Origin of the sequence: Streptomyces camelliae, assembly GCF_027625935.1 — a bacterium.
Taxonomy (GTDB): Bacteria; Actinomycetota; Actinomycetes; order Streptomycetales; family Streptomycetaceae; genus Streptomyces; species Streptomyces camelliae.
Genome location: NZ_CP115300.1, coordinates 1 through 57,120, shown reverse-complemented (window position 1 = coordinate 57,120; position 57,120 = coordinate 1). Strand labels below are relative to the sequence as shown.

The window sequence follows — 57,120 nt, the reverse complement described above, 5'->3', positions numbered from 1 at the left end:
CGGCGACGACTACTACCTCGCCTGCTCCAGCTTCGAGTACTTCCCGGGCGTGCCGATCTTCCACAGCCGCGACCTGGTGCACTGGACGCAGATCGGCAACGTGCTGGACCGGCCCGAGCAGTTGGTCCTGCCACTGGACTCGCCGTCCTCCGCCGGCGTCTACGCGCCCACCCTGCGCTACCACGACGGCCGCTTCCACTTGATCGTCACCAACGTCAGCGGCCACGGAAACCTGCTGGTCACCGCCACCGACCCGGCCGGCCCGTGGTCCGACCCCATCCTGCTGCCGGACGTGCCCCGCATCGACCCGGACCTCGCCTGGGACGAGGACGGCACCTGCTGGTGCACCTCCGCCGGGGTCCAGCAGGTTCAGCTCGACCCGGCCACCGGGAAGGTGATCGGCGAGCCGCGCCGGATCTGGTCCGGCAGCCCCGGCTCCAGCTACCCCGAGGCCCCGCACCTCTACCACATCGGCGACTACTGGTATCTGCTGATCGCCGAGGGCGGCACCGAACGCGGGCACTCCGCCTCGATCGCCCGCGGGACCTCGCCGAACGGGCCGTTCGAGCCGTGCCCGCACAACCCGATCCTCACCCACCGCGGCATCCAGCACCCGGTGCAGAACACCGGCCACGCCGACCTGGTGCAGGGCCCGGACGGCTCCTGGTGGCTGGTGCTGCTGGGCGTTCGGCCGCAGGGCTCCACCCCCGGCTGGCACGGGCTCGGCCGGGAGACCTTCCTCGCCCCGGTGACCTGGGTGGACGGCTGGCCGGTGGTCGGCTCGCCGGACCTCGCGCTGCCCGCGCCGAACTGGCCGCTGCAGCCCGCGACCGCACCCGCGCGGGACGACTTCGACGCCGAGCCGCTGGCCCCGCAGTGGATCTCGCTGCGCGACCGCCCGGCCGAGCTGATCACCACCCGGGAGCGGCCCGGCTGGCTGACGCTGCGCGCCCGGGGCGCCTCGATGGACGAGAAGGACGTGGTGTTCGTCGGCCGCCGCCAGCAGCACCTGACGTGCCGCAGCCGCGCCCTGCTGGACCCCGCCGAGGGCGCCGGCGGCCTGGCCGTGCGCCTGGACGAGCGGCACCACTACGAGGTGGAGGTCACCGACGGCGAGGTGCGCGCGGTCGCCCGGGTCGGCGGGCTGCGCAGCGTGCTCGGCTCGCGTCCCGCTCCGGACGGCCCGGTGATGCTTCGCGTGGACATCGCCCCGCCGCAGGACCTGGGCCTGGGCACCGGACCGGACCTCGTCACGCTCGGTGTCGAGGAGCCGGACGGCACGTTCACCGCGCTGGGCGCGCTGGACGGCCGGTACGTATCCACCGAGGTGGCCGGCGGCTTCACCGGTCGCGTCATTGGCGTCTACGCGGCCGCCGGAACCGTCCACGTCGACTGGTTCGACTACGAGCAGATCGGCTGAGCAACGACATCCGCTCCGGCCTGACGGGGGGCACCCGGCCCCAGAGCCTGTGCACGGCAACCGCGTGCACGAGGAAATCCCGACGATCGAGAGGCACCGAACATGACCGGAACACCACGCCCGGGGAGAGCCGGCCGGCGGCTGTGGCTGCTGGCGAGCCTGCCCCTGGCCTTGGTCACCACGATTGGTGTGGGCAACACCCCTGCCCTGGCCGGCACCACCGCCAGCACCACCGCGGACGCCACCACCAGCGCGCAATCCGTGGTCGCGGCGATGCAGCCGAGCTGGAACCTGGGCAACACCCTCGACGCCTTCCCGACCGAGACGTCCTGGGGCAACCCGCTGACCACCAAGGCGGTGTTCGACACCGTCCGGGCGGCCGGGTACCGCAGCGTGCGGATCCCGGTCACCTGGAGCAGCGCCCAAGACACCACCGCGCCCTACACGATCGACCCGACGTACATGGCGCGGGTCAAGCAGGTCGTGGACATGGCCCTCTCGGACGGCCTGTACGTGGACCTGAACGTCCACCACGACTCGTGGCAGTGGATCAAGAACATCACCACCGCCGACCACGATGCGGTGCTCGCCCGGTTCGACTCGACCTGGCAGCAGATCGCGGCGGCGTTCAAGGACGAGCCGCGCAAGCTGCTGTTCGAGAGCGTCAACGAGCCGCAGTTCAGCGACAACGCCACCGATGCGCAGAAGACCCAGGCGATGGACGAGCTGAACACCTCGTTCCACACCATCGTGCGGCAGTCCGGCGGCCGTAACGCGACCCGCGTCCTGCTGCTGCCCGACCAGAACACCAGCCCGACCCCGCAGAAGATGGGCGAGCTGTACACGACGATCACCAGGCTGCACGACCCGAACCTCGGGGCGACCGTGCACTACTACAGCTTCTGGCCGTTCTCGGTGAACAACGGCGGCTTCACCACCTACAACCAGCAGACCCAGCAGGACCTGATCGACGACTTCACCGCGGTGCACGACGTCTTCGTGGCCAAGGGCATCCCGGTGTACCTGGGCGAGTACGGCACGCTGTCCTACCCGGACTTCACCAAGCCCGACCAGATCGAGCGGGGCGAGGCGTTCAAGTACTTCGAGCAGCTCGGCTACGAGGCGCGGATCAACGGCATCACCACCTCGCTGTGGGACGCCGGCTCGTTCCTCAACCGCAACACCCTCCAATGGCGCGACCCCGAACTGGTCGCGCTGATCAGGGCGAGCTGGCACACCCGCTCCGGCACCGCGTCCACCGACCAGGTGTTCCTGCCGAAGTCCGCGCCGGTCGCCGCGCACACCGTCACCCTCAACCTGAACGGCCTGTCGTTCCGCGGCCTGTGGCAGGGCGACACCCGGCTGCGTCCCGGGGTTGACTACGCCGTGTCCGGCGACCAGCTCACGCTGACCCCCTCGCTGCTCACCCGGCTGGGCGGCGACCGGGCGTACGGCGAGAACGCCACCTTCGAGGCGCGGTTCTCCCGGGGCGTGCCGTGGACGTTCCACGTGATCACCAACGACCTGCCCGTACAGTCCGACGCGACCGGTACGACCAGCTCGTTGACCATCCCCACCCAGTTCAAGGGCGACGTGCTGGCCACCATGGAGTCCCGGTACGCGGACGGCACCCCCGCCGGCCCCTACTCCTGGACCCAGTACCAGGAGTTCAACACCCACTTCACGCCGGACTACCCGAACGGCGCGATCCGGCTGACCTCCGACTACCTCAAGACCCTCACTGACGGCGCCACCGTGACCCTGAAGTTCGACTTCTGGAGCGGGGCTTCCGTCACGTACCACGTGACCAGGTCCGGCGACACGGTCACCGGCACCGTCTCCTGACCACCGGGTGACCGACCCCGGCCCCGGGTGCTCCCACACGGGGCCGGGCGTCAGAAGAACAAGAGGAATCGCCTTGCCCTACAGCATCAGCGCGGATGGCCTGGAACGTCACACCGCCGAAGAGCTTCTTCGTATCGAGCCCTGGGGACCGCACGCGGTTCGGGTTCGGGCCTCCTCCGGGACGGTCGACCCCGCCGCTCCCGGGGCGCTGGAGAGCCCGCCGCCCTCCCCCCACGTCGACGTGTCCGTTGCGGAAGACGGCTCTGCCCGTCTGGTCAACGGCCGCCTCGCGGTCGAGGCCTTGCCGGACGGCCGGCTGAGGTTCCTGCACGCCGCCTCGGGACGTGAACTCCTCGCAGACAAGACCCCGTACCCCCATCATCCCGGCCCCCGCGTCCATGCGGCCGGCGGCCGGACGGAACAGCACTTCGAGGCCTACGCCGGCGAGCGGCTGCACGGCCTCGGGCAGCATCTGCACGGGCTCCTGGACCAGAAGGGCTGTGTGATCGACCTCGTCCAGGGCAACACGGTGGCCGCCATCCCCTTCCTGCACTCCTCGCGCGGCTACGGACTGCTGTGGAACAACCCCGCCACCGGCCGTGCCGAACTGGGCACCGACACCACCCGGTGGGTCGCCGACGCCGGCGGGCGGGTCGACTACTGGATCACCGCCGGCGACACTCCGGCCCAGATCCTGGACGCCTACACCCTGGCCACCGGACGTCCGCCGCTCCTGCCCGAGTGGGCGTCCGGTTTCTGGCAGTCCAAACTTCGCTACCGTACCCAGGACGAACTCCTCGCTGTGGCACGGCAGTACAAGGAACGCGGACTGCCGCTGTCCGTCATCGTCTGCGACTTCTTCCACTGGCCCGCGATGGGCGACTGGCGTTTCGAAGCGAGCGAATGGCCCGATCCCGCCGCGATGGTGGCAGAGCTCTCCGGCCTCGGGGTGAAGCTCGCGGTCTCGGTATGGCCCACCGTCGAGCCCGGCAGTGACACCTTCGACGAGCTGCGCTCGGCCGGATGCCTCGTACGGGACGGCGACGGCGGCCTGCTCACCTGCCACTGGCCCTCCCGTAGCGCCGAGGAGCCGATGCGCCGGATGGCGTACTACGACGCGACCGACTCCCACGCCCGCGCCGCACTGTGGCGACGACTGAGCGACAACTACCTTTCAGCGGGCGTGGCCTGCTTCTGGCTGGACGCCTGCGAACCCGACCTGCCCCGGGATGTCGCCGACCGTGCCGTCTACGCCGCCGGTCCGGCCGCCGAGGCCGCGAACCTCTACCCGCTCCTGCACACCCGAACCGTCGCCGACGGCCTGCGCGCGGCCGGCGAGGACCGGCCGTTGTCCCTGGTCCGCTCCGCGTGGGCGGGCAGCCAGAAGTACGGCGCCGCACTGTGGTCCGGCGACATCCCCACCACCTTCGACTCCCTCGCGCGGCAGATCAGAGCCGGACTGAACGTCGCGATGAGCGGCGTCCCCTGGTGGAACACCGACATCGGCGGCTTCTTCGGCGGCGACCCCGACGACCCCGCCTACCGCGAGCTGCTGATCCGCTGGTTCCAGTACGGCACCTTCAGCCCCGTCATGCGGCTGCACGGGGACCGCGTGCCCCACCACCCGACCTTCTCCACGGACATGACCGGCGGGCCGAACGAGGTCTGGTCCTACGGGGAGCAGGCGTACGGCATCCTCCGGGACCACCTGCTGCTGCGCGAACGCCTGCGCCCCTATGTGACCGTGCTGTCCGAGGACGCCCACCGCACCGGCGCACCGCCCATGCGCCCGCTGTTCTTCGACTTCCCCGAGGACGAACGCGCCTGGGACGTGGACGACCAGTTCCTGCTCGGCCCCGACGTGCTGGTGGCACCGGTGTACGAGCCGGGCGCGCGCACCCGCCGGGTCTACCTGCCCTCCGGCGCCCGCTGGTACGACCCGGCCACCGGACACGTGCTGGAGGGTGGAACGGCACCCGACGCCGACGCCCCACTGGAGCGCATACCCGTCTTCGTACGCGAAGGAGCCGCCGTCGCACACGCGTTGCGCTGACGTGTGCAGGTGCCGGGGCGCGCCTCCGTGCGGTCCGCACCTCCTTCAGGACCGCGGCGGTCCGACGGAAGAAACCCCGAAGAAAATCCCTTCTCACAGATGGAGCAACAGATGGCAGACTTGCGGGTCACGAACAGTGGCGCGGCAGCGCTGACGTTCTACCCACTGATGGCGGAGGCGCCGCGCCCGGCTGCGGGCGCGCCCGCGGTGATCGTCATGCCGGGCGGCGGCTACACCTTCCTTGCCCCGCACGAGGGGAAGCCCGTCGCACAGTGGCTGAACCAGCTCGGATTCGCCGCCTGGGTGCTGGAGTACCCGGTCGGGCCACAGGACTTTCACCCCGCGCCGCTGGACTCGGCACGGGCGGCGATGCGTGAGGCGCGCTCGCAGGCGCCGGGGCTGGGGGTCGACCCGTCGCGCATCGGGGTCCTCGGCTTCTCCGCGGGCGGCCACCTCGCCGCCCACCTCGCCGCCGGCCCGGACACGGCCGACGACGAGCGGCCCGCGTTCGCGGTGCTCTGCTACCCGGCGACGTCATGGCACAGCTTCGGCCCCGCCGCAGTCGGCGAACCGGACAGCGACCCGCTCCTCGGCCCCGGCTCGACCCCGGAACAGCGCCGCGCGGTCTCCATCGAGCTGATCGCCGTCCCGCAGACCCCCCCGACCTTCATCTGGCACTGCGCGGACGACGACACCGTCGGGGTCGACCACGCCCTGTCCCTGACCCGGCGCCTGGCCTCCCTGCGGGTCCCGGTCGAACTGCACGTATTCCCCACCGGCGGACACGGCGTGGGACTGGCCCAGGACATGACGCCCGCCGGCACGTGGACGTCCCTGTGCGCGCAGTGGCTCCGCAGGACGACCAGCCACGAGTAGTTCGCCGGACGCCGCAGCACCGACCAAGGCCGAACTCGGCGGTGACCGCGGGATCACCTCTGAGCCAATGGATCCGAACAAAAGGCAATGCTCGGATTGATGACTATTTGTCGGGCCCTATCAAGTTGTTGCGGGCGGCGTAAAATGATCTTGCTGTAGGTCATCGCGCGAGGGGGCGGCTGCGGAGTCCGAGGGATCGCCGTCGTACAGGGGCCGCGAGAGCCAGACCCTGGCCACCGTCGCTGCGGCGCTCATTGCTCAGTGGGAACACAACCACGCGATAGAGGTCAGCGCCACCATCGACCAGACCCAGATCGAGCGAGCGCAACGGATCTTTGGCCTACGACTCGTCTGGGACGACCATGAAGAATCCGCCACCGGCCCCAAGGTAACGATCCGCTTCCTGCATCTGGAGGACGTGCGAGCACTACTGCCGTTCGGGAGCGCCATCACTGTGCACGGCCCCACCGAAGCCAGGGCTCACCTTCGCGACCTCGCCACCAATCTTGCCCACCACTATGCGCCGTCACCGACGTCCTGACCCGCAACAGCGATCACGGCGAGAAATGGGCCAACGCGATCTGGAGGATGTCGCGTTGCCGTGGCCAGTCGTTCTCGGGGCCCGCCACCAGCACCGCGTATTGCTTGCCGGTGTCGGTTCCGAAGGCGTGGTCGATGACCTGGCGGCGGGTGCCGTCCGGGCGGTCGTAGGCGTACACCAGCTCGGCTGCGGGCTCGCCCGAATCCTGGGAGACGTCCTGGAGGCTGATCTCCTTGTAGTTCTTGTTGTTCTTGGCGAGGGTGTGGGAGGTTTCGGTCAGGGCCGCGCGAGGGGTCATGTCCGGCTCCGTGATGGCGAAGACCTGCAACAGGCTGCGGCCGTCGGGGGAGTTGTAGAAGATGCCGTTCGACTTCTCCTCCCGCTGCCAGCCGTCCGGTACGGCGATGGTGAAGCCGGAGGCGTCCTCCTGGAGGACGTACGCGGGCGGGACGTCGGTCGGTGACGATGACGGCGAGTCGGTGGACCAGGCGCCGACGGTGCCCGTGTCCGTGGGCAGGCCGCTGCCCGTCGGCCCACTGCCCGAGGTCGCCGTCTCGGACGCGCTGACCATGGACGCCGGGCCGGACCCGGTCCCGCCGTGCCCTCCGTCGCCCCGCACTGCCAGCACCCCGCCGGCGATCCCGCCCGACACCGCGGCGACCGTCGCGGCGGCGACGAGGGCCGTCGTACGCCGCGATCGACGCGTGGGCGCGGGCGGAGGCGTCACCGTGTACGCGAGGTCGTACGGGTCCTCCACGGGTTGCGAGGGGCCGTACGCCGGTACCGGCGGTGGCGGTGGCGAGGGCGGGACCGGTGTCCCGGCCTCGCCCGCCGACTCCCAGCGCTGTGTCTCGTCGTTCCAGCGGATGCCGCTGTCCCCCGAAGCCCCGCTCATCCCACCGTCACCGTCCCAGCAGCGCGGAGACCGCCTGTGCGACCGCCGCGCCCGAGGCCGCCATGCCGACCGCCGTCGCCGCGTCCTGCAACGCGGTGCGCAGCCTGGTCAGCCGTCCCGGACTCGCCTGACCGGTGTTCTGGATCTCGTCCCGCGTGTCGGTGAGCTGTCTGGTCAGCTCGTCCGTCTCCGGGGTGCTGCGGAACGCCCGCAGTTCCTCGCGCAACTTCCCTACCACTTCCAGCAGTTCGCGCTGCTCGGTGCTCAACTGCTGCTGCGGTCCCTCATAGTTGTTCGCCACGCTGCCTGCGCCGAAGGCGAAGGCCCCCTTCGCCGTACCGATGTTGACGTTCTGCGTGCCGCCGCTCGTCGGCTGCTGCTCATCCATTGCCACTGTCCATCCCTCCCGAGGGCCCCGCTTCCTGGTTGTTGGCCACTGCGCCGGACCCCATGGCGAAGGCGCCGCTCGCCTGCTCGATGAGCACTCCGCCGTTGCTGATGTTGACGATCTTCTGCTCGAACTCCTCGGTCTGCCAGCCCGCTTCGCGCAGCGCCTGGCGTACCCCGTTGGCCACCCGGTCCTGAATGGTCTTCAGATAACGCTGGTGGTCCATGTCCTGGAAGAGCGACGCCTCGTCGTCCGAGCCCAGTTCGCGCACCGAGAGCGCCGGGCCGTCCGGCATCGATCTGCCGATGCCGCGGGACGCCAGCCGGGCCAGCAGGGTGAGCGTCTGCCAGACGGTGACCACGGACTGGCCGGCCGAGTGCGGCATCCGGGTCAGCGCCCAGACGGCCTTGCCGAGCGGGTTGGCGTGCAGGTAGTCGTGGGCCACCCGGTCGGCGTTCCGGAACAGCGGCCGTACCGGGCGCAGCACGTGCGGCGCGACCTCCAGCATCAGCATGCCGCCCTGGGTGTGCACCCGGACGAAGACGGTGGTGACCAGCTCCTCCTCCCAGCCGCCGACCTGCACCCGCAGGAAGTGGCGCCGGGTCTCGCCGCCCTCCTCGACCGCGCGGGCGCGGTGCTGCTCGAACTGCCCGTAGGGCGCCTGCTGTCGGCTGGGCAGCCCGTCCACCGGCAGGAAGACGCATTCGTCGATCTGCAACTGCCGCAGCCGGTCCCGTACGGCGGCCGCGCCCTCCGGGGTGCGGGCGGTGGCGGGCACCCGCAGCGCCTGCAGCAGAGGCTTGATCCGGTTGAGGATCGTCTGGTTGTCCAACGGGTCGGGCTTCTTCGCGCGATCCGCGCGCGGCTGCAGCTCCACGGAGAGGGACCAGGTGTCGTACGGTCTGCCCGCCCCGCAGAACGGCTGGTCCGCCCGGTACATCGCCAGCGGCTCGTGCTGCTCCACCCGGATGCGGTCCCGCAGCCGGTGGAAGCGGCTGCCCTCGGTGGTCCGCTCGGCCGGGTCGGCGCGGGCGTCGGGGAACCTGGTCCGGGACAGCTCACCGGTCAGCGCACGGGAGACCATGTGCCGCTCGAAGCCGACGGCCAGCGCCATCACCAGGGGGAACGCCAGCGCGATCCAGCCCTGGAGGCGGCCGGTCTGGTAGACGCCGTAGATGCCGTCGGTGAAGACCAGCCGGGGGATCACCAGAACGTCCCAGAAATCGCGGGCCTGCTGCAGCAGGTCGGTGTTCTTCATGGCGATGGCGTACGGCGTCAGCAGCGCGAAGACGAAGGACAGCCACGCGTACCAGCGCATGTACCAGGCCAGATAGCGCCGGTACCAGACGGGCCGTGGGGCGGGCCCGCGCACCCGGCCGGCCAGGTACATCAGCACCACCGGCATCAGGAACATCAGGCTCAGCCGGTTGGTGAGCGGCCAGCTGACGCCCCACAGCAGCAGAATCCCCAACGCCCAGCCCAGATACAGGCGTTGGGCGCGCAGCGCGTGAGCCAGCACACGGGCGGCGTCGAAACCGAACGAGGGGGCGACGACGCGTTCCTCGTGGACGTACAACTCCTCGATGACCGCGTGCCGGTAGGCCTCGTCGAGGTAGGTGCCGGCGCACAACAGCCGGGTCGCCTCGCTGGCGTGCGGTGGGGTGCGTCCGACTGCGGGCGGCGTGGACCGTCCGTCTGACGGCTCCGGTTGCGGCGGCACCAAGGTCTGCTGCGTCACTGTCTCGTCCCCCGGGGCGTTCTGCCGTATGCACTCAGTGAGTTGACGGGCCAACATCCAAGCATAAGGAGTGACGGCGCGATTACCGAGTGGATAAATGGTGCGGATAGTGCGGCCGTGGCGAGGGGGTGTCACTGTGCGGCCCATTGACCTCGATTCTTCAGTGGCGTGACGGCGTCGCCGTGTGCGGATGGCTGCACTTTATATCCCTTGCCATGCGGGGACGGGTCGTCGCGTGACGCTGCGGGGCGTCGGGTTCCACGGGCCCGAGGGGTGTTGCGGTCCTCTCCTCTCCGGTGCCGTCGGGGTGGTGGGCGGCCGTCAGGCGCAGGCCGGCAGCTCGGTGGCGCGTCTCCAGGCGATGGTGAACGCGCCGGCCCAGGGCCAGGTGCGGTCGATGTGCAGAGTGCGGCGCCGGGCGTGGGCGGTGAGGCGGGCAGGTGGTGGCGACCGCCGCCCGCCGCACCGGACCCGGACCGGCAGCCCCCGGCCGACCCGGGCACACCGGCTACGCCCCGGCCGCCGGCCCTGGAGCCGGGGGAGTGGGAGATACCCCGCGTCCCGTTGCAGTACGAGCGGGCCGCCGTCCTCGTCGGCGCGGTGGTCCGCGAGAAGCTGCGCACCACCGTCACCGTCGCGCGAGGCCGGGCGTACGACGTCGTCGCGCACCAGCAGGCGGCGATGCCCGAGCAGCTGCTCGCGTCCCCGGCCGCCGACCCAGAGCACGGCGACCAGGAGTCGGAAGCCGGGCGCCGGGAGGCAATCGACCTGACGGCGCTGCGGGCCCTGCGGGCGTCCCGCACGGACGGCCGAGCGACTGCGCCACCTCCAGGACGCGTTCACCAAGGCCGCCGACGACTCCCGCGCCCGCGCGGACCGCTGCGCCGAACAGGACGATGCCGACGGAGCGCACCCGGTGCGCCAGGACGACCAGCAGGCGCACCGCCCACAGGAGTCCGGACCGCACCGCGGCGTGGATGGCTTTGTGCCATTCGTGGGCAACGCGCGTTCAACATCACTGAAGCGCGGTTACTGAGGTTGAACTCGTGATGTCGCCGGGTTGCTCAGGTGAGTCTGATTGTCGGGCCGGTCTCGGCGAGGCAGCAATCTATGACCAGACCGCCGGCCGCCGCCGATTACCGGGTGCGCTCAGTGCGGTCGTCGTACTCTTCGCGGGCGGCGATGACCTCTTCGATGTGCAGCACGGACCACTCCGTGAGCGCCTTCAGCGGTTCCCGCAGCGTCTGGCCGAGCGCGGTCAGCTCATACTCCACGTGCGGCGGCACCTCTGGGTAAACGGTCCGGCTGACCAGCCCGTCGCGTTCGAGAGTGCGCAGCGTCTGGGTGAGCATCTTCTCGCTCACGCCCGCCAGCGCCTGCCGGAGCTGGCCGAACCGGGAGGTCCCGTTCCGGCCGAGTTCGCCCAGCACGAGGACCGCCCACTTGCTGCCGATCTGGTCGAGCAGGTCCCGCGACGGGCAGCCGCGCCCGTACGGATCGAATGACGGTATGGGCCCGGTCACTTTCTCGACAGCAGCCATACGGTTCACCTCAATGCTATCGATCGGGTAAGTACCCTACCAAGAAGTGGCTACTCCCCAATAGAGAGTGTGCAGGTCATTCTGTGTTCCATCCCGCCGCGGACGGACCGCGGCAGGCGTGTGAGGCACGCGCGGAAGGAAGGAATGACCATCATGCCGATCGTCGTCACTGGAGCCACCGGCCAGCTGGGCAGGCTCACCGTCGAGGCACTGCTGCGGCGCGGGATCCCGGCCGCGGACATCATCGCGACCGGCCGGGACATAGCCAGGATCAAGGACCTGGCCGACCGAGGCATCACGGTACGCCGCGCCGACTTCGCGGACACCGACGGCCTGGCCGAGGCATTCGCGGGGGCGGACAGGCTGCTGCTGATCTCGGCCTCGGTCCCTGTGGGCGAGCGGGTCGCCAACCACCGCCGCGTGATCGACGCCGCGGCGTCCGCAGGCGTGTCGCTAGTGGCGTACACAAGCACGACGCACGCGGACACGGCCACCACCGTCATCGGTGCCACGCACAGCGAGACCGAGGAGTATCTGCTGGACCGCGGAATCCCCAGCGTGCTGCTGCGCAACGGCTGGTACCTGGAGAACTACACCAGCCAACTGCCGCAGATCCTGCAGAACGGCGCCGTCGTCGGCGCCGCAGGCGAGGGGCGGATCAGCGCCGCGTCCCGCGCCGACTACGCCGAGGCCGCAGCGGTCGTCCTCACCGCTGAAGGCCACACCGGCGCCGTGTACGAGCTCGGCGGCGACGAATCCTTCACCCTGACTGAGCTCGCCGCCGCGATCTCCGCTGCGGCCCGAAAGCAGGTTACCTACGCTGACCTCCCGGTGCCCGACTTCGCCCAGGTACTGGCCGCCGCGGGCCTACCCGCCGAGCTGGCGGAGGTCCTCGCTGACGCTGACCGTGGCATGAACCGCGGCGAGATGTACACCGACTCCGGCGACTTGCGCCGCCTGATCGGCCGCCCGCCCGTGACCCTGGCCGAGGCACTCGCGGGCGCGGCCCTGCATTACTGAGGTTGAACTCGTGACGTGTCCGGATTGCTCAGGTGGGGCTGATTGTCAGGCCGGTCTCGGCGAGGCAGCCGTCTATAAGTTCGCTGCGGTACTGGATGTGCCGTAGGCCGCGCCGGATGCGCTGGACGAGGTGTTCGGGGGTGCTGAAGGCGACGTTGGAGAGAAAGCCGCGTCGCAGGAGGGACCAGATCCCCTCGACGGGGTTGAGGTCGGGTGCGTAGGGCGGCAGATAGTAGATGGTCAGCCAGTCCCGGGCCTCGGCGAACTTTTGCAGGTCGGCGGCCTTGTGGACGTTGAGGTTGTCCCAGACGAGCACCATCGGGCCGCCGAGCTGCTGGTGCGCTGCGATCAACAGGTCCGGTAGTCGCGCCAGGAGAAGCTCTTGCGCCCATCGCGACGGCCGTCGTCATGGCGGGGCCGGTAGATGAGCCTGGAGCGGTGACCGGGTTTGTAGCAGGTCAGCGCGGCGATGGAGAACCGTCTGCGGGAGCGGCCGCGGACCCGCACCACCGAGGTCCGGCCGCGCTGTGACTACGGCGCCGTCGTCGGTCTGACGCACGATCACGGACCGCCTGCGGTGCAGGTCGACGCCGACGTACTGGTGTCCGTCGTACTCGCTCACCTGGGCTCCTTCGCCGTCACGTAGTGGGTGACTGGCGTCTACCCAGGCCACCCGCGGAGGGCGGGACTTCGTCGCCCCTTCATCGCATCAAGAGTTGTGGGCGGGGTGGCCATGGGGTGTGTCCGTCGCTGAGGTGGACAGCCTGCCTTCATGGTTACGGGCGAGGGGGCCGAGCACATCGGTGCCGATCTTGAGGGTCAGGGCTGGGGTGCGACGCGTGCCTGGGTGGAGAAGGGGCTGTCCGAGACAGAGCGCATCGAAGAAGTCGTGCGGTTGCGTGGCGGCTGGACGTCGGAGATGCGCCGTCTGGGCATCTGCGGGCCGGGCGGTCGACGCTCACTGGTCCTGCGGTCCTTTGTCAAGCCCTTCTTCGTTCGGCACGCGGAGGGCCTGCTGACCCGCGAGGCAGCCGTTCTGCGCCTGCTCGGCGACACGGACGTGCCCGCAGCCACGCCTGTGGCGGTGGACGCAACGGCGCAGTACTGCGACCATCCCTCCTTGCTGATGTCCCTGCTGCCCGGGACCGTGCGCCTGGGCGATGAAGGGGCCGATCGGCGTGCCGAACTGTTGGCCCGTCAATTGCTGCGTATCCACCGGCTGCCGGTGACCGCAGAGGCACGGCCTCGCACCTATCAGGCGTGGACCTCCCCCGAGCGGGTGAGCCCACCCGAGGACACCGAGCGGCCTGAGCTGTGGCAACGGGCTGTGGACGTGATCTGCTACGAGCCCCCGGACTACCGGGCCTGCTTCCTGCACCGGGACTTCCATCCCGGCAATGTCCTCTTCACGGGCGACGGCGACGGTCTGCGGATCAGCGGCGTCGTCGACTGGGTGGAGACCTCCTGGGGGCCGGCCGACCTGGACGTGGCCCACTGCTCGACGGCTCTGGCCCTGCTGCACGGGGTTCCCGCGGGCATGCGCTTCGCCGACCGCTACCTTGCGGCGGGAGGGACGCTGGCCGAAGACCGCGCCGCTCATCTCTACTGGCGGCTGCTGGACGCGTTGGCCTTCGCTCCGGACGCCGAGAAGGTCGCTGTCCCCTGGCGCGAGGTGGGCCGTGCCGATCTGACCCCCACCGTGCTGATCAGGCGGCTGGAGGGATACCTCCAGGCCCTTTTCGACCGATACGCCTGAATCCGGATCGGCGGCCTGCGGGCAGGAGACCGGGGTCGGCGGGCCTGTCATGCTGCGAGTTCTTCAGGGCGTTCGACGAGGCGGCTGTGTTCGAAGCGGGCTCCGGCGCGAACAAGCGCGACGAGGCGGGGTGCGTTCACGGCCGGCATCGTGAACGCCGCCTTCGTCGGCATATTCAACGCCGGGCAACACCCGGTATGCCTGGTGGATGGTGCCCTTCTTGCCGTGGCAGATATCGCGGGCGAGCTTGTGGCGGGACTCCTGGACGGTGAGCTGCTTGTGCAGAGTTGCTCTTCGTCGCAACTTTGTGTCGGCGGCCACCGACACCAGAGCAGGGTGATCGATTCGCCGAGCCGCTGGGGGCTCGTCCGGCGAGGCTGGGTGTGGGAGGAGCTTCCGCCGACAGCCACAGGGGCCGCCCCATTTCCCTTCCCGCTCTTTCCTCGATTTCCGGAAGCAGTCGCTTCCGGACTTGGCTGGGCGGCGTGGTACCAGGGGCCTTCGCCGGCCCCTGGACCCCGCTGCCCCTCCGTTCCCCGGCGCGCACCCGTTTCGTCGTGGCCCGGACCATGCGCGCCGGGAAACGGAGGGTACGTACGGGGCGGGGTCCAGTCGTCGACGAACTGCCTGTGCGCAACGCCTCACCTCGACCTCGGCGGCAAGTTCGTCCTCGACGACGGCGGCAGCCTGTGGGCCGTAGGTCCCGGCAGTGGTCGCGAGGAACTGCGCGATGCGAGCCCAGCCGACAAGTTCGGCCGCATGGCCGCGGTCGTCGTCGGCCAGGTCTTCGTAGCGGAGTTCAGGTGTGCCGCGAGTTCGGCTTCTTGGTCAACTGCTGGGCGCCTGCTGTCGTTGGTGACGCGATCACGGTGACGTCGGTGGCGCGCGGTGTGGTCATCGGGGTGGGCGACCCGCCACGGTCAGCGCCCGGCGCGTCCCCGTGCGCGCCTCCCACGGAAGACCACCCGGTCCGGAGTTCTTCCCCCGTCCCGTCGGACCGGATAATCGCTCCTCGCGAGCCCACACGATCGACCTTGAAGGGAGGCCCCGGATATGGGCATCGTCGCCGACGGCCTGGACCGTGTCCTGGCAGGGGCGTTCACCCGCCCGACCCCCAAGTCCGCGGGCGCCCCAGATGCGCTATCTCGTGCGCCAGCTCAAGGGCACCCGGCCGGCAGCCGAATTGCTCGGCATCTCCCAGCGCACGGTCGAGCGCTACGTGAAGGACCAGATCCGTCGGCCCCGCGCCGACCTTGCCCAGCGCCTGGCCTACGCCGTACGCGCCCGCTGGCAGCCCCGTGTGCGTGAGCAGGCCCGCCGCCAGGCCGCCACCAGCACGGGCCTCGTCATCGACACCCGAGCCCGCTTCTTCGGTTTCACCGCCGCGCCCGGCACCACCGACGACGCCCGTCTGCGCCACCTCACCATCGCCTGCCACCCGCCTACGCCGCCCGCCTGTTCGACGCCCAGCAGGCCGGCGCCACCGAACAGCGACTCCGCGACATCGCCGCCGAAGGTCTCGGCGAAATGTACTTCCGCGACGCTGGCCGCCGTGCCCACGGGCTGATGGTGGAGTTCACTGATATTGAGGCGCTGGACTTCGACCTGTAGGCCTCCCACGAGGCCAGCCTGTGTGCTTTGGTGTCGCTGAGCGCTCAGATGGCGGTCGATCGCCTCAGGTGACGGGTGGTTCGCCGGTGGCCAGCCACCGCCAGCGTCGACGCTCCGTGACGAGGGTGATGACGGCCATCAGGGTCACGGAGCCGGCCGCCCACGCAGGCCAGGCCACCCACGAGGAAGCCACGGCCGCGGCGAGCTGGAGCAGCACCAGAAGGATCGTGACCCAGCCCGGTACTGCGATGATCACGTTCGCCTTGTCACCCGGGGTGGAGAAGCACGTGGGAAGGCCGATCAGGAGCACCACGGACAGGGCGGCAAGCAGCCACGAGTAGTCGGCCAGCGCCCACGGAGTCGCCACCCAGGCGACGAGTTCCACCGCAAAGCGCAAAACGGACGCGGTGCGGTCGTCGGTTCGTGCCGAAATCGTTTCCCCAGCAGCGTCGGTCACCTGCGGACGATCTCACGATCCGCGCCCAACGGCCAAGAGCCGTGGCGCCGTTGTCTGCCCCGCAGGCTTCCTCCCGGCCCCGTACAGCCGGGGAACCGACAGGCCACCGCGCGTTCCGGTCGGCGCTACCCGCAAACTGAAGCGCGCAGTCACATTTGGCCGTGCCCGCCAGCAGCGAGCGCGGCACAGTCCTGCGTTCAGGCGCGGTTGACGGCTCCGCACCGGCGGCTGACTCCCGAAATCACCTCGGAACGACATCCGCGACGAGTGACATAGCCAGTAGATGTACGCGACCGGTCGCTGCCCCACGGCGGGCTTGTGCCGCACCTTGGCCAGCTGGGTCTTCGTCCGCAGGAACGCCGGTGCCCGGCCGCTGTCGTACACCGAAACCAGCGGGTTCGAGGGATCTGGACGGTGCTCTGGCGAGAACCCGCTGGGGGTGTGGTGGTCCTGGGAGGGAGTACCGCGCGTGTTCGCCCATCTGGGACAAGATGGGGCCTCCGATCTGGGTCACGTCCGCGGGAGTGGTGTATCGACGGCCACTCGGTGATCTCTTCTTTGAGGCTATGCGGTGAGTTCCGTCGGGATGACTGTGTCGTCGGTTTCTGACTCGATCGGGTGGAGGCGGGCCTTGGCCAGCAGGTCGAGTCCCATGTAGCGGCGGGCTTCGGTCCACTCGTCGTTCTGCTCGGCCAGCACCGCGCCGACCAGGCGGATCAGGGCGGTGCGGTCGGGGAAGATGCCGACCACGTCGGTGCGGCGGCGGATCTCCTTGTTGAGCCGTTCCTGCGGATTGTTCGACCAGATCTGCCGCCAGATCTCGCGCGGGAACGCGGTGAACGCCAGCACATCGCCCTGAGCGGCGTCCAAGTGGGCTGCCGCCTTGGGGAACTTGGCCTCCAATGCGTCCAGGACGTGCCGCATCTGGGACTGGACTGCATCGATGTCGGGTTGTTCGAAGACGGTCCGCAGCAGCGTGGCCACCCACGGCTGGGCCGACTTGGGCACCTGGCTCAGCAACGCGCGGGCGTAGTGAGTACGACATCGCTGCCAGCTCGCGCCGGGCAGGGTGGCCCCGATCGCGTTGACCAGGCCCATGTGCGCGTCTGAGATGACCAGTTGGACGCCCGATAGGCCGCGGGCGATCAGGGAGCGCAGGAAGGCCAGCCAGCCGGCGCCGTCCTCGGCAGTGGCCACGTCCAGGCCGAGAATCTCACGGTGCCCATCGGCGTTGACGCCGACCGCGATCAGCGCGTGGACGTTGATGATGCGGCCGCCCTCGCGAACCTTCTGCGTGAGCGCGTCCACCCAGACGAACGCGTAGGGGCCGGCGTCCAGGGGCCGGTTGCGGAACGCGGCGACCTGTTCGTCGAGATGCTTGGCCATGGCGCTGACCTGGGACTTCGACAGCTGGGTGACGCCCAGGCTCTCGGCGAGCTTCTCCACTCGGCGGGTGGAGACGCCGAGCAGATAGGCGGTGGCGACCACGCTGATGAGGGCCTGCTCAGCCCGGCGGCGACGCTCCAGCAGCCAGTGCGGGAAGTAACTGCCCTGACGCAGCTTGGGAACGGCGAGTTCGACGGTGCCCGCGCGGGTGTCCCACTCGCGAAGGCGATACCCGTTGCGATGGTTGACTCGCTCGTCGCTGACCTGCCCGTATTCAGCATTGCAGAGGGCATCGGCCTCGGCGGACATGAGCGCGTCCGCGAACGTCTTGACCATCGCGCGCAGCAGATCGGGACTCGCCGCTGCGAGGTTGTCCTCCGCGAGGGCGTGCAGGGGCAGACTGTCGGGTGCGGTCATCGTGCTGATCTCCTTCGTGACTCGACATCTCGAAGATCAGCCGGTGGCCGTTCATCTATGCGGGCGTCACCCCGACGCGGGAGCAAACCCCCGGATCAGGTCGAACCCGTACACCACTTCCCAGGACGCAACCCCGATCTGGAGGGGGCGTTGGGATGGGTTACGACCTGCAAGCAGTGATCGCTGGAGGGGAGGCGCTGCGGGGTGTGGCACGGGGCCTGCCTGCCGCTCGGCTGGCGTCGGTCGGACAGGGCCTGTCGCTGATGCCGATGACGGACGCTCTGTTCGATTCCGTCGCAGACGGCAGCGGCGTAGGCGCGTTGGGGTTCTGGCGGTTGCCAGGAGGGTTCGAGAAGACGCTTGCTGCCTGGTCAGCCGGTGGGCCGGTGGCCTACGTGGAAGCTGAGTTCTTCGGCGGCGTGGGCGAGCAGCGGGCTGCCGTGTGGGATGACGGCACCGTCGTGTTGGGCCCGCTCCACGTGGAGGAGGGCCAGCCCTTCCAGCCAGCCGGAAGTCCGATCTCTCAAGCGCTGCGGCGGTTGGGCGTAGTGGCAAGCGCCGGCGAGGACGAGTTCTCGGCTGTGGGCTTGGACCGGTATCGACACGGCGAGGCATGGATTGACTGACGCGCGACTTCCGGATTCCCGCACTCACGGGTACTACGGCCGGAGATCTTGAGGATCGGTGATGGGTGGGATCGGCCGGTGGTGAGCCCAAAGTTGTAGGCGGTCTGGGAGCGGGTCTCCGCGGCGTCGGTAGTGGCTGACCATGGCGCGGGTCTGGTGGAGGCGGCGCCATGACTCGCAGGTCAGGAAGTTCTCCACGGGGTGGCGGGGTTGAGGTGGGTGGCGGCCAGGCAGTGCCGGATGGTGTGGACCGAAGGCGGCAGGAGCGGGCCGGGGATCAGCCAGCGGCCTCGCTTTCGTCCTCCTCGGCCCCCGCACGGCGCACAGCCGCTTCGCGCGCCGCAGGAAGCCGGCCCAGTCCTCCAGATACAGGCCGTGCGGCACAACTGCGCCCGGCGCGTACCCAGGCGTCGAGCGCGGCCCGCTCGGCGACTTCCGTCAGCCGTTGCAGCAGCATCGGCGCCTCACCCCGCCTGAGCGCCGTCGGCGCGCCAGCCGGAGCCGGCGGGCATGGCCACCTCGCCCGCGCCCAGGGCTCGCAGCGGTACCGTCAGCACGCCCTGGCGCAGCTGGCGTGGAACCAGCGGTACTGCTCGCCCCCTGAGGCCGGATAGATGATGGAGTGCAGCATCACGCCCAGGTCCTCGTCCCGTGCGATGGGCACGGTGTCGGTTTGCGGGCCGAAGGAGGCGCTGAACTCACGGCAGCCGAGGAACGGTTGGGCGAAGCAGGCGCCCTTGTCCACGCGGCGGCGCATCTGCTCCCGGTATTTCTCCTCGCGCCCGCCCTGGCCTCGCTCGGTCAGGACGACCTGGGCGCGGATGCGGTACTGGACGTCGCGCAGCAGCATGCTCGGGTGTGAGTAGTTTGCGGTACAGGAAATCCCGGTGAGAATGATCATGGTCCGGTCGATGCGAGCGCGCTGACCCGGTTCTCGTACTCGCGGCGGGCCTTGCGCTGGGCCGGGATCGCCAAGGGAACGTGGTGCCCTCTCGCGCAGGTGGAAGGGCTCGCAGCGCGGAGGGGCAGTCAGATCGTTGGACGCCTGGCACACACCACCCCTGGCTGGCCGCGGAACCGGCCTCGGGCTGGCGGCACTGAATGATCGTCATTAGCCTCCCGCGTTGGAGCGCCCCTCGCCCACGATCCTGGAGCCTCGATGACGCCACCAGCCCACCCTGTGGGTTTCAGCATCCCGGTTCTGCGGCGCATCCATCCCGAGGCCAACCGCGTGGGCGTGAGCCTGGGCGCGTGGGCGGCCGGTATCGGGCTGACCGAGGGTCCGGGCGAGGAGAGCCGCCTGGGCTCGGCCGGGTTCCACCTGATCGCCTCCCGGATCCTGCCGAATCACCGGTGGAGGCAGTGGAGTTGTTCGCCCAGTGGGTGGCGCTGCTGTTCCACCTCGACGACCAGCAGGACGAGGGCCCCATGGGCCGGTCTTCCGATCAGGTGCGCGCCGTCTATCAGGCGCTGACGTGCGTGATCGACGACGATCCCACCACCGGGTCTGCTGCGGCCGTGGCGGCCATGAGTGATCTGTGGCCCCGTACCGTCGCCGGACTGTCTCCCGCCTGGCGCCTGCGGTTCCGCGTCCACCTGCTGCGCCACCGTGACGCGTTCCTGGCCCAGATCGCCCACCGGGAAGGTTCACCGGGTTGTGGCGGGCGGTACAGCGTTCGCGGAAATCCGTTTCGAGCGTTGCTGCGGTGCCTCTACTGTGGCGCGGTGATGACTGAGGTGATCGTTCTCAACGGTGGTTCCAGCTCGGGGAAGTCCGGGATCGTTCGGTGTCTGCAGGCAGTCCTGCCGGATCCGTGGCTGGCCCTGGGGACGGACACGCTGGTTGAGGCCATGCCCGCGTCCATGCAGGCGTCGGATGCCGGGATCGAGTTCGCTCCGGACGGACAGGTGATCGTCGGGCCGGAGTTCCGGACGCTGGAAGCGGCATGGATCGAGGGGGTCGCCGCGATGGCCCGTGCGGGTGCCCGGGTCATCGTTGATGAGGTCTTCCTCGGCGGAGCGGACTCGCAGAAGCGATGGCAGAAGGCTTTGGGTGAACTGCGGGTGCTGTGGGTCGGTGTCCGATGCGACAGTGCGGTAGCCGCAGGCCGTGAAGTCGCACGAGGTGATCGGGTCATCGGCATGGCGGCGTCCCAGGCGGACGTGGTCCACCGGGGCATGGTCTATGACCTGGAGGTGGACACCACGCATGCCGAGTCGATGGAGTGTGCACGGATCATCGCCGCACATGTCAGCTGATCGGCGGCCCGACTGTCTGCCGCTGTGACCGCAGTGCCGGGACGGTCAGGCCGCTGTGGCCAGAGGCCGTCCTCCCCAGCGGATGCCCTTCTCCGCGCGGATCCGGGCGCGTTCGCGTCGTTGGGCTGCCAGCACGTCGGGGTGGCGGGCGTTGGCGTTGCGCCAGCGTAGGTACCGGTGCAGCTCGTGGGTCTGGACGGTGTGGTTGGAGTGGTGGGAATTGGCGAGGGTGAACTGCCGCAGCGGCCCGAAGTGCGCCTCGATGGGGTTGGCCCAGGAGGCGTTGGTCGGGGTGAAGCATAGCTCGACCTTGTTTTTCTTCGCCCAGCGGCGGATCTTGGCACCTTTGTGGGCGGAGAGGTTGTCCAAGACGATGTAGATCGGGGCGCCGTCGGGGCGGGCGGCCCGAATCGACTTCAGGGCTGCGAGGGTGTTGGCCGCGCCTTTGCGGCGGCGGTTGATGCCCCACAGGGTGTCGTCGCCGACGGAGTAGCAGCCATGGAAGTAGGTGACGCCGTGGGTGCGTTGGTAGGTCGCCGGCAGCCGGTCGGGCCGGCCTTGTTCGGCCCAGCAGGTGCCGCCGGTGGGGCGTATGCCCAGCGGGCCGAACTCGTCGAAGGCGAACATGCGGTCCGGGAAGTGCTCCAGGACGTGCTCGATCCGGTCGAGCTTGGCGTCGCGGTCAGGGTCGGTGGACTCCTTCCACGTCTTGGTGCGCTGGAAGGTGACCCCGCGTCGGGCGAGTAGCGTCCGCAGGGCCTCACGGCTGATGCGGATCATCCTGCCGTGGATTTTGCGCAGGTGGGCGGCGAGATTGCGGATGGACCAGCGGGTGAAGGGCTGGCCGGGTTTACGGGGGCGGGTGGTGGCCGTCTCGATGACGAAGTCCTCGTCGTCAGGGCTGAGCAGGCGGGGACGGCCTCCCGCCCACTGAGGGTCCAGGCAGGCCAGGCCGATCTCGTTGAACCGGTGGATCACGTCGCGGACGGTGTCCTCGTCGGCCTGGACCAGTTGGGCGATCACCGGGACCCGGTTACCTCCGGCCGAGGCCAGGATCATCATCGCCCGCCGGTAACGCACCGTGCTGGTGCTGCCCCGGCGCACGATCTGTTGAAGCTTCTGCCCTTCTTGATCGGTCAGCCTGCGGACCTTGACCGGCTCCGCCACCGCACCTCCACGCATCAGATTGGATGTCGTCACATCCAATCGCCCGCGAGGCCCGCACCGCGAACGGCAACCCGGTGAACCTTCCCGGTCAGAGCACTAGCGGTGTTACCGTCGCACCATGTCCAAGATCGAGATTGACGCGATAGCCGCCGAGTTCTTCGGAGCCTTCGACAACCGCGGCGGCAAGGCCGCAGACGTGGCCCGGATCCGCCGGCTGGTCATTCCGGGTGGTGTGATCGTGCTGACCGGGCCGAAGTACACGGTCTACACCGTGGACGAGTTCATCGAGCCGCGCGAACGCCTGCTCGCCGACGGCCGGTTGGTCGAGTTCTCGGAGTGGGAGACCTCCGAGCGAACCGAGATCGCGGGCGACATCGCGTCGCGCTTCGGCGAGTACCGGAAGGCCGGCATCCTGGACGGCGAGCCGTTCGAGGGCGGCGGGACCAAGACCATCCAGTTCGTCCGCACCCCGGAGGGCTGGCGGATCGCGGCGTTCTCCTGGTACGACCAGCCCTGAGGGTCCGCAGGTCGCGGCAGTCCAAGGAGCGCGGGCTGGGCCGTCACGCACGCAGCGTAGCTCCGGTTGAACGGGGTGACCTTCCCAAGTCGCCTCGCACCACCGGAGCTTCGATGTGTCGTCAGTCTGCCACCGTCTGCCTGATCAAGTCGCCCGCTCTGGAGGACACTGCGGGGTTGTCGCTGGTGGAGCGGTTGCGGCTGTTGCCGGATCCGCGTCGACGTCGAGGGGTGCGTCACCCGTTCGTGGCGGTGCTGCTGGTTGCCGCCTCCGCGGTTGTCGCCGGCGCACGCTCGTATACGGCTATCGGCCAGTGGTCCGCCAACGCGCCGCGGCACGCCCTGGCTCACTGGGTGCCCGGGTCGTAGGGTCGTTGAGCGTGCGCGTCGCGCCGAGTGCCGCCACGATTCGGCGGATTGTCGGCCTGGTCTGCCCCGGCGGACTGGCCGATCTGACCGGCGCTGATCCTGCCGGCTCGGACTCGGTGGCGCTCGACGGCAAGGCTGCCCGCGGCTCCCGACACGGCCAGACGCCCGCAGCCCACCTGCTGGCCGCGATGACCGGCGACGGCCGAACCGTCACCCAGCTGCGGATCCCCGACAAGACCAACGAAATCACCTGCTTCGCCGCGCTACTGGCGCCCTTCGACCTGACCGGGGCCACCGTCACGGCCGACGCCCTGCACACCCAGCGCGCGCATGCGCGCTTCCTGGTGGACGAGAAGAAGGCGCACTACCTCTTGGTGGTCAAGGCCGACCAGCCCGAACTGCACCGCAGGCTGCGATCACTGCCGTGGAAGGACGTCACCGCCTGCCGCTACGACCGGGAGATCGGCCACGGCCGCCGGGAGACCCGAGTGACCAGGGCCCTCACCGTGACCGACCTCGGCTCGACTTCCCCCACGCCGCCCAGGCTGTACGCATCCTGCGCCCCCGCACCGACCACAGGACCGGAACCATCAGCCGCCAGACCGTCTACGCGATCACAGACCTGAGCTCGCATCAGGCATCGCCCCAGCGGCTGGGCCAACTCGCCAGGTCGCAGTGGACCATCGAGAATCGGCTCCACTTCGTCCGCGACACCACCTTCGCCGAGGACGCCTCGAAGATCCGCACCGGCCATGGCCCCGAAAACATGTCGACCCTACGCAACCTGGCGATCAACGCGCTCCGCGCCGCCGGACACCGCAACATCGCGGCCGGCATCCGGCACGTCTCCTATGAGCCCTTCACCCGCCCGCTCGACCTACTGGGCATCGTCTGACCAGCGCGACTACAAGATCACCGCACTTTGCAACGGCATTGGCCCTGGGCGCCGTCGAGGGGCTGGCAGCGATCGAGGAGCTGGCGGTGGATTGTGAGGGTGGCGCTGACGCGCAGGGTGTAGCCCTGACCGCACCGTACGACCACGCCCTGGTCGAGCGGCGCGCTCAGCGGGCTCCAGCTCGGTGGTGCGGAGGAAGTCGGCGACCTTGCCCGGCATGTCGAGGGTGACCGGCAGCTCCGGGGCTGGGCTGTCCGCGTCGGCGGCGGTGTGGTCGGGCAGGAGGTCGGCGACGGCCGCGCGGATGGCGCCGCGGCTGACGCCGTGGTCGCGGGCGAGGGCGGCGATGGAGCGGCCCTCCAGGTACGCGGTGCGGACGTCGGCGATCTTGTCGGCCTCGATGGCGGGGCGGCGTCCGCCCTTGCTGCCCTTGGCCTCGGCGGCCCGCAGCCCGTCATACGTCAGCTCGCGCTGGAGGTCGCGCTGGAGTTCGCCGGCGGCGGCGAGGGTCTGCACCATGAACTTCACGGTGGACAGCAGCTCGCCGGTGCGCGGGTGGCGGGCGGTGAGGTCCATCGCGGAGAACGCGCCGTCGTGGATGCGCAGGGCGAGGCGGTCGCGGTGGAGGACGTCGAGCACGTCGAGGATGTGCCCGGTGCCGCGTACGAGGCGGAACATCTCGGAGATGTGGACGGTGTCGCCCGGCCGGGCGTAGTCGAGGAGCGCGCGGAACTTCGGGCGCTGGAGGGGGTGGAGGCGGCTGGAGGTGCCCGGGTCCTCCTCGAAGAAGACCGGGTCCTCGATCACGGCTTCGTCGAGGACGAGGTTCTGCCGGGCGGTCGACTGCTGGTCGGTCGAGACCCGCTTGTAGACCAGGTTCGCCATCGAAGGGCCCCTTCCGTGCGGAGGATCGGACCCTATCTGTCATCAAACCCTGTCAGCAATCACCATCGGATCTGATTGGATTCGCGCCGCCGCGGGCCCCCGGATTGCACGGGTTCATTGGACGCGTCGGCCGCCTGTCGTCAAACGATCGTTTGGCGACAGGTAGCGCGTGGGTGCTCGGAGCCCGTGCTCCGGCCGTCCCCGCCTTGCACCTCTGCACATCCTCAGATCAGGTATGACGCGAACGAAGGCGGGAAGTACCCCGTCCTCTGATCAGATGGACGGGGGCGAGGAGTATGGTCGAACCGGACAATCACGCCTTATCGCCGCTGGCAGTGCGCTCGGCACAGCCTGCAATATGGCGGTCTCATATGCGAACTACAAAGGGAAACGCCCGCGACTTTCGTTCAGCGTTGGTCACGGGCAGCAGGTCGCTACTTGGGATGACTGGAAGGTCAGCCCCATGTGGTTTCTCACTCTCGTCAACCACGGTGAGACGCCGATCAGGGTTCACATGGTCTGGCTTCACTGGGAGCCCATCCCCGAAGGCTGGAAGGGGCGAATCCTGCATCGTCTCTGGCCTCGGAGGAACTGGCGTATCCGCAACGGAAGTGGGCTGACGCTGGCAAGTGTGCAAGGACTACGGGAACCTCCGGAAGAGCTGCCTCCACTGGCAGGCTTTGACCGGATCTACGCGGGCTACATGCTCGAACACGACCCCGACTGGCTCCGCAACATCGCTGGCACTCACCTTCTGCGCATCAGCGTGGAACTCCCGGGCAATCGGTGGGTGCACGGCCCGAAATGAGGGCATCTCCGGAGTGCACCACGTGCAAGTGCGCCGAGTGTAGGTCCCCGGACGGTAGCGGCCCGGGCGGGCCAATGACGTTCGATGACCTTGAAGTGGAAAGCTGAGCCATTCACTCCAAGACGGCTGGGCGCATCTACTTTGCACCGTGGGTCAGGGATAGGAGGCCGGGGCCGCACAGACGTCCAGCTCCTCGCTCACGTCGACGTGGTCGACCCGGTCCGGCCGGCCCTCCACCGAGAGCCGGCCGGTCTGGTCGAGCAGCAGCCCGCGGCCGCCGCTCGCGCTGTTGGAGAAGTACGCCGACGTCGACGGCAAGACCCGCTTCTACGACGCCGGCGACACGGTGCCGATGGACGGCGTCGTGCGAAAGCACATCGGCCGCCTCGAACTGCCGGGTCCGGGAGGGCCGCCACGAGATGGGCGGCCCTCACGCTGCGTGCCGCTACGCCGTCGGTGCGCAATACGCGGTGGCAAAACCCGTTGTGACGGTGGCACTCGGATTGTCGAAGGAGACAGTCCAGGCGTTGGTGCCGGGGAACTGCTCGGAGGCGCCCGGGACAGGGCCGGCGTTGGCGGTGAACCATCCGCCGGAGATCGCCGTCTGACCGGCTGGGCAGGTGGCGGTGGCGCGTTGGTCGGTGCTGTTCGCAGGAATGTTGATGGGGGGTCCGTCCACTCGGGTGACTCTCACGGCGCCTCGACACTCCCCCTCCTCGCCGCCGCCGCGGCGAGGGATGGCCTCCGCCTTCCGACTATTCTTCTGCGGCTTCTCGTCCTTGCAGCCATGGTCGCCACCGGAGCGGGCGCCCGACATGGGGGCGCGCCCATCTGCGACGCTCTGCCCTGCCGCTAGAGCCGGGCTCGTCACTCCGACGGCCAGGGCAAGCGCAAGCGAGGCGAGCAAGCCGCCCTTCCTGACTCTCTCGCGGGCCGGCGGTCCCAGCCGGGACCCCGTCCTGTACTCAGGACTCATCTACACACTCCTTGTTCCACTGGTTCTGGGTGCCCCAGAAATCCGGAGTGAGTTTGACAATGTGACGGAACGTCAGCCAGCACGCGGGGCCGGAAACATCTTTACCCGTCCATGAGTCGGACCAACGCCACCACCCAAAAGGGCCAATCCCCAGCCAGGCGACCGATGAGCAGTCTCTGATCGATCTGGGGCCGACCGTGAATAACCGCCTCATGGGACTTGCCGGCGACGAGCAAACAGCCACGGCCCTTGTGGAGGCCACGGCCTGACCTGCGACTCAGTCCTTAGCGTTGTTTTTTCGGCGAGAACTACTGGGACCCCCTGTTGACGAGAACAGACGTGACCACGCGCGCGTGGCCGAATCGCGCACACAGATGGCGGCTGCCTGCTCTCGTCGCCCCGTCACGGGACATGTGCGGGCTGCCTCAGAACAGCAGGTCATTTGGATCACTCAAGTTCGGCGGATCCATCACCAACCCCTTCAACGCTCAAGCTCCGCAAGCCATTCCCGGCGGGTCGAGAAACAACGGATTTAGGCGGGTCCGGTCGCCGACGCTTCGTCAGCCGCCCACCAGGGAACCGGCGTCGGACTAGCGCACGATCTGACACGGATGTTCCTCAACCCCCGTGTCGGCCCCGCGTAGCCCTTTGCTGCGGGGCGGATAGGGGCACCACCCGGGCGCGCGGCACACGCAACACGCCCCCGGCCCCGAGTTCGGTCACTGATTCGATCGTCACGCCCGCCCCGCCCCCTACGTGCTGCCGCAGTAAATGCGTACACCTCGCCCGGCGGCCGGAATCGTCCGCCGCAGGTCGCGATGATCAGGGTAGGGGCTCTGCCGCAGTAAATCCGGCATTTACTGCGGCACCATCCTGCGGGCCGCCAGGTAACAGAAGTCCGACAACCGATCTCGAAGCGGAATCCCTGCGCACATCCACTGCCCCGCTGGCCCTACCGACGCCGGATTGGCGATGACGGCTGGGAGCATCAGCGGCACGAGTTCTACTGCTGACTACGCATGGTTCCGCGACCACTGGCTGTACGAGATTTGCTGTCTGACTCTGGCTCCGGGCACCGGTGTCCTGCCAGCGGTCACCTCAGTCTCCTCCTCTGTCGGGGCGGCCTTCACCGGCCGGGTCCGGTTGCGTGCTTTGCTGTGCGGCTCCGTCCCGCCGCGTGGTGAGCGTGCCGGAGATCCAGTCCGTGATGTACGCGCTCATGCCGTCGCTGTGCAGGACCCACCGGAAGTGGTCCAACCGGTGGCTGCCGGCAAGGGCCTCGGAGTAGTGCCACCGGCTCACTGGGGCAGCCGGGATCTTCTGCAGCAGATGGTCCGTCGCGCCGGGCGGCGCCAGGCTGTCGTTCTCCACGCCGACCGCGAGGACGGGAAGCTTCAGCCGCGCGAGCGCCGCCTCGTAGTCGGTGTCGCTCCCTCGCAGCGTGTAGCGGCCGGTGCGGCCCTGCCGCGCCCAGTCCCGCATCACTGCCGTGGGCTGGGTGCCACCGAAGCCGAGCCGTTCCCCGGGCCAGTAGCCGAGCGCCGTGGCCAGCGCCGCGAACAGCTGGCTGCCGACCAGGTTGCGGAGCCCACGCACCGAGCCGAACCCCCGCCACCAGACCGACCCGGCCGCCGTCAGCACGACGGCGTGCACCCCGGTGAGCTCGGTCGCGCTGCTGAGCAGCGCGAGCTGGCCGCCGAGGCTGTGCCCGATGAGTACCACCGGCGAACGCGGGAACGCGGCGGAGACCGCACGGGCGACCGCGGGAAGGTCGTCATCGACCATCTCCCGGTACCCGTACGCCACTCCGCGGCGCGCCACCGGGGTGCTCTCGCCCTGGCCACGGAGGTCCGTGACCGCCACGTGCAGGCCGCCCTGGTGCAGCCCGCGGGCGAAGGGAGCGTAGAACCGCGCCCGCGCCCCCATCGCCGGTACCACGAGCGCCACCGGGGCGTCCGGCCGCTCCGCACGCAGTAGCCGGACCACGAACTCCGCGCCTCCCGACGACCGCACCCGTACGGACTCCTCGGCAGAACCGTCCTGTTCCCGCCCCGCCGACGGTCCCGCATCGTCCGTCTGCGCCTTCGCCGAGATCACCCTGTCCGGCGCAGTGTGTCGATCCTGATACGTCATCTTGGCGTTCGTCCTCTCATCGATGCCGACTTCAGGTCCAGCTGAATCCAGGGCCCAGGGCGGCCCGGGGGGGGGGGGGGGGGGGGCCCGCAAGGGCCCCCCCCCCCCCCCCCCCCCCCCCCCCCCCCCCCCCCCGGCGCGGCCCGCAAGGGCAAGCACGGTGGCCGGCCGCCGGTCGTCACCGACGACATGCTCCACACCGTGCTCCGGCGCCGAGCGGGCGGCGAGTCCGTCGAGCAGATCCAGCCCGACCCGATCATCCCCACCGGCAGGCGCAAGGGACGGAACCCCTCCGTCGCCAGCATCTACCGGGCGCTCGCCGAGCGCGCCAAGCGCGAGGTGTACCCGAAGCCGTCGAACAGGCCCACGCCGACTTCGCTGCCCTCTAGGTCGGCGAGGCCCCGGACCCGCCCCGCTCTCCCTGACCGCGCGTCACGCTGATCACAGAGAGCTACTTGTCATTTCGCCGTAGCTTCGGGGAGAACAGGGCCGGGTCAGCCTTGCTCCTTCGCCCTCGCCGCGTAGACGGGCACGTACTCCTGGCCGGAGACCTCTGCTATGGCCTGCACGATCAGGTCAGAGACAGCCCGTCGGGCACCAGCGTCAGCGGCGGAGCCCTCGTACAGGGAGAGGTCGACGGGTTTGCCGAAGGTGACCTTGACCTTGGCCGGACGCGGAAGCACGCGCCCGGGCGGCAGGACGCGGTCGGTGCCGCTCATGGCCACCGGCACCACGGGCGCGCCGGACTTGAGAGCCAGCCATGCCACGCCCGTCTTGGCCCGGTAGAGCCGGCCGTCCGGGGAGCGTGTGCCCTCGGGGTAGATGCAGAAGACGCCGCCGTCCTTCACCACCCGAAGACACGCGTCAAGCGAGGCCACCGCCGCCCGTTGGTTCTCGCGGTCGACTGGAACCTGCCCACTGCCCCGCATGAAGGACGAGACGATCCGCGTCGGCCAGGAACCTCCCTCAAAGTACTCCGCCTTCGCCATGAAGGTCACCTGTCGGTCCAGCACCAGCGGCAGGAAGGTGGAGTCCACGATGGACAGGTGGTTGGACGCGAGAATGACGCCGTTCGACTGCGGCACATTCTCCAGGCCCACGGCTTCGAGCCGCGCCGCGGTACGCAGCACCGGTCCGGTCAGCCGCTTCAAGTGCTCATACATCAATTCGTTCCTCTATTGGATCTGTGCCGGGCTCGCGGCGAGCGAACGCTGCAGGCTGGGCTGCGCCACCAGCAGAACGGTGCCGTCCAGTGCGACGATCACGGCCCCGGCCACGCTGACGAGAAGCGGGACCGAGCGTCGCAGCCGTCCGGTCATGAGGCCATCGGCCCGAGATGGGCGTCCAGCGCAGCTTCGATCAACCGGTCGTGACTGTCGGAAGCCTCGCCGCCGAGGGCGCGTTGCAGGCTGCCCCAGGACCGCAGTTGGGCGATGCCGTGCAGGTTCGCCCACAGGGCAGCCGCGGTGACTGCCGCCGAAGGCTCCAGCGCCTGTGCCCGGCACCGAGCGACGAGCTCGGTGACGCGCTGGAACATCGGGAGCGTCGCCTCTCTCAGCCGAGGCCCGTCCGGAGTTCCACTCTGCTCGCCGCTGTCGAGGAGGTCGTGACGGAACATCAACTCGAACATGCCGCGCCGTTCCAGTGCGTAGGTGACGTACACCCGCGCCAGCGCCGCCAACTCATCACGCGGCACGGCAGTGCCTGCCGTGGCTGCGGCGGACCGCGCGCCCAGCTCCTTGAAGCCTCTGCGCGCGATGGCCGACAACAGCGCCCGGTGTGTCGGAAAGTAGCGCCGCGGCGCACCGTGCGACACACCTGCCCGGCGGGCGATCTCCCGAAGACCAACCGAAGCGGTGCCCTCAGACAGCACCAGCTCTACGCCGGCATCGACCAGTCGTTCCCGCAGGGGCCCTTCAACATCCATAGACAGTGTCTACCAAACATCCATAGACAGCGTCTACCGGCAACTCATCTGCGCGGACTGAGGGCTGGAGGTCCGCGTGGTGCCGTGCGCCGTTTGCTCGGCCTGCGATGCGGGCCGAGTTCCTCGACCCCCAGGTTGCCGCCGACCGGCGCATCCTCCTGAGCTGCGACACTCCCACGCCTGCGACAACTTGACTGAAGACATAATGGTCTGGTCACGGTGCCTGTCAGCCTGGTCAGCGCCGTCAAGCGTGACGGAACGCCGCTGCACCTGGTCCACATTGCCGGCGGGTGCTACGGCCGGATCCGCTACCGCAAGACACCTCACGTTGCTATGCCGTCAAGCCGGTCGGCCGTGAGGGCCGGGGTCTTCGAACCGCCCCGACCGTGCTTGGAGAGAATCCCGGCATGGTGATGGCACGGCACTGGTACTCCTCGTCGCCCGTCGTCGACGGGCACCCGCTCCTGGATGAGCCGGGCTTCTGGCCTGCGTACTTGGCGGACCTGGTTGAGGGGTTCACGCCGGAGGCCTTCGGATCGGACGCGGGCGACGCGGACGCCATGCTGGACACGCTCCACGACCCGTCGGCGTGGCCCATGTTCACGGTGCCGCTGGCCGGCGGCTTCGCGATCGTCGTGCACTTCAACAGCGGCGAGGAGTTCACGACCACGGACTACTTCCTCACCCATCCCGACTGGAGCCAGGATCTCGTCCTGGCCAGCGACGATCAGGACCGCATCGGCCCCGGGCTGTGCTGGCCCGAGCTCGCCGCCCTGCTGGAGGCACCACCGGGTGCGGCAGGCGTTACCGACGCTCACGCCCGTCTCCTCCTTCTTCTGCCTGTTCTCGGCGACGCGGCGGTTCCGGAGGGGGCCGTGACGGCGGTGGTCGAGGCTCTGGTCGCTCAGGGGGCTCCTGAGGCAAGCGAGGTGTTGGCCAGACGCCTGCTTCAGGGGCACCCCATGTGGGGAGCCGAGGACTGGTGGTTCGACGATGACGAGCAGAGCTGGCTCTGCGAGGGCGATCACAGCCCCCGAAAGGTCCCCCTCGGCGACCACCTGCCCTCACAACAGCGAACCGCCCTCGAAGCCTGCCTCGCACCCCGCTGAACACCTCAAGCCGCGCTGACAACAGCCTCGGCAGGAGGGGCCCCGAAGGCGAACGCCTCGTCGTAGGTTCTGCCCTGCTTCAGGCAGTGGTAGAGCTGGCCGATCAGGCGGTTGAAGAGGTTGCGCTGGGCGGCCGCGTGCCAGTCGCCTTGTTCGCGTCGGCGCCGGTAGTGGGCGTTCGCTCCGGTGGATGCCCGGAGTGAGGCGAAGGCCCAGAGGTAGCCGGCGTGATTGAGCCGGTCGTTCTTCACCCAGCGTCTGGTGATGGCGGACTTCTTGCCCGAGGCACGGGTGATGGGTGAGGAGCCGGCGTAGGCTTTCAGGCCGCGGGCGTCGGCGAAGCGGGCGCGGTCGTCGCCGATCTCGGCCAGGACGCGGGCGGCGAGCTGGATGCCGAGGCCGGGGAAGCTGAGCAGGATCTCGGCGTCCGGGTGTTTCGGGAAGGCCTCTTCGACCGCTTCGGCGAGGTTGTCGGCGGCGGTGCAGGCGGCATCCAGTTGGATGAGGACGGCGAGCATCTGCTTGCCGAGCGCGTCCTCGACCAGCGGCGGCTGGTGAGCCCACTCGGCCCGGAAGACCTCGCGGAGTGAAGCAGTCCGTTCGGTCGTTCTATCTGGACCTCTCCCAGTGGGCTCTCGACCCTGCCCGCTGGGGGGAGTGGGCCGCGCCCTGTCCCATCAGCGAAGCCGAATGCGTCACCAAGAAGCGCGATCAGCAACAAAAGTCCCGGTCGGACCAGCGGACCCGGGAGTGGATGCCCGTCCTGCCCGTCCTCGTCCGCACCGCCGAACGCCGCCTCGCTGAAGCCAGAGAACGTCTCGACGCCATTGACACCGCCCCTCTGGGGTCCACCATCGCTGTCCACGGCGTGACCTTGACTCTCTCCAGCACCACCCGGCGCATCGATGGCAGACCGGAAACCGTCTACGACGCGAGCGGAGCCCTCTGGTACCCCCGCAGAGAGGAAAAGCGTGCGTTCTTCGCATGGGCGACCATCGAGATCCTGCGCCATACGGGCATCAGGATCGAAGAGCTCCTGGAGCTCAGTCACTACAGCATTGTCCGCTACAAACTGCCCACGACCGGTGAGACCGTCCCCCTCCTGCAGATCGCCCCGTCGAAAACCGACAAGGAGCGGCTGCTCCTCATCAGCCCCGAACTCGCCGTGTCCTCAGCGCAGTCGTAAGTCGTGTCCGTCGGCCGGACGGAGTAATCCCCTCGATCCGCACCTATGACAACCACGAAAGGACCTGGAACGATCCCATGCCGGTCCTCTTCCAATGGGCCGTCAGCGGCGAGGCCCGCCGTATCTCGATCAACACCATCCGCAGGGCTCTGAAGGAGACCCTCGATGAATCCGGGCTGGTCGACAGGACCGGGGCGCCCCTGGACTTCGCGCCGCGCGACTTCAGAAGGATCTTCATCACCGATGCCATCCTCAACGGCCTGCCCCCGCACATCGCCCAGGTCATTGCTGGCCACGACAGCCTCAACACCACCATGGGGTATGCGGCGATCTACCCCGCCGATGCGATCGAAGCGCATCGCGCGTTCATTGCCCGTCGCCGCGCGAGCAGGCCGGCCGAGGAGTATCGCGCGGTCACCTCGGAAGAATGGGACGAGTTCCTCAGCCACTTTGAGCGCAGGAAGCTGGCACTGGGAGAGTGCGGACGGGCCTACGGAACGGATTGCAGTCACGAAACACGCCCCGTTGACTGGGCAGTTCAGGGCACAGGTGAGGTTGTCGCCCAGTACGGTCTGCGGTCGTGATGAGCGATCGTGTGCCCGAACGGGATCTGTCGAGATTGGCCGTTCCTCGGTCGGGTCGGCTGGTGGAGACCGGTGACCGGTACGAGCCGTACCGGCTCGTCGACGCCGACGGCGCGGCCGTGGCTCCGGTCGCGGTGTTCTTCCAGGAGTTACTCGCAGCCGGGAAGGCGGCGGCGACCGTCCGCTCCTATGGCATGGACCTGCTGCGGTGGTGGCGGTTCCTGCAGGCGGTTGAGGTGCCGTGGGATCGAGCGACACGCGTGGACGCTCGGGATTTCAGCTGTTGGATCCAGCTGACGGTCAAGCCGCGAGCGACCATGGCCAAGCGGCGGCCGGCCCGCGCCGTCGGCGCCCCGAATCCGGAGACCGGGAAAACGAGCCCTGGGCCCGGCTATGCCCCGTCGACCGTCGCGCACAGCGAGACAGTGATGCGCAGGTTCTACGACCTGCACCGTGACGCCGGATCCGGGCCGCTGCTCAACCCATTCCCACTGGACCTGGCGCGCCGCTCCGGCGCTGCGCACGCACACCACAACCCGTCGGAAGCCTGGGCACCGGAGCGGACAGGCCGCTACCGGCCCACCCTTCCGCGCCGGATCCCGCGCTCGATCCCGGACGAGTGGTTCAACACGCTGTTCGCGGCCCTGCCGTCGAACCGGGACCGGGCAACGATCGCTTTTTGGATCTCCAGCGGAGTCCGGGCCTCGGAGCTGATCGGCATCCGGCAGTGCGACGTCGACCCGGGACAGCAGCTGATCAGCGTTGTGCGGAAAGGCTCCCGAGCACGGCAGCAGGTGCCTGCCTCGGCAGATGCGTTCGTATGGCTGCGGCTCTACCAGCAGGAGCTGCACGGGCTGGTGCCGCGAGGCCGGACACCGCCAGTGTGGTGCACGCTGCGGCGCCCGTTTCAGCCACTGACCTACCACGGCGCCCATCGCATGTTCGAGCGGGTAAACGCCACCATCGGCGCGGACTGGACCCTTCACGACCTTCGGCACAGTGCCGCCGCCCGCATGGTCCGCGACCCGGCACTGACCCTGACCGACGTTGCAGTGGGTCCTCGGACACGCGCATCTGACCACGACCGAGATCTACCTCGCGCCGCGCCAGGACGAGGTCGTGGCCGAGGCGCTGGCCCACCACGCTCGGCAGGCAGACCGACATGCCGAGCCGGTGCCGCCGCCTCCGGCAACCGGCTACGACCCGGAAGACTTGGACGTACTCTTCGGGCGGTCTTCATGACCATCACCACGAAACACTCGACGCGCTGACAGCTGCAGACCGCGAATGCAACAGCCGAACAGGCCCGGGCACGGAACAACGTACTGCGGGAACGGTTCCCGCCCCGCTCCGCGGAGGCATGGTGGCCGGCGACAACGCAGTCGGCGGATGAGGTGCTGCGGCGGCTCACGTCGCCACCGTTCTTGCCAGCGGCCAACGCCACCCGGGCCGGGCGACGGCGCGGAGTCGCCAAACTTCTGCGCTGGCTGTCCAGCCTCCCAGGGGAGACCTGGCAGCAGCGTTGGAAGACCAGCCGCGCCGAGGAGATCCCCGGCGCGGACTGGACAGATCTCCCGCTGCGCTTCTTGCGTCAGAGTGGGCTGGTGCCGTCGTATGAGCGTGTTGACCTGACCTCCGGGCTGCTGATGCTGGTCTGCGGCGATGTCATCCGTCCCGACCTGGCCTGGATGCTCACCCGCACCCACAAGCACCTGGCCCCGGTCATGGCCGCGGTCCGCGACCCCGAGGGGTTCACCAGGCTGGCCCAGCTGGCGGAGGCCGGGTCGGCCAGTGCCCGAGGCGAGGCCACCATCGCGGCGACCCGGAAGGCGCTGCTTCTGGCCTGTAAGGGCGGGGCGATCGCGGACATCACCGTCGGCGACTGCGTGGAGTTGGTTGACACCTTGCGTCGGGTCCATGTCCGTGGGGGTCAGCGCAAAGTCGACTTCTACCTTCGGCTGCGGGCCTTGGACGTCTTTCCCGAGGACGCCCCGGCTACGATCCGGGCGTTCGGGCTTGCCGCCGGCCGGCTGAGCATCGAAGAACTCGTGGATCGCTATCCGATCCGGTGCCGCCCGGTCCGCGACCTGATCGTGGACTATCTGCGCGAACGGCAGCCGTCGCTGGATTACACCAGCCTGGACGCGGTGTCCCGGACGCTGGCCGGGCTGTTCTGGACCAGGGTCGAAGCGCTCTCACCAGGCATCGACTCCCTGCGGCTGCCACCGGCACTGGCCCGGGCCTGGAAGACAGACATCGCTACCAAGAAACGCACCACGATCGGTCCAGACGGCACCGCCGTCGAGGTCGCCAGCCCCAGGCTGAACGCCAAGGACGAGCTCATCCGCGTCCGCGCCTTCTATCTGGACATCGCCCAGTGGGCTGCGGAAGAGCCGGCCCGCTGGGCGCGGTGGGTAGTGCCCTGCCCGATTGTCGGCGTACGAGCTGAAGTGGCCCTGGCAAGATTTCCGTGAAGCCGGGGTGTGCGACCGTGCGCCGGTGACGCTCCGTCATGGGTGGCGGCATTGTCAGTGAGTGTGATGACCTCGTAGGGATTGTGTCTCCGCACCTCGATGCGGTGCGGGTGGAGCGGGTGTGGGTGGAGGGCGACGCGGTCCGTATCTCGGCCCGCACCCGCGAGTTGATGGTGGCCTGTACGGATTGCGGCCGAGATTCGACGCGGGTGCACAGCCGCTATACCCGTACGCTGGCTGATCGCGCCGTCGGTGGCCGCCCGCTACTGATCAACCTGTCGGTGCGGCGGCTGTTCTGTGACGGGCCGCGCTGCGGTCGCCGGACGTTTGCCGAGCAGGTCGACGAGCTGACGGTGCGCTACCAGCGCCGCACTCCGTTGCTGCAGCACCTGGTGGAGATGGCCGGGGTGCTGCTTGCCGGCCGGGGCGGCGCCCGGCTGCTGCAGATCGTGAACGTGACGCTGTCGCCTACGAGTGTGCTGTTCCACCTGATGCGCATGCCGCTGCCGTCAGCAGCGACTCCACGGGTGCTGGGCGTGGACGACTTCGCACTGTATGCGGACGTCTACGGCACGCTGCTGGTGTGGATGCTGATACCCGGTTGCCGATCGCGCTGTGGGCGGGACGGGACGCCGAGCAACTGACTGCCTGGCTGCGCGCGCATCCCGGGGTTGAAGTTGTTTGCCGGGACGGATCGCTGGTCTACCGGCAGGGCATCACCGACGGTGCCCCGGACGCCCTGCAGGTCAGCGACCGGTTTCACCTCTGGCAGGGGCTGTCGAAACGGGTGGCGGAAGTCGCCGCTGCCCACCGCGGCTGCCTGCCGAACGCACTGCCCGATCCCGAACCGGCACCGCAGCGTCCGTCCGCGGGGGCACCGTCCGACCGAGCGGATACACCCACCCGTCGCCACGCCAAGCGGTTGTTTGAGGCGGTCCACGCGGTGACCGATACCGGCCGCTCGATCAACGCGGCAGCTCGCGAGCTGGGCCTGGACTGGCGCACGGTGCGCAAGTACGCCCAGGCCGCCACCTGGGACGAGTGCGTACGGCGGACCCGCCCACGCCGGCCGACGAGCCTCGATCCCTACCTGGAGTACCTGCGTCTGCGCTGGGAGGAGGGCGAGCACAGCGCGAAGGTGCTGCACCAGGAGCTTGTCGCCAAGGGCTACTGCGGCCACTACCAGCGGGTCAAGATGGCCGTCGCGCCTCTGCGTCGCGGCCTGCCGATCGACACGCCGCGCGAGCGTCCGCCCTCACCCCGGGAGGTCGCCCGCTGGATCACCACCGCGCCGTCCCGGCGCGGCCTGCACGCCACCGAGCGGCTGAACCGGCTGCTCGCACACTGCCAGGAGCTGGACCACACCAACGACTTGGTGCGTCAGTTCGCCGCCATGCTCGATGCCCGCGACGCCGACGTCCTGCCGGGCTGGCTCGAGAAGCTCACGACCTCCCGCCTCCCGCCGCTGGCCAGCCTGGCCAAAGCTATCCGCGAGGACCAGGCGGCGGTCGTGCAGGGCATCACCACCCCGTTCAACTCCGGCGTCAACGAGGGCCGCATCACCGACGTCAAACTCCAGAAGCGACTCATGGCCGGCCGCGCCGGCGTCCCGCTGCTCCGCCACCGCGTGATCCTCATAGCCCACCTACGACGCCGCCACCCATGACGGAGCGTCACCGGCGCACGGTCGCACACCCCGGCTTCACGGAAATCTTGCCAGGGCCACGTGACCTTGTACCTCGACACGCCCTCACGAAGGCCGTCGGACGCGGCGCTGCCGGACAGGTCCGGCGTCCAGCAGCGAGAGGGCGTTGTGGACACCCTGGTCGAGGACGTCGTCGGCGAGCTTGGGATCGGCCAGGGCGCGGGCGAGTTGGAGCGTCCCAACCATCATGGCGAAGACGCCGAGCGCCTGCGCGCGTGCCGAGGGCGGACTCTCAGGTGCCAGGCGGGCGGCGATGTCGTCGATGACGGTCAGCAGCCCGTTGGTGAACGCCTGCTTGGTTGCGTCCGTGCATCGCCCGATCTCGTCGAGGAGAGCGGCCGTGGGGCAGCCGTTCTCGGGGTCGTCACGGTGCTCGGCGGACAGGTAGGCGCGGACGAACTGTTCGAGCCCGGCGCGGCCGGGCGCGAGTGCTTCGAGGCTCGCGTTCTGCGCGCCCAGCTGGTCGGCGACGGCGTTCGCGACGAGGTCCTCCTTGGAGGCGAAGTGGGCGTAGAAGGCGCCGTTGGTCAGCCCCGCGTCCGACATCAGCGTGGAGACTCCGGAGCCGTCGATGCCGTCCTTCTTGAACCGGCGGCCGGCGGCCTCGATGATCCGCTGCCGCGTCGCCTGCTTGTGGTCTTTCGCGTAGCGCGCCACGCGCTCCTCCTCGCGCTTCGGCGGAGAGGCCGCTTGCCGCTCTCCGTCTCCCGTCCTAGAGTAATTGCATTACGGTCATAATCCAATCAATGGGGAGGCCCATCATGACCACCAACCGGCCGGTAGCACTCGTGACCGGAGCATCGTCAGGCATCGGCAAGGCAGCCGCCTTCGCGCTCGTCGATGCGGGATTCGAGGTCGTCGGCACGAGCCGCCGAGCCTCAGGGGATCGCCGCGAGGGCGTGACGTTCCTCGACCTCGACGTGGCCAGCGACACCTCGGTCACCAGCCTGGTCGACCGCGTGATCGAGAAGTTCGGACGGATCGACGTCCTGGTCAACAACGCCGGCATCGGCTCTGCAGGCGCCGGGGAGGAACGCTCCCTCAGCCAGGACCAACAGCTGTTCGACGTCAATGTCTTCGGACTGATCCGCATGACCAGGGCCGTCCTGCCGCACATGCGCGCCCAGGGCAGCGGCCGGATCATCAACATCTCGTCCGTCCTCGGGTTCGTCCCCGCGCCCTACATGGCCGCCTATGCCGCGTCCAAGCACGCCGTCGAGGGCTACTCCGAGTCCATGGACCACGAGGTCCGCCAGCACGGCGTCCGCGTACTGCTCGTCGAGCCCGCCGTGACCAGGACCGCGTTCGAGGCCAACTCCCCGAAACCCGCCACGCCCCTGCCGGTCTACGAGCAGCAGCGGCAGGTCTTCGAGCGCGTGATGGCCGCGGCGATGAAGGACGGCGACGATCCTGCCACCGTCGCCAAGGCGATCGTCGCCGCGGCGACTGACCCGAAGCCGAAGCTGCGCTACCCCGCCGGACCCACCGCCGGGCGCGTCAGCACCCTGCGCCGCCTCGTCCCCGCTCGTGCCTTCGACCGCCAGATCCGCAAGCTGAACCAGCTACCCGCCTGACCGCAACCCCCATCCCCCGACACCACAACCCGCACCATGCAGAGGGTGTTATGTACGGGGGGGAAGGTGATGAGGACGTAGCCGTCGCCGCCCTTGCCTCCGTCACGGGCGAGCCCTCCCCGGCTGCCGTTGCACGGGTAGTTGTCGTGGCCCCTCTGGTTGGTGTCGCCGTCTGCCCCGCAGCCGCCCCAGCCGCCGCCTCCGCCGGCACCTCCGTAGCCCACGCTGTCCGGAGGCGTGAGGTCGGTTGCCGATGACTCGGTGAAGTCCGCTGCCCGGCCGCCGCAGCCGCCCTTGCCACGGGTATCGCCTGCCGCCTTGGGGACGTCGGCGACCGTGCCGCCGGACTGACCGCCTGTGCCCGGTTCGCCGTCGCATCCCGGCTCGCCGGTCTGCCCGGTCTTCGACGCCTCCGACGCCCTCGAAAGTCATTCTGAAACGATCAGTTAATCCTCCGTGTCCGTATCTCGTCGGTAACAGCCCGAAGAGGCGGAGGAGGCGAACTGAGGCAGGTCATTACGGAAGAAGCGAATCGTCAGATTCGACGGCTGCGGATTCTTCAGTTCGTTGACAGCCGACTCGGAAATGATTAGGCAGAACCTCTTGATCAAGGAAGGGTGATCCCCTGAACGGCGCAACTCAAGGGATCCATCGTACTGACCTGCCTGATACATCCAGCTTTGGGCCCGAAACTCGAATGCTGGCTGCTGAGGTTTGTCCTGGCTGACAATGAACGGTGCCGGATCGCTGCTCCAGTGATTATTTACTGTGTCCGTAGAAGGGTCGTACTTCCACTCGACACTCTGCCTCCAATAGAAGAAGGGTCTCTTCAAAGAGGAGATAGAGCCAGTAGGGATGAGCCTTAGACGCGCGTCATGGATCACTTCCACTTTCTCACTCTTGAATCTGGTGGCCACTGTCGGCTGCACATACAACCGCACGCCATGGCCCACTTTTCAAGACGAATGAGATGAGGAAGCGTCACATCAACGTTGGGTGACCGTTGCAGCTCGAAGAAGTTATACAGCGAAATGGCGAGCGCAACGACAGCGGCAGCCGTAGCAGACCATTTGTGTACAGCCTCGAATCTTCGCCTCCGGCGAGACTTCACCGGCCTCTTCGCAGCATCTTCCATTCCTCCACCCTGCCCGGAGGACGCAACGCTCCGTCCGCTGTACTGCTCCGTATGGCCAGCGAATACGCTCTGTCGGGGCCCGCAGGGCACGGTACTCGATAGGCTCGCACAGTCATCCGTTTGCGCCGGGAGAAAGCAGCGCGTGGATACGGTCCATGAGGTGGGGCGACGGCTCGGGCGCAGTTTCCGCGATCCGCGTGATGAAGTCCTCGACGGATTCGCCCGGCTGGATCTGCAGGACCGTTCCACGAGGGCGGGGCGCGTGTTCGTTGGTCATGGCCAGCCAACCAAGCCGCCACCATGGAGGACACCACGTGGGAGCCGAAAGTCGCCCAAGTGGCAGATACACAGCGTGACGTCCTGACCGGATAGGGCATGACCTGCGCCAACGGGGCGGGTGGGGGCGTTTATGTCTCAAGAACCGCCAGAGTCGTGGCACAGGTCACACGATGCCCGCCACAGCATGCCGTGGTCATAGGAGCTCTCAACACGTTCGGAGCTGTTCTCGCCCTGTTCTGGAACCAGATCATCCTTGGATGCACCTTCGGCGCCATAACCGTCACGAGCGTCTTCACCACCTCCAGTCACATGCCTGCCCGACCTAACGGAAGCGAGTACACGCACCACTAACAAGACGAGACCGGCGAACAACGCCCGCCCCCGGACCCCCGGAGGCGGGCGTCGCCACGCTGAAGGAGAACGCACCCATGAGCGGCGCCCTCACCCGTGCGATGCACACTCTGGACCAGTACGCCCTCGCGTCGGACAAGGTGGCGAAGACCAGCACGACCATGGCGACCGGGGCCAGTTCCACCACGACCGTCGTGCTGACCGTGGCCGGGCTGCTGGTGACCGTCGTGCTGGCCGTCATCGGCTGGATCATCCTCGACACGCACCGCACCCGAGACCGCACGGCCGACGTCGGCAACCACGACCTCAATGCGCTCATCGCCCAGCTGCGTGCCGCCGACGTTGAGGCCCGCCGCATCCACGCACTGGCCTGCCCGGCGAACGGCGACCACTTCCGGGAGATCACGCGGCTCGCCTCCCACCTGGAGAGCCACGGCGCGCAGTTCCCCGCGCCCCTGTCGGTCCTCGTCGCCGACGCCGTCCAGGACATCTCGAACCTCATCGCCTTGCCCGTCGACAACAGTACGGCGATCGGCGAGTACGGCGTCCGCGTCCAGCAGTAGACCCGAGCGGTCGACAAGCTCTTGGCCTCCATCGACAAGGCGCTTACCAGCGCGCAGCAGATGCGAAGCTGACCGGCCGGCCCCACGAGGCCCTGGAACCGGCCGGGAGATGAGCGAGCGGGCCCTGATCCTTCCAGCGGATGGATCAGGGCTGTGACTGAGCACTCCACATGGCGGATGAAGCGCTTGGGTCAGCAGGGTTCTTGGGGCTTGCCCGCACCGCACGTAGCCTCTGAGGGAGCGTGCGCAGGCGCGGCGGAGTATTCCGGGAGCGTTCAGATGGTGATCACGTGGCGTCGGATCGACGAGCAGGACTTCCCGCTGCTGCGGACGTGGCTGCAGCAGCCCCACGTGAAGCGTTGGTGGAATCACGAGACCACGGCGGAGGCGGTGGCGCGCGACTTCGACCCCGCTGCCCGGGGTGTGGAGCCCTCGGAGGACCTCCTTGCCTTCCTCGGAGGCCTTCCGGTCGGTCTGGTACAACGTTCACGCCTGCGGGACTACCCCGAGTACCTGGCCGAGCTGGCGGCCATCGTGCCTGTACCTGACGGCGCGATGACTATCGACTATCTGATCGGCGATCCCTGTCAGACCGGTCAGGGCATCGGGACGGCGATGATCCGCTCCGTCATCGTGCGAACCTGGGCCGAACACCCGGCCGCCTCGTGCGTTCTGGTCCCGGTGGTGGCAGCCAATCGCGCTTCATGGCGGGCGCTTGAGCGGGCTGGGCTGCGCCGGGTCGGGGTCGGAAACCTGGAGCCGGACAACCCGGTCGATGACCGGACCCACTACCTCTACCGCGTCGACCGGCCGCGGCCCGGTGACTGACGGTCTCACCTGCCCGTCAACCAGAACGCTCAGTGAGGTGCCCTCCCAAAAGCGGACCACGTGCCCGGCAGGTGTGTGGGCTCCTGTGCCGGCGGGTTGAGGCTTCGCCCCCTTTACCCCCGGCACAGGAGCATTGCAGCCAGCGGCTCGTTCACCGATCAGTGGCCGTGCTCAAAAAGCTCAGTCCCCCCTGTATTGCTGGGAGACTGCTTCCCATTCCTTGGCCCACCAGCCAGAGAGGCGGTAGATCTCGGCGGCCTTGGCATCCCGATCCTTGACGGATCGCCAGATAGTCGAGGAACCCGACCTTGCGCCGCCGAGCCTCGATCACGTATTCGAGTACGTCATCGCCACTGATCCGATCGTGGTCCGTTGCCCACAGCGCGTACTCGGGCCACAGCAGTCCCACATAGTCGTGGAACTCTCCGAGATCCTCCTCTGCGTTGTGCCATGCCTCGCCGTAGGAGTCGAAATCGTCAATGGTGGCCCGCCCCTGCAGGACATCGTCGATGAACGTCATACCTTGATCTTTCGTCCCTTTAGGGTCTGTACGGTCTTCGGTGTAATTCCCGATCATGGAAGTAGCACCTGATGAGCGACGTGACTGCCTCTGCTGAGGCGGTTGAAGAGGTCCGGCCGGCCGAGTTGCTGGCGGATGTGCTGGACGAGCAGTTGATCGGGCAGTTGGTCGACCGGGCCCGCGCGAGCGGCCTGCAGCTGACTGGTGAGGGCGGGCTGCTGCAGCAGCTGACCAAGCGTGTGCTGGAGTCCGCCCTCGAAGCGAGATCACGGACCATCTCGGCTACGAGAAGCACGATCCGGCCGGTGCCGGCAGCGGCAATAGCCGCAACGGGACCCGGCCCAAGACCGTGCTGACCGACGTAGGTCCGGTTCAGATCACGGTGCCGCGTGACCGCGACGGCAGCTTCGAACCGCAGATCGTCAAGAAGCGCCAGCGGCGCCTGACCGGCGTCGACGAGATGGTCCTGTCGCTTCCGCGCGCGGTCTGACGCACGGTGACATCTCCGCCCACCTGGCCGAGGTCTACGGCGCGAGCGTCTCCAAGCAGACCATCTCGACCATCACCGACAAGGTCATGGACGGGATGGCCGAGTGGCAGAACCGGCCGCTGGACCCGGTCTACCCGGTGATCTTCATCGACTGCGTGCACGTGAAGGTTCGAGACGGGCAGGTGGCGAACCGGCCCATCTACGTCGCCTGGCGGTCACGGTGGACGGCACCCGCGACATTCTCGGCCTGTGGGCCGGCGACGGCGGCGAGGGCGCCAAGTACTGGCTCCAGGTCCTGACCGAGATCAAGAACCGCGGTGTCGAGGACGTGTGCATGGTCGTCTGTGACGGGCTCAAGGGCCTGCCCGATTCCATCTCGGCTGTCTGGCCCCAGGCGGTGACCCAGACTTGTGTCGTCCACCTGATCCGGGCCTCGTTCCGCTATGCGGGCCGCCAGGACTGGGACAAGATCTCCCGCGCACTCAAGCCCGTCTACACGGCTCCGACCGCGAGCGCGGCGGAAGACCGGTTCCTGGAGTTCCAGGAGGAGTGGGGCGCCAAGTATCCGGCGATCGTGCGGCTTTGGGAGAATGCCTGGGCCGAGTTCGTACCGTTCCTCCAGTTCGACACCGAGATCCGCCGTGTCGTCTGCACCACCAAGGCCATCGAGTCGACGTTCTTAACGGTCAAGCTGCGGACCAAGGTCACCCGCGGTGCGGGCAGCCCAGCCGCCGCCCTGGCGATGGTGTTCAAGCTGGTCGAGTCCGCCCAGGACCGCTGGCGGGCGATCACCGGAGCCCACCTGATTCCTCTCGTCCGTGCTGGAGCCCGGTTCGAAAACGGCCACCTCGTCGAACGACCAGAGACCGTGGCTGCGTGAACTCTGGGCTGAGCCGATGAGCTCAGGTCACGGACGGCCATCTCTTCCTAGACCGGCGAACCGGTCCGTGGCCGCGACGATGGCGTCGATCGTGGCGTCCCCCGACAGCCCGTGCCCCTCGTCGCCGATCAGCACAAGCTCCGCGTCCGGCCACACCTGGGCCAGGTGCCATGCGATGTCCGGGGGGCCGCTGATATCCATCCGCCCGTGAACCATCACGCCGGGGATGCCGGTGAGCTTGCCGGCATCGCGCAGCAACGCCCCGTCCTCCAGAAAACCGGCGTGCCGCCAGTAGTGCGTGACGAGGCGGGCGAAGCGCATCCGGAAGTGCGGGTCCTCGTAACGGGGATCGGGCCGGTGTCCCCGGTGGGTGGACACGTGCACGTCCTCCCACCGGCACCATTCCCGAGCCGCGCGCTCCCGTACGGCGGGATCGGGATCGGCGAGCATCCGGGCGTATGCCTCCACCAGGTTGCCGTCTCGCTCCGGTTCCGGTACGGCATCGCGGAACCTCTCCCATTCCTCGGGGAAGATCCGCCCCATGTCCCGGGTAACCCACTCCACCTCACGGCGGGTGGTGTTGGTGATGCTGAACAGCACCAGCTCCGATACGCGTCCGGGGTGTTGCTCGGCGTAGGCCAGCGCCAGGGTCACGCCCCAGGAGCCGCCAATGACCAGCCAGGCGTCGATGCCGAGGCGCCGGCGCAGAAGTTCGATGTCGGCTATCAGGTGCGGGGTGGTATTGGCGGCGAGCGAGGTCTGCGGATCGGCCGCGTCTGGGGTGCTGCGACCGCACCCGCGCTGGTCGAACAGCACGATGCGGTACGCCGACGCGTCGAACAACTGGCGCCAGAACGGCCCCGCGCCGGACCCCGGCCCGCCGTGCAGGACGAGGGCGGGCTTGCCCCCCGGATTTCCGCAGGTCTCCCAGTACACGCGGTTGCCGTCGCCGACGTCCAGCATGCCGTGCTCGTATGGCTCGACGGAAGGATAGAGCCCGGTCATGTGAGACGCTCTCCCTGAGATGTGACAGTGCTGTTAGATTAGCAGGGGTGAGAAATCATCCGGATCCGGCCGCTGTCGGCACGCTGCTCCGCCACGTGCTGGAATTGCTCGACGCGGACGTGGCCAAGGTCTACCAGGAGCAGGGCCTGTTCGAGTACCGACCCCGCTTCTCCCCGGTCGTACGCGCGCTGCTGGCCGAAGGCCCGCTGTCGGTCCGCGACCTAGCAGCGGCAGTCGGCGTCACGCACTCGGCCGCAAGTCAGACGGCGGCCCAGATGGCCCGCGCGGACCTGGTCACCCATGCCTCCGACCCGCAAGACGCCCGCCGCCGTCTGATCGAGCTCACCCCCAAGGCCCACGCCCTGCTGCCGCAGATCCAGGCGGAGTGGGACGCGACGGTGGCTGCGATGGCGGAACTGGACGCGGAACTTTCCATGCCGCTGGCGGACCTGCTGACCGAAGTGGCGCAGGCGGTACGCCGCCGCCCGTTCCGGGAACGGATCGCGGCGGCCTATCAGCGCTAGGCGTCCGCCAGAGCCCTCCCACCTGCGAGCCATACGCGCGGCAACAGCCGTGCCGATGGCTCGGACGCAACTGGCTCCCTCGTGGTCCCCCGCCGAACAGCAGCACGCCAAAACATCCGAGTCAACCCATCCACAAGTCTTGATGCGATGAAGGGGCGAAGTCCCGCCCTCCGCGGGTGGTCCGGGTAGACGCCAGTCACCCACTTCGTGACGGCGAAGGAGCCCCAGGTGAGCGAGTACGACGGACACCAGTACATCGGTGTCGACCTGCACCGCAGGCGGTCCGTGATCGTGCGTCAGACCGACGACGGTGTCCAACTGAGCGCAGTACGCATCCTCAACGACCCGGTGGCACTCGGTCTGCAGATCGAGAAGGCCGGGCCCGATCCCGACGTGGTCCTGGAAGCCACCTACGGCTGGTACTGGGCAGCCGATGTTCTGCAGGCCGCCGGGGCACGCGTCCATCTGGCCCACCCACTGGGCGTGAAAGGCTTCGCCTACCGGCGCGTGAAGAACGACATCCGCGACGCTGCGGACTTGGCGGACCTGCTGCGGATGAGGCGGCTGCCGGAAGCCTGGATCGCGCCACCGCAGGTCCGTGAGCTGCGCGAACTGGTTCGCTACCGGGCCAAGCTCGTCGCACTGCGGTCCGGGCTGAAGTCCCAGGTGCACGCCGTGCTGGCCAAGGCCGGCGTACTGATCCCGGCATCCGACCTGTTCGGCATCGACGGCCGAGCCCGACTGGAGCAGACCGCGCTGACCGGTCCGTATGCCCAACGCGTCGCGTCGTTACTCAAGCTGATCGGCGAACTCGATGCTGAGGAAGCCGTGTTCAACGGTCGCATCACGGAACGGCTTCGCGACCACACCGGCTACCGGGCCATCCAGCAGCTGCCCGGCATCGGCACGACCCTGGCGGCCGTACTTGTGGCTGAGATCGGCGACGTGCACCGCTTCGCCTCCGCCGACCGGCTGTGCTCGTGGGCGGGGCTGACCCCGCGGCACTACGAGTCCGACACCGTCGTCCGTCGCGGGCACGTCACCAAACAGGGCAGCAAGCTGGTGCGCTGGGCCGTGGTGGAGGCGATCCAGCGCAAGACCACCCCCAAGATCACCGAGGACCGGGCCCGCATCGAAGCCCGCCGCGGCAGGAACATCGCCAAGATCGGCCGTCGCCGGACAGTCCGCAGCCCCCACCAGCGGTACCGTCACCTACACCGAGTCCTCCTTCTACACCCCGAACGTCGGCCTGCTGTCCACACTGCGCTACCAGGCCGACGGGAACCTGCCGGCCGAGGACGTCGACTACGGCTACACCCAGCAGGGCAACCTGGACGGCATCGGCGGCTTCATCACCACGGCCAACACACCCGACTACCTCGACACCGCCGTCCACGACCCCTTCGGCCGCGTCCTGCAGGCCAACTACGGCCCGACCGGCAAGGAACTGGCGACCTTCGCCCAGTACGACGCCACCACGGGCCGCATCACTCAGACGTCGAGCATGGTGCAGACGTCTGCAACCGCCCTGGACGTGGCCAACTACCGTTACAACCAGGCCGGCGAGATCACCGCGATCGACGACCTGCAGGACAACACCACCCACGACACCCAGTGCTTCGCCTACGACTCCCTCCAGCGACTGACCGCCGCCTGGACGGACACCGCGGGCATCACCAGCTCCTCCAGCGCACCCGTCGGAGCCGTCGGCGGCTGCAACACCACCTCCGTACAGACCACGACCACCGCACCGATCACCACCACGACGGTCGGCGGCCCTGCCCCGTACTGGCAGACCTACAGCTACGACCTGCTCGGCAACCGCACAAGCATGGTCGACCACGACACCACCGGCAACGCGCTCAACGACACCACCCAGACCACCGCCTACACCGGCACCGACGGCACCGCCACGGCCACCCTGCCCAATCAGGCCGGCACCACCACCAGCAGCAACCCGACCACGGGCACGGCGACCGGGACGCCGAGCTACACGGACACCGGCTACACGCCTAACAAGAACGCCGGCAACACCATGAGCCGGAAGGTCTCCACCACCAGCCCGCTCATCTCGGCGCTGACCACCAGCACAGGCAAGAAACTGTGCGTCGACGACGCGACGTCGTCCACCACCGACGGCAACAAGATCCAGATCTACACCTGCAACGGCACCAGCGCCCAGAACTGGACGATAGGCACGGACGGCACCATCCGCGGCATCGGCGGCAAGTGCCTGGACGTCGCCAGCAGCGGCACCGCCAACGGCACCAAGATCGACCTGTACACCTGCAACGGCACCGGTGCCCAGCAGTGGAAGGCCGCGGCCAACGGCTCGCTGGTCAACCCCCAGTCCGGCAAGTGCCTGGACGACCCGTCCAGCTCCACCACGACCGGCACCCAGTTGCAGATCTGGACGTGTAACGGAACCCAGGCCCAGACCTGGAACCCGGTCGCCTCCGGCAGCAAGATCCCGGCCGGCCAGACCCAGACCCTCACCTACGACCCCGAAGGCCGCACCGCAACTGTCACCACTTCCTCGGGCACCAGCAACACCACCAGCAGCTACCTCTACGACGCCGATGGCAACCTGCTGGAGCAGACCAGCAGCACCGGCGGCACCGACAAGACCCGCATCCTGTATCTGTTCGGCGGCACCGAACAGATCACCCTGAACGTCTCCGCCAAGACCTGGACCGGCCTGCGCTACTACTCAGGCCCCGACGGCACAACGGTCACACGCTCCAGCACCGGCACGGTCAGCTACCAGATCGCCAACCTCCAGGGCACAGCGACGACGGCCGTCGACGCCGGCACCCTGGCAGCCACCCGCCGCTCCTACGACCCCTACGGCAACCCTCGCGGCACCAAGCCCGCCACGTGGGTCTCCGCCGACGAGAACCACGGCTACCTCGGCCAACCCACGGACACCACCACCGGCCTCGACCTCCTGGGCGCTCGCAACAACAACTACCACCCCAACCTCGGCCGCTTCCTCGCCCCCGACCCGGTCTTCGAAGCCGGCGACCCCAACCAGATGGGCGGCTACACCTACGCCGGTGACAACCCCTCCACCAGATCCGACCCGAGCGGCCTCTTCCTGCCGATTCTCGACGGGGGCGGCGGCACCACCACACCCAGCGACAACGGCACCACCGACAACTCCACTGGCAACACAGGGAGCGGGAGCGACAATAGCGGCACCAACGCCCCTCCCGGCAATCCCTACGCCTGCGGTCGATTCGGACAATGCGGACCGACGGTCAACTACAAGCACGACCCCGCGAAGATCTTCGTCAAGGTCGTCATCGAGCCTTTCTGGGATTTCGCCCTCTGCGTAGCCGGAACTTTCGAGGCTTTTGGGAGGGGTTTGGAGGGAGGAAATCCACACCAGGACGCATGCGAGGTAGCCGGCGGCGTTTACTCGGGCGGCCTCGACAGCGGGGCCAGTGCCGTCAGTGGCGATGCGTATTCCGACACCGAAGGGGCGGTCCAGGGAGCAACCGATTCAGCCGGTGGCGACGCGGCCGTTGCGGCCACCAGGGCCGGCGCGCATGCCAAGGCAGTGGACAATTCGGCCTCCGATGAGGCTGACATCGTCGCGGCGAAGAGAGCCAACGCGCAGGCACAAGCCGAGGAAGCGGACGCCTCAGCGACCAAGCCCAGTGATCCAGAATCGGGCAATGCGGGCAGTAAGCCCGCACCCGCAGCAAGACCAAGCCGCTGCAGCTTCTCCCCGGACACCCCCGTCCTGATGGCGGACGGCAAGGCCAAGCCGATCGGCAAGATCAAGACCGGCGACAAGGTCGACGCCGCCAACCCCAAGACGGGCAAGCGCCAAGGCGCCCGCAGCGTCGAGCACGTGTGGATCAATCACGACCGCGACCTGCTCGACCTCACCATCCGCACCAGGGACGGGCACACCGCGACCCTTCACACCACTGCCAATCACCCGTTCTGGGACGACACCGCACACGCCTGGGTCCCTGCAGGCAAACTCCACCGCGGCGACGCTCTCAACACCGCCACCAACGGCCACGTGTACGTCGTCACCACCCACGTCACACCCGGTGCCGCCAACCGCTGGAACCTCACCGTCCAGCAACTGCACACGTACTATGTTGTGGCAGGCGGCGTGCCCGTCCTGGTGCACAACGTCTGTGACGTAAACGGTCATGAAACCGACCCGGCGCTTCAGGCGACGAGCAATTGGACGCCAAATGTAGAATATTCGCCCGAGGCAGTTGCTTCCCGAAGTCAGGCGAACGGCGATTTCTATGCCGTTCCGTGGGAAACTCATGACCTTGTCGATGCGTACCGTGCCAACCCGGGCATGCCTCCGCGTCCCGGGAACGGCCCTGGCGGCATTGATATTTTCCGAGGCGACAATCTCAGTGGCAAGGCTGCCAGATTCTGGGGTCCTTGGCGTAACTCGCCGATCTACTGGAACTGGCAGCCGAACAGTCAGATCAGAATCATGGTAAACCAGACGACGAATCAGATTGCGTACTTCCCTCTGACTAGCAAGGGAGTGCATAACTACGGATCGCCGACGCTCTATGGTTGGTAGCCAGCCTGTGGTGCATTGCCCGCTTACTCATCTCGTTCACAGGTAGGGTCCAATGGTTGACTTGACCGAACTTGCCGGTCGGCTCCGTGTTGCAGGATTGATCTTCCATGGGATGGCAGATCTAGACTGCCCGTTCATTCCGCCGACGCTGGCTACGGCGGCTGCCGGGTATCCGCCGCCGTCGGGCCAGTGGCCTACTTCCTCCGTTGAAGTTGACGTGCAGGATTGGGTAGCCAAGGCCAATAAGGGCTGGTTTGAATTGTCTCGCGATGGTGGTCTATTTTCCGCCGACCGTGAGTTTCTCGTGGCGGTGGAGCGTCATGAGAAGGAGTGGTGGTGGGCGCGCGTCGGGTTGGCTGATACATGGGACGTAATGGGCGCCGGTGCAGCTGGTGCGCTTGGCAGTGGCTTCGGGCTTCCGGGATTTGTCATGCTGTCGTTGGCGGGGGATGTGATCGTTTGCGGCCTGGAGTGGCAGTCGTCGATTGGTGCCGTTTTGGTCAGCCATTTCAGTGAGCTTCGAAGCCTTCGGGAATTTGCCGAATGGAGGGCGGGCTGGCAGGGAACGACTGAATGGGATCAGGTTACGATCCGAAGTTGGCTGAGGGCGCTCAACGAATGAGAAGCTCTCTTGACGATGGACGGCATGTCGGTTCGCTTGCGTTCGGGGCGTCTTACGGGGCAGCCGCTTGGGTCTACAACTGAAGAATAGGGCTGCCCAGAATCGTGATTTGCGGAATGCCCTCTGGTGGTCATGATGTCGTCATGCTTGACTAGGAAACTGGCAGTCATTCTGCATCAGAGGCCCTACCGGAGCTTGCTCCGGTAGGGCCTCTGGGGTGTCTGACGGCAGTAGTTGACGGCAACGTCAGCGGATGGGTGCTGCACAAAGCGGCCGATCGCTGCCGTCGTCGGGCTTGGTCGAGGTCTCGGGGAGGTTGCTGAGGGCGTGGCCGAGGAGGTCGATGGCCTGGCGCTGGAGGCGGAGCCGGACGTGTGCGTAGACCGTCGCGGTGACCCCGATGTGGGCGTGCCCCAGGAGCTCTTTGATGACGACGAGTTCGACGCCCTGCTCCAGGAGGAGTGTCGCGGTCGAGTGCCTCAGGTCGTGGAACCGGATCGGCCGCAGATGTGCCTTGCTCAGCAGGGCGTTGAAGTGCCGGGTGAGGGTCGCGGGTTCGATCGGGTGCCCGTCGGGCCGCGTGAAGACGTGGCTGCTGTCCCGCCAGTCTGGGCCCGCCTGCTGCTTCTCCTCAGCCTGCCGCTGGCGGTGCGCGCTGAGCGAGGTGACGCAGGAGGCTGGCAGGGCGATGCGCCGTTCGGAGCTGATGGTCTTGGTCGGCAGGCTGGCAAGTCCGCCGCTGTGGGTGCGCTGGAGGGTGAGGCGGATGCTGGCGGTGCCGCTGTCGAGGTCTTCCCAGCGGAGCCCGAGGAGTTCGCCCTTGGGTAGTCCGGTGCGCAGGGCGATCTCGAACAACGGGGCGAGCCGGTGCCCTTGCGTGGCGGCGAGCAACTGGCGGGCTTCGTCGGTGGTGAGGGGGTTGAAACGGCGCGGGCGGGGTGTGCCGGTGCGGACGTTCCGGGCGACGTTGCGGGGGATCTCTTCCTCGCGAACGGCGTGCTCCAGGGCGGACTTGAGCACGGAGTGGATGTACGCGAGCGTCAGCGGGGAAAGCCGCTTGTGGCAGCACTGGCCGAGGGCGCAGCAGCGAGGGCGGCGACTGGTCTGCGCGTTTGGGTCGCGTCGGGCGTCAGTGCCGCGTGCGCAGCACTGGCAGACGGTGCGCAGCTCGTTGAGCCAGGTGCGGACGTCCTTGGCGGTGAGCTTGGCGAGCTTCTTCCGGCCGAGGCCCGGTATGAGGTACTGGTGCACGATGGCGGTGTAGCGGGTGCGGGTCGTTTCCCGCAGTTGGTGGACGGCGACGTTCTCCAGCCAGTACGTCAGGAAGGCCGTGAGGCTGCCCTGGGCGGTCAGGGCGCGAGCGTTCTCGGCTGGCGAGATGAGCGGACAGACGGGCTTTTTTATGTTCGCGTGTGTCCGCCCGAAGAAACGTTGATACGTGCCAGGTTGCCTTACGTTGCGCTTGGGGGCCGGTCGGAGAACGGCGGAAGCGATCGTTGATGATCAAGGTGTCTGACGCCTCATCAACAACAACCGCTTCCGATGCCATCATCCTCGATCACCGCGCTCGAGCGCCACCGCGACCACGATGCGGTCGCCTCCCTCGACCTCGCCGACCTCGACCAGGCGGTCGACCTCGCCGAGGTCCTGGACGGCCTGCCCGATCCCCGGCGCCGCCAGGGCCGCCGCTACCGTCTCGGCCCGATGCTCGCGCTGTGCACCCTGGCCGTACTCGCCGGTGCCCGCACCCTCGCCGCGATCGCCCGACATGCCGCCGAACTCCCACCCCACCTGCACGAACGCCTCGGGCTACGGGCCGCACCCCGCGCCAGCACCCTCGGCCGCCTGCTGGCCCGCCTAGACGGCGACACCCTCGACACCGCCGTCGGCGCCTGGCTCGCCCACCTTGCCGACCCCGGCGAGGCCGTGGCCCTGGACGGCAAGGCCCTGCGCGGCTCGCGTACCGCCGAACAGCGCGCGATCCACCTCGTGTCCGTGATCACCCACAACGGCAGGCTGACCCTGAACCAACGCCAAGTCGCCGACAAGAGCGGCGAGATCACCACCTTCAAGCCGCTGCTGGCCGACCTCGACCTGGCTGGCCGCACCGTCACCTTCGACGCCCTGCACTCTCAGCACGAGCACGCCCGCTACCTCGTCGAGACGAAGAACGCCCACTACGTCGCGCTGATCAAGGACAATCATCCAAAGCTTGCGGCGTTCCTGCGCGAACTGCCCTGGGCCGACATCCCGCTCGGGTACCGCACCCGCGACCGCGCGCACGGACGCGATGAGATCCGCCGCCTCAAAGCCGCCACCGTGCCCAAGCGGCTGGCCTTCCCGCACGCCGTGCAGGCCCTGCAGACCGTGCGACGCCGCCGCGACCTGCAGACCGGCAAGGTCACCCTGGAGCGCGTCTACGCCCTCACCGACCTCACCGCGGCCCAGGCCACCCCAGCGCGGCTGGCGAAGATCGTTCGAGGGCACTGGGGGATCGAGGCGCATCACCACGTCAGAGACGTCACGTTCGCCGAGGACGCCAGTCGCATCCATACGGGCACTGGCAGGGGACTGGTTCGGCGGGCTGCTGCTGTCCGGTGCTTCGGGTGCCGGTCGGCGGGTAGCCCGTCCGGCTCAGAGCGATACGGGCCTGGGGGAGGGTGTCGATGAGGTGGTAGGGGGTCTGTTCGAGGAGTGTTCTCAGGGCTGGGCCGGCGGGCCGGTGCCAGAGGAGGGTGAGGCGGATGCTGCATCGCTCGCGCAGGGTGAGTAGTTGTCTGTGGCGGGCGGTGGTGAGGTGGTCGGTGCGGCAGACGATGAGATGCCCGATGCGGTGGGTGAGGATCCAGGTGGCGACGGCGTCCCATGCGGGGCGCTGGGAGTCGGCCCAGGTGCCGTACGTTTCTCCCCCTTGGGGGAGGCGTTTGCCCAGGGCGTAGAGCAGGTCGTGGGCGAGGGCGGCGGGAGCGCCGTTGGCGGGGCTGGGGTCGACGGCCAGACGGCCCGCGGCCGGATCGTGTGCGGCATGTGCGGCGGCTGTCCAGTCGGGGTGGTCGTCTTTGTCGATGAGGACAGTGACGGCTGGGAGGCCTGTGGCCGTCACTACATGCCGCCGATTTTGCTGTAGACCCAGCGCACGAGGTCTTCGTCGACCTTCTTGAGGTTCAGTTTCTTCATGCCGGCGAGGACGTGGGTGGTGATGTTGGCCCAGTTGCGGAAGCTGCCGTGGGCGGCCTGTTTGTCGATGGCGTCGATCAGCGCGGTGTCCACGTCTGCCCAGACGGGGTGGAAGGCGGGAATCGTGGCCCGTACCTCGTCTTTGGACATGCGGGTGAACTCCTGCCAGATGAAGATCCTGGAGGCCAGCATGGGTTCGCGGCGCAGGACTTTGTAGCAGCCGTCGCCTCCGGCGAAGATCACGGCGATGTTGGTGCGTTTGTCGTCCCACAGGTGGCGCCAGAACTCGAACCCGGTCTTCTTCATCCACTGTGCCTCGTCACAGACCAGGACCCGGAACTCCTCAGCGAGCGCCTCCTTGAGGAGGGTGTCGAACTCGATCGGACGGGCCGGCGGCTCACCGGGCAGCCCCAGCGCCTGGAAGAGACCATGGCGGATGTCCCTGGGGGTCGGTCCGGCCCGTAGTTCCAGGCGGTGGGTGATGTCCGGGGCGAGGTGGCGCAGCGCGGAGTTCACCGACATCGTCTTGCCGGATCCGGCCGGCCCGTAGACGCACATCATGGCCTTGGCCTCGATGACGGCCTCGATGTTGTCCCGGGTGGTCAGCAGCGTGTCGGTGCCGACCAACTGGGCCTGCTCCAGGCCCAGGAAGTGGTCTTCGCTCTCGTCGGGCAGCAGCCCGTAGTCCAGGTCAGCGATCATCAGCTTGGTCCTCATCAGGGGTAGGTGTGCGCGGGGGCCTGGGGCGGGCCCAGGTATCGGGCGCGGGGCCGTGCGGAACGAGATCGGGACGGGCCAGGGCACGACGGTCCGTCTGCGCCGCCGCTCCCAGTTCCTCATCGGCCTGCGCGGAGGTCAGGGCGGCCAGTGGCCTGGGCGGGGCGGCGATGGTGGAGGCTTCGAAGCGCTGGCGGCGCAGTTTCTCTGCGGCTTTCAGATCGGCTTTGAGCCGCCTGGCGGCCGCGGTCCGGGCGGCCTGGACGGAGCGGATCTGCTCCCGGCTCGCCGCGGCGGCCAGGAACGCCGAGCCGAGGTGGCGGCCGGTGGCGGCGTCGAAGACTTCGATGGTGTCGTCGTGGTGGGGCAGGTGTCGTACCGAGACTTTGGTGCCGGTGCGGCCGTTCATCCACGGGGCGAGGTAGTCGCGGCGGCGCCACCGCACCCCGCTGGTGCTGATCGTGTACGTACGGCCGTCGTCTTCCAGCGCGAACGTTGCCAACTGCCCGGCACACATGTCCGTGAGCGGGGTGGCATCGGCCTGCCATGCCTCGACGGGGGTTTTCCCGTTCAGCGCGGACGGGTGGTGGCGGGTGTTCCACCAGGTCACCCAGTCCAGCAGCAGCCTCACGAACGCCTCGTAGGTCAGGGGCGGGGCGTCGGGGTCGGTGAGTCGGCCGCCGGTGAGTTTCTGGCGGCCGGTGTAGCGGGGGAGGGAGACGAGGAACATCTCCTCTACCGCGTCGTTGAGCGCCTCGATGGTGCCCTTCAAGTGCGGTGTGTAGGCGGGCAGATCGGTCACGGGGACGGCGAACGCGCCCATCGCCGCGGTGACTGTGGCGCACAGGAACTCCTTGCCGCGGTCGACCCGGATCTGACCGGGCAGCCCGCCCACCGGTCCGAACGGCTCGGTGCGGGTGATCGCGATCCGCAGGGACGCCAGCACCGCGTCGCGGCTCGGAGCGTGAGCTGTGACCGCGACCCCGGTGATCGCCTTGGTGGCGCAGTCGATGAACCAGGTCACCCACGGCCTGGCCAGCTCACCTTCCACGTCCACCTCGACGGGCACGTGCTTGTGGTCGCCCTCCCACACCGCGTTGCGGTGCGTCGCCGGCCGCCGCCCGAAGACGTCATGCGCGCGCCGCGCCGCCTCCCCGCTCTTGAGACCGGCCCGTTCCCCGCGGGTCAGGTCCCGGCGGATCGCCCGGTGCAACGTCGACAGCGACGGCACCGCGGGCGCGTCCGGATCGTCGGCCGCCCGCTGCACCAGCTCGGCATGGACCCGGGAGGCGTTCCCGCCCCACAGCGCCAGCAGCCGCCGGACTTCCGTGGTGACCGTGAAACGGGACGACTCCACCCGGGCGAAGCGGTGATCCTCCCGGGCAGCGGCCAGCCACCGCCACACCGTCCGCTCCGACTTCCCCAACGCCTGAGCCACCAGACGCACATGCGCGGCCGTCAGCTCTCCACGACCGTCGAGGTCCAGCAGCCGGGGCATCGCCGCCGCCCGCCCCGACGCCGACTGGAACACGGCCGTCGGACCGTCTTCGGGATCCTCGCCACGGCTTCCCGGCATGTGCGGCCCCTCTCCGCCGAGTAACGGGACAGCACGGCCCGCCGTCCTGGTCTCAGGTATCCCAGCCCTTCGCTACCCAACTGACCGGAATCGGCATACGACTGACAGCAACCATCGCCATCCGATACAGCCGTGCCCGCGTACGGGCGGCGGTCTGCCGGACGCCTTCTCGCGAGCGGCGTAGAGCTGACGGGTGCCCGGATGACCGGCCTCGGTGAACAGCAACTTGCTCGAACGCGGCAGCCCACCGTGCTCCTCGCCCACCAGCCTCACGCGCGCATCGCTCATCCTGTCCACGCTGGCGGCGCCGGCGGCGCGCATCTCGGCCGCGCAGTTGCGGCAGATACCTGCTGCCTGGGCGGACGGGAGCCCGGGCCGCTACCTGGGACTTGATCGAATCGGCCCGCCACTTCGGGCAGCTTCACCGGCGGACGCCCAGCGCCCGTCTGCTGCCGCTTCTCGCCTTCGACCAGACGGCCGTGGCCGAAGCCGTACACGCCTGCGGCCTGTTCGAGCCCACCCTGCCTGGCGCGGACCATCGTGCCGCCCCCGGCCGCCGGCACCCAAGGCACGGGCAGCGCAGCAGCCGCCGGTCCCGGGCAGCATGAGACGTATCGAGCACCCGATCACCCCCCCGTGCCCTGCCATCAAGACTACGCCTACATATGTTCGAAATTTCCCTGGCGCAATCGGTGAAAGAGGGGTGGCCGAAGTGCCCTTTAAGCAGCGGGCCTCAAGGCCGGCTACGC

General features: G+C 68.5%; 49 protein-coding genes and 9 pseudogenes (1 of these 58 only partly in view). 34 read left to right on the top strand and 24 right to left on the bottom strand.

What is annotated here, in order from left to right; genetic code table 11:
- From O1G22_RS00280 to O1G22_RS00265, 4 genes are all read left to right on the top strand, one after another.
- Positions 1-1,420: the 3' portion of a glycoside hydrolase family 43 protein gene (locus O1G22_RS00280; protein ID WP_270079392.1), read on the top strand. It extends 80 nt beyond the left edge of the window; only the last 1,420 of its 1,500 coding nucleotides appear in the window; its start codon lies beyond the left edge, outside the window; it ends in the stop codon at positions 1,418-1,420.
- Positions 1,421-1,522: 102 nt separating this feature from the next.
- On the top strand, positions 1,523-3,265 hold the full coding sequence (locus O1G22_RS00275) for a cellulase family glycosylhydrolase (RefSeq protein ID WP_270079391.1): 1,743 nt from the start codon (positions 1,523-1,525) through the stop codon (positions 3,263-3,265).
- Positions 3,266-3,338: 73 nt separating this feature from the next.
- Positions 3,339-5,318 carry a glycoside hydrolase family 31 protein gene (locus O1G22_RS00270; RefSeq protein ID WP_333492196.1) on the top strand — a complete coding sequence of 660 codons (1,980 nt, stop codon included), beginning with the start codon at positions 3,339-3,341 and terminating at the stop codon, positions 5,316-5,318.
- Between the two features lie 111 nt (positions 5,319-5,429).
- Entirely contained in the window at positions 5,430-6,194 is a 765-nt protein-coding gene (locus O1G22_RS00265) for an alpha/beta hydrolase (RefSeq protein ID WP_270079389.1), read from the top strand.
- Positions 6,195-6,748: 554 nt separating this feature from the next.
- Here the strand turns inward: O1G22_RS00265 and O1G22_RS00260 are convergent.
- The 5 genes from O1G22_RS00260 to O1G22_RS00240 form a co-directional block, all read right to left on the bottom strand.
- Entirely contained in the window at positions 6,749-7,630 is an 882-nt protein-coding gene (locus O1G22_RS00260; protein WP_270079388.1) for a hypothetical protein, read from the bottom strand.
- A 7-nt stretch (positions 7,631-7,637) separates the two neighbouring features.
- Positions 7,638-8,018: a hypothetical protein gene (locus tag O1G22_RS00255; protein ID WP_270079387.1), complete on the bottom strand. Its 381-nt coding sequence runs from the start codon at positions 8,016-8,018 to the stop codon at positions 7,638-7,640.
- On the bottom strand, positions 8,011-9,756 hold the full coding sequence (locus O1G22_RS00250; RefSeq protein ID WP_270079386.1) for a hypothetical protein: 1,746 nt from the start codon (positions 9,754-9,756) through the stop codon (positions 8,011-8,013). The genes O1G22_RS00255 and O1G22_RS00250 overlap by 8 nt, the downstream gene beginning before the upstream one ends.
- A 321-nt stretch (positions 9,757-10,077) precedes the next feature.
- Positions 10,078-10,482 carry a hypothetical protein gene (locus tag O1G22_RS00245; RefSeq protein WP_270079385.1) on the bottom strand — a complete coding sequence of 135 codons (405 nt, stop codon included), beginning with the start codon at positions 10,480-10,482 and terminating at the stop codon, positions 10,078-10,080.
- 410 nt (positions 10,483-10,892) lie between these two features.
- A complete protein-coding gene (locus tag O1G22_RS00240) occupies positions 10,893-11,297 on the bottom strand; it encodes a winged helix-turn-helix transcriptional regulator (protein WP_270079384.1) in 405 nt (134 codons plus the stop codon).
- 144 nt (positions 11,298-11,441) lie between these two features.
- Here O1G22_RS00240 and O1G22_RS00235 point away from each other — a divergent pair, with 144 nt between their 5' ends.
- Positions 11,442-12,317, top strand: a complete 876-nt coding sequence (locus O1G22_RS00235) for an SDR family oxidoreductase (RefSeq protein WP_270079383.1) — start codon at positions 11,442-11,444, stop codon at positions 12,315-12,317.
- Positions 12,318-12,345: 28 nt separating this feature from the next.
- Here the strand turns inward: O1G22_RS00235 and O1G22_RS00230 are convergent.
- Positions 12,346-12,848, bottom strand: a pseudogene (locus O1G22_RS00230) (transposase); the annotation flags it as partial.
- Here O1G22_RS00230 and O1G22_RS00225 point away from each other — a divergent pair.
- The 3 genes and pseudogenes from O1G22_RS00225 (at position 12,787) to tpg (ending at position 15,684) form a co-directional block, all read left to right on the top strand.
- The gene (locus O1G22_RS00225) at positions 12,787-12,963 is read left to right on the top strand and encodes a hypothetical protein (RefSeq protein WP_270086690.1); all 177 of its coding nucleotides are present in this window, start codon (positions 12,787-12,789) and stop codon (positions 12,961-12,963) included. The pseudogene O1G22_RS00230 and the gene O1G22_RS00225 sit on opposite strands and share 62 nt — an antisense overlap.
- Positions 12,964-13,089: 126 nt before the next feature.
- Positions 13,090-14,073, top strand: coding sequence for a phosphotransferase family protein (locus O1G22_RS00220; protein WP_270079382.1), 984 nt, complete (start codon positions 13,090-13,092; stop codon positions 14,071-14,073).
- A 1,053-nt stretch (positions 14,074-15,126) separates the two neighbouring features.
- Positions 15,127-15,684 (top strand): annotated as a pseudogene (gene tpg / locus O1G22_RS00215) (telomere-protecting terminal protein Tpg).
- Positions 15,685-15,748: 64 nt separating this feature from the next.
- On the opposite strand, the gene O1G22_RS00210 reads toward tpg, so the two are convergent.
- Both O1G22_RS00210 and O1G22_RS00205 read right to left on the bottom strand, forming a co-directional pair.
- Positions 15,749-16,141 (bottom strand): hypothetical protein, encoded by a 393-nt coding sequence (locus O1G22_RS00210; protein ID WP_270079381.1) that lies wholly within the window; start codon positions 16,139-16,141, stop codon positions 15,749-15,751.
- Between the two features lie 564 nt (positions 16,142-16,705).
- Positions 16,706-17,944 (bottom strand): IS256 family transposase, encoded by a 1,239-nt coding sequence (locus O1G22_RS00205; RefSeq protein WP_270079380.1) that lies wholly within the window; start codon positions 17,942-17,944, stop codon positions 16,706-16,708.
- A 155-nt stretch (positions 17,945-18,099) separates the two neighbouring features.
- Here O1G22_RS00205 and O1G22_RS00200 point away from each other — a divergent pair, with 155 nt between their 5' ends.
- Complete coding sequence (locus O1G22_RS00200; protein ID WP_270079379.1) at positions 18,100-18,570, top strand: hypothetical protein; 471 nt, start codon at positions 18,100-18,102, stop codon at positions 18,568-18,570.
- Between the two features lie 550 nt (positions 18,571-19,120).
- Here the strand turns inward: O1G22_RS00200 and O1G22_RS00195 are convergent.
- Entirely contained in the window at positions 19,121-19,471 is a 351-nt protein-coding gene (locus O1G22_RS00195) for a type I-E CRISPR-associated protein Cas5/CasD (protein ID WP_270079378.1), read from the bottom strand.
- A 200-nt stretch (positions 19,472-19,671) separates the two neighbouring features.
- Between O1G22_RS00195 and O1G22_RS00190 the strand changes: the two are divergent.
- Positions 19,672-20,202 (top strand): annotated as a pseudogene (locus O1G22_RS00190) (terpene synthase family protein); the annotation flags it as partial.
- A 96-nt stretch (positions 20,203-20,298) separates the two neighbouring features.
- Positions 20,299-20,829, top strand: a complete 531-nt coding sequence (cpt, locus tag O1G22_RS00185) for a chloramphenicol phosphotransferase CPT (protein WP_270086279.1) — start codon at positions 20,299-20,301, stop codon at positions 20,827-20,829.
- A 45-nt stretch (positions 20,830-20,874) separates the two neighbouring features.
- Here the strand turns inward: cpt and O1G22_RS00180 are convergent, their stop codons facing one another.
- The gene (locus O1G22_RS00180) at positions 20,875-21,996 is read right to left on the bottom strand and encodes an IS630 family transposase (protein ID WP_333492195.1); all 1,122 of its coding nucleotides are present in this window, start codon (positions 21,994-21,996) and stop codon (positions 20,875-20,877) included.
- A 118-nt stretch (positions 21,997-22,114) separates the two neighbouring features.
- On the opposite strand from O1G22_RS00180, the gene O1G22_RS00175 reads away from it, so the two are divergent.
- The 5 genes and pseudogenes from O1G22_RS00175 (at position 22,115) to O1G22_RS00165 (ending at position 23,776) form a co-directional block, all read left to right on the top strand.
- A complete protein-coding gene (locus tag O1G22_RS00175; protein ID WP_054229745.1) occupies positions 22,115-22,513 on the top strand; it encodes a nuclear transport factor 2 family protein in 399 nt (132 codons plus the stop codon).
- A 113-nt stretch (positions 22,514-22,626) separates the two neighbouring features.
- A complete protein-coding gene (locus O1G22_RS44670; RefSeq protein ID WP_428986298.1) occupies positions 22,627-22,881 on the top strand; it encodes a transposase family protein in 255 nt (84 codons plus the stop codon).
- An 11-nt stretch (positions 22,882-22,892) separates the two neighbouring features.
- Positions 22,893-23,507: an ISAs1 family transposase gene (locus tag O1G22_RS00170; RefSeq protein WP_270079376.1), complete on the top strand. Its 615-nt coding sequence runs from the start codon at positions 22,893-22,895 to the stop codon at positions 23,505-23,507.
- Positions 23,435-23,617: pseudogene (locus O1G22_RS44665) on the top strand (ISAs1 family transposase); the annotation flags it as partial. The gene O1G22_RS00170 and the pseudogene O1G22_RS44665, both read left to right, overlap by 73 nt.
- A 30-nt stretch (positions 23,618-23,647) precedes the next feature.
- A complete protein-coding gene (locus O1G22_RS00165; protein ID WP_270079375.1) occupies positions 23,648-23,776 on the top strand; it encodes a hypothetical protein in 129 nt (42 codons plus the stop codon).
- A gap of 9 nt (positions 23,777-23,785) precedes the next feature.
- On the opposite strand, the gene O1G22_RS00160 is transcribed toward O1G22_RS00165, so the two are convergent.
- Positions 23,786-24,661, bottom strand: coding sequence for a recombinase family protein (locus O1G22_RS00160; RefSeq protein ID WP_270079374.1), 876 nt, complete (start codon positions 24,659-24,661; stop codon positions 23,786-23,788).
- Between the two features lie 277 nt (positions 24,662-24,938).
- Between O1G22_RS00160 and O1G22_RS00155 the strand changes: the two genes are divergently transcribed.
- Positions 24,939-25,469: a hypothetical protein gene (locus O1G22_RS00155; protein WP_270079373.1), complete on the top strand. Its 531-nt coding sequence runs from the start codon at positions 24,939-24,941 to the stop codon at positions 25,467-25,469.
- Between the two features lie 153 nt (positions 25,470-25,622).
- Here the strand turns inward: O1G22_RS00155 and O1G22_RS00150 are convergent, their stop codons facing one another.
- Positions 25,623-25,787 (bottom strand): hypothetical protein, encoded by a 165-nt coding sequence (locus tag O1G22_RS00150; protein WP_270079372.1) that lies wholly within the window; start codon positions 25,785-25,787, stop codon positions 25,623-25,625.
- 1,756 nt (positions 25,788-27,543) lie between these two features.
- Entirely contained in the window at positions 27,544-28,542 is a 999-nt protein-coding gene (locus O1G22_RS00145; protein ID WP_270079371.1) for an alpha/beta hydrolase family protein, read from the bottom strand.
- A 237-nt stretch (positions 28,543-28,779) separates the two neighbouring features.
- Here O1G22_RS00145 and O1G22_RS00140 point away from each other — a divergent pair, with 237 nt between their 5' ends.
- Entirely contained in the window at positions 28,780-29,019 is a 240-nt protein-coding gene (locus O1G22_RS00140; protein WP_270079370.1) for a hypothetical protein, read from the top strand.
- A 53-nt stretch (positions 29,020-29,072) separates the two neighbouring features.
- Here the strand turns inward: O1G22_RS00140 and O1G22_RS00135 are convergent, their stop codons facing one another.
- The 3 genes and pseudogenes from O1G22_RS00135 to O1G22_RS00125 form a co-directional block, all read right to left on the bottom strand.
- The gene (locus O1G22_RS00135) at positions 29,073-29,741 is read right to left on the bottom strand and encodes a lysophospholipid acyltransferase family protein (protein WP_270079369.1); all 669 of its coding nucleotides are present in this window, start codon (positions 29,739-29,741) and stop codon (positions 29,073-29,075) included.
- A gap of 15 nt (positions 29,742-29,756) precedes the next feature.
- A pseudogene (locus O1G22_RS00130) lies at positions 29,757-29,897 on the bottom strand (MFS transporter); the annotation flags it as partial.
- Positions 29,894-30,505, bottom strand: coding sequence for a TetR/AcrR family transcriptional regulator (locus O1G22_RS00125; RefSeq protein WP_270079368.1), 612 nt, complete (start codon positions 30,503-30,505; stop codon positions 29,894-29,896). The pseudogene O1G22_RS00130 and the gene O1G22_RS00125, both read right to left, overlap by 4 nt.
- A 407-nt stretch (positions 30,506-30,912) precedes the next feature.
- On the opposite strand from O1G22_RS00125, the gene O1G22_RS00120 reads away from it, so the two are divergent.
- Positions 30,913-31,614 (top strand): hypothetical protein, encoded by a 702-nt coding sequence (locus O1G22_RS00120; RefSeq protein ID WP_270079367.1) that lies wholly within the window; start codon positions 30,913-30,915, stop codon positions 31,612-31,614.
- Between the two features lie 5 nt (positions 31,615-31,619).
- On the opposite strand, the pseudogene O1G22_RS00115 reads toward O1G22_RS00120, so the two are convergent.
- Positions 31,620-32,237, bottom strand: a pseudogene (locus tag O1G22_RS00115) (transposase); the annotation flags it as partial.
- Between O1G22_RS00115 and O1G22_RS00110 the strand changes: the two are divergent.
- From O1G22_RS00110 to O1G22_RS00085, 6 genes are all read left to right on the top strand, one after another.
- The gene (locus O1G22_RS00110) at positions 32,201-32,800 is read left to right on the top strand and encodes a hypothetical protein (protein WP_270079366.1); all 600 of its coding nucleotides are present in this window, start codon (positions 32,201-32,203) and stop codon (positions 32,798-32,800) included. The pseudogene O1G22_RS00115 and the gene O1G22_RS00110 overlap by 37 nt on opposite strands.
- A gap of 77 nt (positions 32,801-32,877) precedes the next feature.
- Positions 32,878-33,384 (top strand): site-specific integrase, encoded by a 507-nt coding sequence (locus tag O1G22_RS00105; RefSeq protein ID WP_270079365.1) that lies wholly within the window; start codon positions 32,878-32,880, stop codon positions 33,382-33,384.
- Between the two features lie 62 nt (positions 33,385-33,446).
- Positions 33,447-34,655 carry a tyrosine-type recombinase/integrase gene (locus O1G22_RS00100; protein WP_270079364.1) on the top strand — a complete coding sequence of 403 codons (1,209 nt, stop codon included), beginning with the start codon at positions 33,447-33,449 and terminating at the stop codon, positions 34,653-34,655.
- A gap of 123 nt (positions 34,656-34,778) precedes the next feature.
- Positions 34,779-35,858 (top strand): hypothetical protein, encoded by a 1,080-nt coding sequence (locus O1G22_RS00095; protein WP_270079363.1) that lies wholly within the window; start codon positions 34,779-34,781, stop codon positions 35,856-35,858.
- A gap of 38 nt (positions 35,859-35,896) precedes the next feature.
- Entirely contained in the window at positions 35,897-36,502 is a 606-nt protein-coding gene (locus tag O1G22_RS00090; protein WP_270079362.1) for a transposase family protein, read from the top strand.
- Positions 36,442-37,524 (top strand): transposase, encoded by a 1,083-nt coding sequence (locus O1G22_RS00085; protein WP_270079361.1) that lies wholly within the window; start codon positions 36,442-36,444, stop codon positions 37,522-37,524. The genes O1G22_RS00090 and O1G22_RS00085 overlap by 61 nt, the downstream gene beginning before the upstream one ends.
- Before the next feature lie 84 nt (positions 37,525-37,608).
- Here O1G22_RS00085 and O1G22_RS00080 read toward each other — a convergent pair whose 3' ends face one another.
- A complete protein-coding gene (locus O1G22_RS00080; RefSeq protein ID WP_270079360.1) occupies positions 37,609-38,220 on the bottom strand; it encodes a TetR/AcrR family transcriptional regulator in 612 nt (203 codons plus the stop codon).
- Between the two features lie 104 nt (positions 38,221-38,324).
- Between O1G22_RS00080 and O1G22_RS00075 the strand changes: the two genes are divergently transcribed.
- Positions 38,325-39,137 (top strand): oxidoreductase, encoded by an 813-nt coding sequence (locus tag O1G22_RS00075; RefSeq protein WP_270079359.1) that lies wholly within the window; start codon positions 38,325-38,327, stop codon positions 39,135-39,137.
- A 1,247-nt stretch (positions 39,138-40,384) separates the two neighbouring features.
- Here the strand turns inward: O1G22_RS00075 and O1G22_RS00070 are convergent.
- Entirely contained in the window at positions 40,385-40,549 is a 165-nt protein-coding gene (locus O1G22_RS00070) for a hypothetical protein (protein WP_270079358.1), read from the bottom strand.
- Between the two features lie 430 nt (positions 40,550-40,979).
- On the opposite strand from O1G22_RS00070, the gene O1G22_RS00065 reads away from it, so the two are divergent.
- Positions 40,980-41,465, top strand: coding sequence for a hypothetical protein (locus tag O1G22_RS00065; protein WP_270079357.1), 486 nt, complete (start codon positions 40,980-40,982; stop codon positions 41,463-41,465).
- 279 nt (positions 41,466-41,744) lie between these two features.
- The gene (locus tag O1G22_RS00060) at positions 41,745-42,293 is read left to right on the top strand and encodes a GNAT family N-acetyltransferase (protein WP_333492192.1); all 549 of its coding nucleotides are present in this window, start codon (positions 41,745-41,747) and stop codon (positions 42,291-42,293) included.
- 151 nt (positions 42,294-42,444) lie between these two features.
- Here the strand turns inward: O1G22_RS00060 and O1G22_RS00055 are convergent, their stop codons facing one another.
- Positions 42,445-42,813: a hypothetical protein gene (locus O1G22_RS00055; protein WP_270079356.1), complete on the bottom strand. Its 369-nt coding sequence runs from the start codon at positions 42,811-42,813 to the stop codon at positions 42,445-42,447.
- An 80-nt stretch (positions 42,814-42,893) separates the two neighbouring features.
- Here O1G22_RS00055 and O1G22_RS00050 point away from each other — a divergent pair.
- A pseudogene (locus tag O1G22_RS00050) lies at positions 42,894-44,183 on the top strand (IS256 family transposase).
- 27 nt (positions 44,184-44,210) lie between these two features.
- Here O1G22_RS00050 and pip read toward each other — a convergent pair.
- Positions 44,211-45,188 carry a prolyl aminopeptidase gene (pip, locus tag O1G22_RS00045; protein ID WP_270079355.1) on the bottom strand — a complete coding sequence of 326 codons (978 nt, stop codon included), beginning with the start codon at positions 45,186-45,188 and terminating at the stop codon, positions 44,211-44,213.
- Positions 45,189-45,235: 47 nt separating this feature from the next.
- On the opposite strand from pip, the gene O1G22_RS00040 reads away from it, so the two are divergent.
- The 4 genes and pseudogenes from O1G22_RS00040 (at position 45,236) to O1G22_RS00025 (ending at position 50,901) form a co-directional block, all read left to right on the top strand.
- Positions 45,236-45,712 carry a MarR family winged helix-turn-helix transcriptional regulator gene (locus tag O1G22_RS00040; protein WP_270079354.1) on the top strand — a complete coding sequence of 159 codons (477 nt, stop codon included), beginning with the start codon at positions 45,236-45,238 and terminating at the stop codon, positions 45,710-45,712.
- Between the two features lie 207 nt (positions 45,713-45,919).
- Positions 45,920-46,807: pseudogene (locus tag O1G22_RS44660) on the top strand (IS110 family RNA-guided transposase); the annotation flags it as partial.
- Between the two features lie 409 nt (positions 46,808-47,216).
- Positions 47,217-50,279 (top strand): ricin-type beta-trefoil lectin domain protein, encoded by a 3,063-nt coding sequence (locus tag O1G22_RS00030; protein ID WP_270079352.1) that lies wholly within the window; start codon positions 47,217-47,219, stop codon positions 50,277-50,279.
- A 61-nt stretch (positions 50,280-50,340) separates the two neighbouring features.
- Positions 50,341-50,901: a hypothetical protein gene (locus O1G22_RS00025; RefSeq protein ID WP_270079351.1), complete on the top strand. Its 561-nt coding sequence runs from the start codon at positions 50,341-50,343 to the stop codon at positions 50,899-50,901.
- Between the two features lie 246 nt (positions 50,902-51,147).
- On the opposite strand, the pseudogene O1G22_RS00020 reads toward O1G22_RS00025, so the two are convergent.
- Positions 51,148-52,251 (bottom strand): annotated as a pseudogene (locus O1G22_RS00020) (tyrosine-type recombinase/integrase); the annotation flags it as partial.
- Between the two features lie 192 nt (positions 52,252-52,443).
- Between O1G22_RS00020 and O1G22_RS00015 the strand changes: the two are divergent.
- Positions 52,444-53,571 (top strand): ISAs1 family transposase, encoded by a 1,128-nt coding sequence (locus O1G22_RS00015; protein WP_270079350.1) that lies wholly within the window; start codon positions 52,444-52,446, stop codon positions 53,569-53,571.
- Positions 53,572-54,003: 432 nt separating this feature from the next.
- On the opposite strand, the gene O1G22_RS00010 is transcribed toward O1G22_RS00015, so the two are convergent.
- Complete coding sequence (locus O1G22_RS00010) at positions 54,004-54,780, bottom strand: AAA family ATPase (RefSeq protein ID WP_270079349.1); 777 nt, start codon at positions 54,778-54,780, stop codon at positions 54,004-54,006.
- Complete coding sequence (locus O1G22_RS00005; protein ID WP_428986468.1) at positions 54,770-56,293, bottom strand: Mu transposase C-terminal domain-containing protein; 1,524 nt, start codon at positions 56,291-56,293, stop codon at positions 54,770-54,772. Before O1G22_RS00005 ends, O1G22_RS00010 begins: the two co-directional genes overlap by 11 nt.
- Between the last annotated feature and the right edge of the window lie 827 nt (positions 56,294-57,120).

Coding starts and splice junctions, on each gene's coding strand:
- cpt (WP_270086279.1), top strand. CDS start 20,299: ATGACTGAGGTGATCGTTCTCAACGGTGGTTCCAGCTCGGGGAAGTCC.
- O1G22_RS00265 (WP_270079389.1), top strand. CDS start 5,430: ATGGCAGACTTGCGGGTCACGAACAGTGGCGCGGCAGCGCTGACGTTC.
- O1G22_RS00255 (WP_270079387.1), bottom strand. CDS start 8,018: ATGGATGAGCAGCAGCCGACGAGCGGCGGCACGCAGAACGTCAACATC.
- O1G22_RS00225 (WP_270086690.1), top strand. CDS start 12,787: ATGGAGAACCGTCTGCGGGAGCGGCCGCGGACCCGCACCACCGAGGTC.
- O1G22_RS00240 (WP_270079384.1), bottom strand. CDS start 11,297: ATGGCTGCTGTCGAGAAAGTGACCGGGCCCATACCGTCATTCGATCCG.
- O1G22_RS00105 (WP_270079365.1), top strand. CDS start 32,878: ATGCCGGTCCTCTTCCAATGGGCCGTCAGCGGCGAGGCCCGCCGTATC.
- O1G22_RS00060 (WP_333492192.1), top strand. CDS start 41,745: ATGGTGATCACGTGGCGTCGGATCGACGAGCAGGACTTCCCGCTGCTG.
- O1G22_RS00055 (WP_270079356.1), bottom strand. CDS start 42,813: ATGACGTTCATCGACGATGTCCTGCAGGGGCGGGCCACCATTGACGAT.
- O1G22_RS00005 (WP_428986468.1), bottom strand. CDS start 56,293: ATGCCCCGGCTGCTGGACCTCGACGGTCGTGGAGAGCTGACGGCCGCG.
- O1G22_RS00260 (WP_270079388.1), bottom strand. CDS start 7,630: ATGAGCGGGGCTTCGGGGGACAGCGGCATCCGCTGGAACGACGAGACA.
- O1G22_RS00065 (WP_270079357.1), top strand. CDS start 40,980: ATGAGCGGCGCCCTCACCCGTGCGATGCACACTCTGGACCAGTACGCC.
- O1G22_RS00165 (WP_270079375.1), top strand. CDS start 23,648: ATGTCGACCCTACGCAACCTGGCGATCAACGCGCTCCGCGCCGCCGGA.
- O1G22_RS00010 (WP_270079349.1), bottom strand. CDS start 54,780: ATGATCGCTGACCTGGACTACGGGCTGCTGCCCGACGAGAGCGAAGAC.
- O1G22_RS00135 (WP_270079369.1), bottom strand. CDS start 29,741: ATGTATGAGCACTTGAAGCGGCTGACCGGACCGGTGCTGCGTACCGCG.
- pip (WP_270079355.1), bottom strand. CDS start 45,188: ATGACCGGGCTCTATCCTTCCGTCGAGCCATACGAGCACGGCATGCTG.
- O1G22_RS00090 (WP_270079362.1), top strand. CDS start 35,897: ATGGGTGGCGGCATTGTCAGTGAGTGTGATGACCTCGTAGGGATTGTG.
- O1G22_RS00195 (WP_270079378.1), bottom strand. CDS start 19,471: ATGATCATTCTCACCGGGATTTCCTGTACCGCAAACTACTCACACCCG.
- O1G22_RS00175 (WP_054229745.1), top strand. CDS start 22,115: ATGTCCAAGATCGAGATTGACGCGATAGCCGCCGAGTTCTTCGGAGCC.
- O1G22_RS00160 (WP_270079374.1), bottom strand. CDS start 24,661: ATGGCGAACCTGGTCTACAAGCGGGTCTCGACCGACCAGCAGTCGACC.
- O1G22_RS00030 (WP_270079352.1), top strand. CDS start 47,217: ATGGTGCAGACGTCTGCAACCGCCCTGGACGTGGCCAACTACCGTTAC.
- O1G22_RS00220 (WP_270079382.1), top strand. CDS start 13,090: ATGGTTACGGGCGAGGGGGCCGAGCACATCGGTGCCGATCTTGAGGGT.
- O1G22_RS00235 (WP_270079383.1), top strand. CDS start 11,442: ATGACCATCATGCCGATCGTCGTCACTGGAGCCACCGGCCAGCTGGGC.
- O1G22_RS00125 (WP_270079368.1), bottom strand. CDS start 30,505: ATGGATGTTGAAGGGCCCCTGCGGGAACGACTGGTCGATGCCGGCGTA.
- O1G22_RS00155 (WP_270079373.1), top strand. CDS start 24,939: ATGGACGGGGGCGAGGAGTATGGTCGAACCGGACAATCACGCCTTATC.
- O1G22_RS44670 (WP_428986298.1), top strand. CDS start 22,627: ATGTGTCGTCAGTCTGCCACCGTCTGCCTGATCAAGTCGCCCGCTCTG.
- O1G22_RS00120 (WP_270079367.1), top strand. CDS start 30,913: ATGGTGATGGCACGGCACTGGTACTCCTCGTCGCCCGTCGTCGACGGG.
- O1G22_RS00075 (WP_270079359.1), top strand. CDS start 38,325: ATGACCACCAACCGGCCGGTAGCACTCGTGACCGGAGCATCGTCAGGC.
- O1G22_RS00275 (WP_270079391.1), top strand. CDS start 1,523: ATGACCGGAACACCACGCCCGGGGAGAGCCGGCCGGCGGCTGTGGCTG.
- O1G22_RS00205 (WP_270079380.1), bottom strand. CDS start 17,944: ATGACCGCACCCGACAGTCTGCCCCTGCACGCCCTCGCGGAGGACAAC.
- O1G22_RS00070 (WP_270079358.1), bottom strand. CDS start 40,549: ATGACCAACGAACACGCGCCCCGCCCTCGTGGAACGGTCCTGCAGATC.
- O1G22_RS00015 (WP_270079350.1), top strand. CDS start 52,444: ATGCCATCATCCTCGATCACCGCGCTCGAGCGCCACCGCGACCACGAT.
- O1G22_RS00200 (WP_270079379.1), top strand. CDS start 18,100: ATGGGTTACGACCTGCAAGCAGTGATCGCTGGAGGGGAGGCGCTGCGG.